This is a genomic window from Streptomyces sp. NPDC001889, from assembly GCF_053594535.1.
Genome location: NZ_JBSFER010000007.1, coordinates 202,001 through 258,332 on the forward strand (window position 1 = coordinate 202,001; position 56,332 = coordinate 258,332).

Consider the following 56,332-nt stretch of genomic DNA (forward strand, 5'->3'; position numbering starts at 1 on the left):
CCGGTGCCGAGCGGCTCGGCGAGGCCGTCGCGGCCGATGCGGTCGGCCTCCAGGAGGGAGCCCCGGCGGCGGAGGTCGGGCCACAAGCCCTCCTGGACGCCCGCGACGACGACCAGGCCCCATTCGAGGCCCTTGGAGCGGTGGGCGGTCATCAGCCGGACGGCGTCGGGGCGGGACTCGCGGGTGAAGAGGGTGTCGGCGGCGATGTCCTGGGCCTCGATCTCCTCGATGAAGTTGAGGGCGCCCCGGCCGCCGGTGCGCTGCTCGGCCCGGGTGGCGGTGTCGAAGAGCGCGCACACGGCGTCCAGGTCCCGGTCGGCGTTGCGCCCGGCGGCGCCGCCCCGGAGCGCGGCCCGCTCCAGCCGGGCGGGCCAGCCGGTGCCGTTCCACAGCCCCCAGAGGGCCTCCTCGGCGGTGCCGTCGCGTTCGAGCAGTTCGCGCGCGTCGTGGAGCAGCCTGCCCAGGCGCTGGGCGCCGAAGGCGTACGAGGGGTCGTGGGCGACCAGCCGTCCCGGCTCGGCGAGGGCGCGGGCGATGAGGACGTCGGACGGCGGCGGCACCCTGTTCCCCGCGGCCCGCTCCTCGTCGCGGAGCGCCCGGCCGAGGCGGCGCAGATCGGCGGTGTCCATGCCGGCGAGCGGGGAGGCGAGCAGGGTGAGCGCGGTCTCCGTGTCGAGCCAGGGCCCGCTCTCCGGGGCCGGTGAGCCGTCACCGGTGGCCTCCCCGGACCCTGTGGCGGCGGACGCCCCGGGCCCCGTCGCGGCGGGCTCCTCGGGCCCTGTGGCGGCGGACGCCCCCGGCCCCGTCGCGGCGGTCCCCCGGGAGCCACCGGCCGTCGCGGCGGTCCCCCGGGAGGCGCGCGCCGCGGTGGCCGCGGTCGCCACCGCGCGCAGGGCGGTCAGGAGCGGGGCCACCGCCGGTTCGTGCCGCAGGGCCAGATCCGCGCCGTCGACCTCCAGCGGGACACCGGCCGAGGTCAGGGCGCGGCGGATCGAGGGGAGGGTGCGGGAGCCCGCGCGGGCGAGGATGGCCATGTCGTGCCAGGGGACGCCGTCCTCCAGATGGGCGCGGCGGACGATGTCGGCGATGTTCTCCAGCTCGGTGGAGGGGGTCGGGAAGGTGTACGTCTCGACCGCGCCGCCCGGGCGCACCGCGGCCAGTTCGCGGTGGGCCCGCACCTTCTCCGACGGCAGCCTGGTCAGCGGCATCCGGCGGGTCAGCAGCCGGGTCGCCGCCAGGAGCCGCTCGCCGCTGCGGCGGGACGTGGTCAGGACGGCCACCTCCGCCGGGGTTCCGTCCGCCCGGGGGAAGGTGTCGGGGAAGTCGAGGATGCCGTTCACATCGGCGCCCCGGAAGGTGTAGATCGACTGGTCCGGGTCGCCGAAGGCGACCAGGGTCCGGCCGCCGCCCGCGAGCGCGCGCAGCAGCCGCACCTGGGACGGATCGGTGTCCTGGTACTCGTCGACGAAGACCGCGTCGTAGGAGAAGGCGCGGGGGGACGGTCCGCTCTCGGCCAGCAGCACCGCCCGGTGCACCAGCTCCGCGTAGTCCAGGACGCCCTGCATGTCCAGCACGTCCAGATACTCCGCCAGGAAGCCCGCCGCCGCCCGCCAGTCCGGCCGGCCGGTGCGCACCGCGAAACGGCGCAGGGCCTCCGGCCCGAGCCCCAGCTCCCGGCTGCGGGCCAGCACCGCCCGCACCTCGTCGGCGAAGCCCCGGGTGGTGAGGCAGGCCCGCAGCTCGTCGGGCCACGGGTCGCGCGCCGCGCCGCGCGCCTCCAGCTCGATCTGGCCGGTGAGCAGCTCCCGCACCGTGACGTCCTGCTCGGGCCCGGAGAGCAGCCGCAGCGGCTCGGCGAACAGCTCGGCGTCCTGGTGGGCGCGGACCAGGGCGTAGCAGTACGAGTGGAAGGTGGTCGCCTGCGGACCGCGCGCGCCGCCGAGCCGCAGCGCCATCCGGTCCCGCAGCTCGACGGCGGCCTTGCGGCTGAAGGTGAGGACGAGAATCCGCTCGGGGTCCGCGCCCGCGGCCACCCGGGAGGCCACCGCCTCGACCAGGGTGGTGGTCTTGCCCGTGCCCGGTCCCGCGAGGACGAGCAGCGGCCCGGTCCGGTGGTCAACCACCGCGCGCTGTGCCGCGTCCAGCACAGGGGGGGCCGTGGCGCCCGGTGGCGTACGCACCAGCCGGTACGCGCCCGGAGCCCGCCGCCGTACCTGTCGCCGGTACGGCGGATGCCCTGTGGTGGAGGAGGAGCTCACGTGGATCGCCGGTCCTGATGGGTCTGCTGGTGCCGAGGGAGCGGCGCGTGCCGCGTGCGGACGACGCTACGCCAGCGCGCGGGGTGAACGCGGCGCGGAGGGCGCGGACCGCGGGTACTCCGTACGGTCCTGTGGGTGCCCGCACGGCCGCCGCTTGGCCGAAGCTGTCATATGTGAGCGCCCTCACCGTCCCACCGGGCCCGCTTCATGTCGACGCGGGGCACATGCCCCTCGGCGCCGCGCGGTGCCGGGCGCAGCGGGGTGCCCTCCGCCCGGTACTCGGCGAGGGCGCTCGGCTCGTGGCCGGGCAGCAGGGTGCCGTCCGAGCGCACCACGCGCCACCACGGCACGCCCCCGCCGTAGAGCGCCATGACACGGCCGACCTGGCGCGGCCCGCCCTCGCCGAGCCACTCGGCGACGTCTCCGTAGGTCATCACACGGCCCGGCGGGATCAGCTCGGTGACTTCGAGCACCCGCTCCGCGTACTCCGGAAGCTCTTCCATCCGGCCCATACTGCCGCACCTCACCGACAGCACCCCGGCAGCCTGTGGACAGCCGCGCGGGGTGCAGAATGGACCCCACCGGGCGAGTCCCGGGGCGCGGGGGATGCGGCACCGGTCACACCCCGGCGGCACCCATCGATCCCCCCGCCCGTCGTACGGTCGTGCCACCATCGTGCGGGCGGTGACGGGTGATACGAGATCAAGAAGAGACCGAGACGGCGAAGGAGCGGGGCGTGCAGCCTGGCAGGGCGGCGAGCACCCCTGGGTCCGGCCCGGGCCCGGACGCGCCCGCCCCGGCGGCCGGCCGCTCCGGTGAGCCGGACGGCCCGGAGCGCGAGCGCCCCGGTGCCGGCGGGCCGGCCGCGGGCCGCGAGCCCCTCGGCGCGGACAAGAGACCATCCTTGACGAAACAGCCCGCGGCGCCGGCGCGCACCGGCACGGGGAGCGACGGCGGCGACACCGGCGCCGGAAGCGAGTCCGGCGCCGGGGACTGTCCCGCCGGCCCCGATGTGACCGGCGCCGACCGGGTCTCGGGCGACGAGCCGCTGCTCGCGGCCCGGGTGCACCGCCCGTCCGATCTGATGCGGCTGCTCAGCGGCATCCTCGCCATCGCCGTGGTGCTCGGCGTCGCCGCCTTCGCGCAGGGCACCGCCACCGGTCTCGCGTCCGACATCAGCAAGGGCACCGGCCAGGCGCCGGACCTGCTGGTCAAGATGGCCGGTCTGGTGTCCTCCATCGCCGTCCTGCTGGTCCCGGTCGCCTTCGCGATCGAACGGCTGGTCAAACGGGACGGGCTGCGGATCGCCGACGGGGTCCTCGCCGCGGTGCTCGCCCACGGCATCACCCTGGCGACCGATCTCTGGGTCGCCAAGGCCGCCCCCGGGAGCATCCAGGAGGCCCTCACCCGGCATCACAACGGGGAGCTGACCGACCCCGTCCACGGCTATCTGGCCCCCGTCATCGCCTATATGACGGCGGTCGGGATGGCCCGCAGACCCCGCTGGCGGGTGGTTCTGTGGGTGGTGCTGCTGCTCGACGCCTTCGCGATGCTGGTCGCCGGCTACACCACCCCGTTCTCGATCCTGCTCACCGTGCTCCTCGGCTGGACCGTCGCGTACGGAACGCTGTACGCGGTGGGCTCGCCGAATGTCCGTCCCACCGGGCAGACCCTGCTGGCGGGTCTGCGCCATGTGGGTTTCCACCCGGTCACCGCGATGCGCGCGGAGGATGTGCTCGCCGCCGCGAACGGAACCGAGGGCGAGCGGGCCGCGGACGGGCAGGGCGACCGGGGGCGCCGCTATCTGGTCACCCTGGAGGACGGCCCGCCGCTCGATGTCACCGTCGTGGACCGGGAACAGCAGGCCCAGGGCTTCTTCTACCGGGTGTGGCGGCGGCTCACCCTGCGCTCCATCACCACCCGGCGCTCCCTCCAGACCCTGCGCCAGGCCCTCGAACAGGAGGCCCTGCTCGCCTACGCGGCCATCGCCGCCGGCGCCAACGCCCCCAAACTGATCGCCACCTCCGAGCTGGGCCCCGACGCCGTGATGCTGGTGTACGAGCACCTGGGCGGGCGCTCCCTGGACGCCATGGGCGACGAGGAGATCACCGACGAGGTCATCCACGGGGCCTGGCGCCAGGTCAAGGCGCTCCAGTCGCGCCGTATCGCCCACCGCAGGCTCAACGGGGACGCGATCCTGGTGGACCGCTCCGGCGAGGTGATCCTCACCGATCTGCGCGGCGGCGAGATCGCGGCCGGCGATGTGGTGCTGCGGATGGACATCGCCCAGCTCCTCACCACCATCGGGCTGCGGGTGGGTGCCGAGCGGGCGGTGGCCACCGCCGTGGATGTGCTCGGACCGGACACCGTCGCCGACTGTCTGCCGCTGCTCCAGCCGCTCGCGCTGACCCGCTCCGCGCGCGGGACCCTGCGCAAGCTGGCCCGGGAGCGCGCGCAGCGCGAGCGGGAGGCGGTGCTGGAGCGGTCCGCCGAGGCGAAGCGGGCCCGCGCGGAGGCGGCCCGGGAGGCGACCGCGGACCCGGCCGGCGACGGGCGCAAGTCCGTGCGGAAGTCGGAGCGGGCCGAGAAACAGGCCGACAAGCGCGCCCTGGACGAGGCCATGGACGAGGCGCGCGAGGAGGACCTGCTCTCCCAGATCCGCCATCAGGTGCTGCTGATCCGGCCGCAGGCGCCGGTGGAACCGGTGCGGCTGGAGCGCATCAGACCGAAGACGCTCTTCAGTCTGATCGCGGGCGCCATCGCCGCGTACTTCCTGCTCACCCAGATCGCGGGCAATGACTTCGTCGCCGACTTCAGCCACGCCCACTGGGGCTGGGTGGCCGCCGCGGCCGCGTTCTCCGCGCTCAGCTATGTCGCCGCGGCGATGAGCCTGCTGGGCTTCGTGCCCGAGCGGGTGCCGTTCCCGAGGACCGTGGCCGCGCAGGTCGCGGGGTCCTTTGTGAAGATCGTCGCCCCGGCGGCGGTGGGCGGTGTGGCGCTGAACACCCGGTTCCTCCAGCGCGCGGGGGTGCGTCCGGGGCTCGCGGTGGCGAGTGTGGGCGCGTCGCAGCTCTTCGGCCTCGGCGCGCACATCCTGCTGCTGCTGACCTTCGGCTATCTCACCGGCACGGAGAAGACCCCGTCCCTCAACCCGTCCAGGACGGTGATCGCCGGGCTGCTCACGGTCGCCGTGCTGGTGCTGGTGGTGGCGGCGATCCCGTTCCTGCGCAAGTTCGTGGTCACCCGGCTGCGGTCGCTGTTCGCCGGGGTCGTGCCGCGCATGCTGGATGTGCTCCAGCGGCCGGTGAAGCTGCTCACCGGCATCGGCGGGATGCTGATGCTGACCGGGGTGTTCGTGATGTGTCTGGACGCCTCGGTCCGGGCCTTCGGGGACGGCACCCAGCCGCTGAGCTACGCCACCCTCGCCGTCGTCTTCCTCGCCGGCAACGCCCTGGGGTCGGCGGCGCCCACGCCCGGCGGTGTCGGCGCGGTCGAGGGCGCGCTCATCATCGGTCTGGTCGCCGCGGGGGTGCCCAAGGAGGTCGCCACCCCGGCGGTGCTGCTCTACCGGACGCTGACGCTGTGGCTGCCGGTGCTCCCGGGCTGGCTCGTCTTCAACCATCTGACCCGCAAGGGCGCGCTGTGACCGTGTGACCGGCCGCCGGCGTGCGGCCGGGGCGGTGGGGCGCGGGGCCGGACACCCGCATGGGCCCCTCGCACGGGCACCCGGTGCCGGCGCGGCGCAGGATGGTTCCATGCGGACCACTTCCACGGCCCTGCGGGCCGTAGCTCTCGCCGCCTCGCTCACCGTGCTGCTGGCCGGGGGCTGCTCCGGCGGCGGGGACGGGGAGGGGTCCGGAGCGGGACGCCCGAGCGAGGCGTCGGGGACGGCCCGCGGCGGGCTGGAGGGCCTCGCGGCGCAGGAGCTGAGCTGGCGGAAGTGCCCGGCCCCCTCGGAGGCGGAGGGCGGCGGGCCGACGCCCTCACCGCTGCCCGGCGGCACACCCTGGGAGTGCTCCTTCATGGATGTGCCGCTGGACTACGCGGAGCCCGACGGCGAGACCATCGAGCTGGCGCTGATCCGCGCCCGGTCGGTGGACCAGCAGAAACGCATCGGCTCACTGATCTTCAACTTCGGCGGCCCCGGCGGCTCCGGGGTGGCCTCACTGCCCGGCTTCGGCGAGGACTACGCCGATCTGCGCACCCGCTACGATCTCGTGAGCTTCGACCCCCGCGGGGTGGGCCGCAGCGTGGCCGTGGAGTGCGAGGGCGACAAACAGCTCGACGCCTACTACGCGAAGGACACGTCACCCGACGACGCGGCCGAGGAGAAGGCGTACCAGCGCAGCCAGAGGTCGTACACCGAGGCCTGCGAACGGAACTCCGGCCCCGAACTCCCCCATGTCGGCACCACCAACGCCGCCCGCGACCTGGACCTGATGCGCCGGGTCCTCGGCGACAGCAGGCTGCACTACTTCGGCATCTCGTACGGCACCGAACTCGGGGGCGTCTACGCCCACCTCTTCCCGAAGAACGTGGGCCGCGCGGTGCTCGACGCCTCCATCGACCCGACCAAGACGGCCGAGCAGGCGTCCCTGGGCCAGGCGAAGGGGTTCCAACTGGCCTTCGAGAACTTCGCGAAGGACTGTGTGCGGCGCGGCGACGAGTGCCTGCTGCCGGGCACCTCGGCCGAGGAGATCCAGGACTGGGTCGTCGCCCTGCTCGACCGGCTGGACGAGAAGCCGATCCCGGGCATCGGCGAACGGGATCTGACCCAGTCGCTGGCCACCACGGGCATCGCGCAGACGCTGTACTCCAAGGAGCTGTGGCAGTACCTGGAGCAGGGGCTCGACGAGGCCGACGGCGGCAACGGCGGGCTGCTGCTCACCTTCGCCGACCTGATGAACGGCCGGGGCGAGGGCGGCCACTACGACAACAGCATGGCCGCCAACACGGCCATCAGCTGCGCCGACTTCACGAGCCGCTACACCCTGGAGCAGACGAAGGAGAAGCTGCCGGGGTTCCGGGCGGCCTCGCCCGTCTTCGGCGACTTCCTCGGCTGGGGGCTGATGGGCTGCGACGGCTGGCCGGTGGCCGGGGCCTGGACCCACCCCGATGTCTCCGCGCCCGGTTCGGCCCCGATCGTCGTCATCGGCGCCACGGGCGACCCGGCGACCCCGTACGAGGGCGCGAGGGCGATGGCGAGGGCGCTCGGCGAGGGTGTCGGGATCGAACTCACCTACAAGGGCGAGGGCCACGGGGCGTACAACGGCGGCAACACCTGCGTCCGGGACGCCGTGAACGACTATCTGCTGGAGGGCCGGGCACCCGCGCCGGGAACCGTCTGCGCCTGAGGCGGGGGCCGGCGAGGACGCGGCGGGACGGGGCGGGACGAGGCGGCGCCGTGGTCGCCGGCCGGACGACGGCCGCCGGAGGGGCTGTCAGTGCCGGTGCTTAGGATGACGGGACATTGAACATCTCTGGGGGCGAAATGACCATGAGGGTACGGGCGGGCGCCCTGGCAGCCGCGGCGGTGCTGCTGGCGACGGCCGTGGGCTGCAGCTCCGAGGAGGGCGCGGACGGCAAGGGCGAGCCGGAGGCCGGGCGCACGAAGAGTTCCGTACCCGCCACCCCGGGCCAGGAGACCGGCGGGCCCGCCGGACAGGCGCTGCCCGCCGCGCTCACCGGCCAGAAGCCCGACTGGAAGGGCTGCGAGGCCCCCGCCAAGGCGTTCGGCAGCCATGCCAAGCGGCCCGGGAAGCAGTGGCAGTGCGCCACCGTCACGGCCCCGCTCGACTACGCCGAGCCCTCCGGGGAGACGATCGACATCGCCCTGGTCCGGGCCAGGGCCAAGGACCCGGACCGGCGCATCGGCTCCCTGCTCTTCAACTTCGGCGGTCCCGGCGGCTCGGGGGTCGCCATGCTGCCCAGCGGCGGCGACCAGTTCAAGACCCTCCAGAGCCGTTACGACCTGGTCAGCTTCGATCCGCGCGGGGTGGCCGAGAGCGCGGCGGTGGTCTGCCGGACCAGCGCGCAGACCGAGGCCGCCCACCGGCTGGACAGCACCCCGGACACGGCGGCCGAGGAGAAGGCGTTCCTCACCAGCTCCGCCGCCTTCGGCGCGGGGTGCGCCGAGAGGTCGGGCAAGGTGCTGCCGCATGTGGGCACCGAGAGCGCCGCCCGGGACATGGATCTGATCCGCCGCATCCTCGGTGACGACAAGCTCCACTACCTGGGCTTCTCCTACGGCACCGAGCTGGGCGCCGTCTACGCCCACCACTTCCCCTCCCGGGTCGGCCGTCTGGTCCTGGACGCGGTGGTCGACCCCACCGCGGACTTCGCCGGCGGAGCGCGCAATCAGGCCCTCGGCTTCCAGCGGGCCCTGGAGAACTACTTCAAGAGCCGGGGCATCGGCGCCGAGACCGGCACCGCACAGGTGAAGCGGCTCCTGGAGAAGGTGGACCGCGAGCCGCTGACCACCGAATCGGGCCGCGAGCTGACCGAGACCCTCGCGCTCACCGGCATCATCCTCCCGCTGTACGCGGAGAGCCAGTGGCCCTATCTGACCGACGCGCTGAAGGCCGCGGAGAGCGGCGACGGCACTCAGTTGCTGGCGCTCGCCGACTCCTACAACAGCCGTGACGAGAACGGCGAGTACGCCACCCAGGACCACTCGCAGCGCGCCATATCCTGCGCCGACAGCAAGGACCGGATAACGCCCGCCGAGGTCAAGTCCCGCCATCTGGCCGAGTTCACCGAGGTCTCGCCGGTCTTCGGCCCCTATCTGGCGTGGGACCTGGCCGGCTGGTGCGCCGACTGGCCGGTGGACGGCCAGTGGGAGAACCCGGACGTCTCCGCCAAGGGCGCGGCCCCGATCCTGGTCGTCGGCACCACCGGTGATTCGGCGACGCCGTACGAGGGCGCGAAGAAGATGGCGGACGAACTGGGCGAGGGCGTCGGGGTGCTGCTCACCAACAAGGGGGACACCCATGGCGCGTACGGCGACTCGCCGTGTGCGACCAGGACGATCGACGACTATCTGCTGAAGGGCCGGGTCCCGCCGAACGGCAAGACCTGCTCCTAGGACGGGATTCGCCGGACACGGCCCGGGGCAGAACGCCCGGTGCCCCGGACCTGTTCAGGTCCGGGGCACCGGGCGGCACGCGGATTCCGGCGGAGCCGGATGATCCGGCCGCGGTGGCTCAGTAGACGGGCTTGTCCGGCTCGATCTGGTGGACCCAGCCGATGACGCCGCCGCCGACATGCACCGCGTCGGCGAAGCCGGCCGACTTCAGCACCGCGAGGACCTCCGCACTGCGGACACCCGTCTTGCAGTGCAGGACGATCTTCTTGTCCTGCGGCAGGCCGCCCAGCGCGGTGCCCATCAGGAACTCGTTCTTCGGGATCAGCTTGGCGCCCGGGATCGAGACGATCTCGTACTCGTTGACCTCGCGGACATCGATGATCTCGATGTTCTCGCCCTCGTCGATCCACTCCTTGAGCTGCTTGGGAGTGATCGTGGAACCGGCCGCCGCCTCCTGTGCCTCCTCGGACACGACACCGCAGAAGGCCTCGTAGTCGATCAGCTCGGTGACGGTGGGGTTCTCGCCGCAGACCGCGCAGTCGGGGTCCTTGCGCACCTTGACCTGGCGGTACTGCATCTCCAGGGCGTCGTAGATCATCAGCCGGCCGACCAGCGGGTCGCCGACCCCGGTCAGGACCTTGATCGCCTCGGTGACCTGGATGGAGCCGATGGAGGCGCAGAGGACACCGAGCACACCGCCCTCGGCGCAGCTCGGGACCATGCCCGGCGGCGGGGGCTCCGGGTAGAGGCAGCGGTAGCAGGGGCCGTGCTCGGACCAGAAGACCGAGGCCTGGCCGTCGAAGCGGTAGATGGAGCCCCAGACGTACGGCTTGTTCAGCAGCACACAGGCGTCGTTGACCAGATAGCGGGTGGCGAAGTTGTCCGTGCCGTCGACGATCAGGTCGTACTGGCTGAAGATGTCCATCACGTTCTCGGCCTCGAGCCGCTCTTCGTGGAGGACGACCTTCACATACGGGTTGATCCCGAGGACCGAGTCCTTCGCGGACGCGGCCTTGGAGCGGCCGATGTCGGACTGACTGTGGATGATCTGGCGCTGCAGATTCGACTCGTCCACCTCGTCGAACTCCACGATGCCGAGCGTGCCGACACCCGCCGCGGCGAGGTACATCAGGGCCGGGGACCCGAGGCCCCCGGCGCCCACACACAGCACCTTGGCGTTCTTCAGCCGCTTCTGCCCGTCCATCCCGACATCCGGGATGATCAGGTGGCGGGAGTACCTGCGAACCTCGTCAACGGTGAGCTCATCAGCTGGCTCGACCAGGGGTGGCAGCGACACGGGGACTCCGTTGCGTCGATAAGTCAGTACGGTTGTTCTCCCGTAACACTGCCACGCGTCTCCTCATTCCGAGACACCCGGTCCGATCTGCGAGACGATTTCGTCCCAGTGGACGGGCAGTGCGCTGTATGGGCTGATTTCTCACTTCTGCCCGTACGGCGGCCCCATGGCCCGGCCCGGCCGATCGGCCCGGGCGCGGCGGAGGGTGGCGGCCGAGGTCAGATCCGGCACGCCGCCTCCATCCAGATGTCGGCGAGGGACTCCTCCAGATTGATCCGGGGGCGCCAGCCGAGCCGGTCGCGGGCGGTGCGGACATCCGCCTGCTGCCAGTTGCCGCAGCCGTCGGGGTACGGGACCGGGGTGGCGGCCAGATGCTCCAGCACGGTCTCGGAGCGCGGCGCCCCGATACCGGGGCCCACGGGCCGGCCGGGCGGGGTGTCCAGTTCGTGGAGGGCGCCCGCGTAACCGGCGACCCTGGCCAGGATGGCGGCGGTGTCCCGGAGCCGCACGGCCCGGCCCGTACCGATGTTGACCACCCCCTGCGCGGCCGAGAGCGAGGCGGCGTGCACCGCACGGGCGACATCGCGCACATCGACGAAGTCGCGCTGGACGCCGAGTCCGCTGAGCTTCAGCTCGCCGTCGCCCGACTGCATCGCGCGGCGCATGGCCTCGGCGAGCCGCCCGAGCGGGGAGCCGGCCGGGGTCCCGGGACCCACGGGCGAGAAGACCCGCAGGACCACGGCGTCCAGACCGGAGCCGAGAACCAGTTCGGTGGCGGCGAGCTTGCTGACGCCATAGGGCCCCCCGGGCCTCGGAACGGCGTCCTCCGCGGTGGAGGAGCCCTGGGGGGACGGCCCGTACTCGGAGGCGCAGCCGAGCTGGACGAGCCGGGCGCCGCAGCCGCTGCGGCGCAGGGCCTCGCAGACGGTGGCCACCGCGACGGTGTTGTGGCGCACCAGGTCACGGGCTCCGCCCCGGGTGGCCCCGGCGCAGTTGATGACGACACCGGGGTGGACGGCGCTCAGAAAGCGGGTGAGCGCCCCCGGGCTGCCGCCGGCGAGGTCGAACCGGACATCGGCGTCGTCGCCGCGCCCGAGCGCGGTGAGGTGGACGGCGGGGTCGGCGAGCAGCCGGTCGGCGACGAAGCGGCCGAGGAATCCATTGGCTCCGAGCAGCAGCACCCTCATCGTGCGGCCCCTCTGAACCGTCGGGCCGTGGCGGGGGGTTGGGGGGTCATGTCGGTTTCTCCTTAGGGATGCCCGCCGGCGCCGTTGCCGGGGCAGGTCATACGGAGTGGGCCGAGGCCCGGGACAGGGTGAGCGTCGCGTGGACGAGGAGGCCGGCACCCGCGCAGGCGCAGGCGACGGCGGATACGGCTCCGGTTCCCCAGGCGCCGAGCACCGACTGGGCCGGTCCGGCGAGAGGGCCGCAGCCGGGAAGCCGTGCGGCGAGCGGCAGTGCGAGAACGAGGGCTTCGGCGGCACAGGCGGCGGCGAGCCCGCGGGCCGCCGCGCGGGCGGAGCCGTGGACGGTGAGCAGCCGCGCCGGGAAGAGGAGGGCGCCGAGGGCGAGAGCGGCGGGGGTGAGGGAGGGGGAGGAGGTGAGGAGGGAGGTGAGGGCGAGCAGGGCGGTGAGGCCGCAGAGGAACATTCCGGTGGTGGTGAGCACCAGGGGGCGGACGGCGGCGGTGAAGTCCGCGAGGCCACGGCCGCGGTGCAGCTCGCGCCGGGCCCGCCGGGCGAAGAGATGCGCGCACCAGGCGGCGGGGACGACCGCGAGGGCGAGCCCGGTGAGAGGGCCGGGCGCGGGGGTGGGCGGGCCGCCCGGCCCGCCGGGGGTGATCCGGGCGAGGAGGTCCGCGCCGTACACCAGGAAGGCGAGCAGCCAGAGGGTGCACAGGGAGAGGACGAGGGCGGGGGTGGCGGTGCGGCCCGGGGCGCGGAGGGGGCCGTGCCGCAGGGCGAGGAGCAGGGCGGCGGTGACGGCGAGGGCGCCCGCGGCGGTGAGGGCGGCCCGCGGGGGGCCGTCGGTGACGCCGCGCCCCGCGAGCGTCAGGGCGCACAGGACACCGGGGAGCGCGGCGACCAGGGCGCCCCGGAGGGAGCCCCTCGCCGGCTGGGGGGGGTGGTGGCCGGGGGCGGCGGCGGGGCGGTCCGCCGGGGGGACCCGTGCGTACAGCTCCTCGGCGAGCGAGAAGACATCCCGGTGCCGGAAGCGCGCGGCCGTGCGGTCGGTGATGCCGCGCGCCTCCAGCCCGGCGGCGATCTCCAGGGGGTCGGCAGCCCGCCCGCACAGCTCCCGGTGCTGACGCATCAGCTCCCTGACGGGGTCGGCCGGGGGTGGTGCCTCCGGCGGGGCGGGGGGGTGGGTTCCGCCCGGGTGCGGACCCGGGGCGCCGGGCGCGGCGGCCTCCGGCACCGGGAGGTCCCATCCGGGAGGCGCCTCCGGGAGGGCGCCGCCGAGGGGGTGGGCTCCGCCCACGGCCGCCCCCGGGTACGAGCCCGAGCAGCCTGCGGGCGCTCCCGGGGGCCGGCCCCCGAACCCCCGCGCCTCAAACGCCGGCGAGGCTGGGTTTGGGCTCCGCGAGCCCGGGTCCGGACTCGGCGAGGCTGGGTTTGGGCTCCGCGAGACCAGGTTCGTGTCCGGCGAGTCGGGGTTGGTGTCCGGCCACACCGGATCAGACACACCCCGCGCCGGCGAACCCTCCCACCCCGGTGAGCCCAGGCTCATGCCCCGCGAACCCAGGCGCGTCTCCCACGAGCCCGGGTCCGTGCCCAGCGAGCCCGGGCTCGGGCCCGTGCCCGGCAAGCCCAGGTCCGTGCCCGGCAAATCCGGGGCCGTATCCGGCCACACCGGATCAGACACACCCCGCGTCGGCGATCCCTCCCACCCCGGTGAGCCCAGGCTCATGCCCCGCGAACCCAGGCGCGTCTCCCACGAGCCCGGGTCCGTGCCCAGCGAGCCCGGGCTCGGGCTCGGGCTCGGCAAGCCCAGGTCCGACCCCCGCGAACCCAGGTCCATGCCCCGTGAGCCCGGGCTCGTGCCCGGCATGTCCGGGTTCGTGTCCCGCCACACCGGGTGAGGAGTCACCCGCGCCCGCGAGCACTCACCCGTGGCCGGCGCCACCCCGTGGTCCGAGTCCGGCGGGCACTCCCGCCCCCGCCGTCCCGGGGGTGCCTCCGGCCACGCCACGCGCCGAGGCCGCCCCGCGTCAGGAAAGCCCGGCTCACCGGCAGGCGGCACAGGCCGGACCACGGGCGCGGGGGGCTCCGGCAGGGGGGCGGGGTCGGAGGGGGCCTCGGGCTCCGGCCAGGGCGCGGGGTCGGGAGGAGGGGTCATCGCAGGGGCTCCTTCTCGCGGGGGAGCGGGGCCGGAGGGGCCGGAGGGGCCGGAGGGGCCGGAGGGCGGCGGCCCAGGCGGAGGGGGACGTGCGCCTCCGGCGGGTGGCTGAACGGGAGGGGGGCACCCGCCTCGTCCACCGCCTCCCTCCGCACCGGGGAGTGCGAGATCAGCTCCAGATAGATGCCGCGAAATGCCATGAGATTCCGCTCGGCCGTGAACAGCTCCAGCGCCCGCGCACGCGCCGCCGCGCCCAGGCGGCGGGCCCGCCAGGGGTCGCGCAGCAGGGCGAGGCAGGCATCGGCGAGGGCACGCGGGTCGCCCGGGGGGACGACGAGACCGGTGGGGCCGACGACCTCGGCGACCGCGCCGACATCCGTGGAGACGGTCGCCCGCCCGCAGAGCATCGCCTCCACCAGGCCGGACGGAAAGCCCTCGTCCAGGCTCGACAGCACGGCGATCCCGCCCACCGCGTAGGCGTCGGCGCTCCCCCGGGGCCGCTCCTCGAAGTACACGGGCCCGTCCCCGGCGGGCCCGGCCGGGACGATCCGGGCGGCGAGCTGCTCGCAGTGGGCCAGCCGGGCGGCCGTGTCGCGGTCGCGCACCGGCGTGGCGAAGAGCCGGAGTCTGGCCCGGGGCTCCTCGGCGCGCAGGCGCGCGAAGGCCCGCAGCAGGGTGCCGAGGTCCTTGGCGGGTACGAGGTCACCGGTCCAGACGAGGGTGTACGGGTCACCGATGTGCCCGCCCTCCCCCACCGCGGCGAACTCCTCCTCCGGGGCCCCCGGGTGGACCGTGCGCAGGACACCGGGCGCCGCGCCGCCGCGCTGCTGCCAGCGCCGCCCGTGGCTGCCGCACGAGGTGATCAGCGCGGCCTGTGCGTACACCTCCGCGGCGAGCCGCCCCTGGAAGGCCGCCGACAGGGCGCGCAGGGGCGCGCCGGGCACGCCCGCCCCGGCCGCCGCTCCCCCGCCGCCCCCGGAGGCGGAAGCGGCGGCCAGATGGTGCGCCCGCAGATGCACGCCGTACTCCGTGACCAGCAGCGGAACCCCGAAGAAGCGTTTGGCCAACAGGCCGGGCAGGGCCGTGCCCGCGCCGGAGACCGCATGGCACAGATCGACCGCGCCGAGGCCCTCCTCGTCGTACCAGGGAAGGGAGAGCGGACGCAGCGCGCGCTCCAGCCGCCCGGCGAAGGCGAGGATGTCGGGCACGGTGGCGCGGTGCAGACCACGGCGGGCGCCGGGGGCGCGGCAGGCGGACTCCAGCAGCCGCAGAACGGATTCGGAGCGCAGGGCTCCGCCGAGCGCGCCCCCGTGCTCCCTGGCGGTCTCGGCGAGTCCGTAGAGACCGGAGGCGAAGGCAGCGCCCTCCGCCGGGTCGCAGATCGCCGTGACGAGGTCGCGGGCGTGCCCGGTGAGACGTCCGCGCGCCCGGCGCCCGCCGGAGCCGCCCCGCGCCTGCCCCGGTACGGCTCCGGTGCGGTGCGCGCCGATGTCGTAGCGGTCGAACCGGTGCTGGGCGGCGAGCCCTTCCACGAGCCGGTCGCACCACCCCCCGGAACCGTCCGGCACGGCGGGGGAGCCACTGTCCGTGAGCAGTCCGATCCGCACCCGCGCACACCCCCGATCTCCCTGGCGAAGGGCCGCCGTTGCCCGGCGACTCACAGCGCAAAGACCGTATGCCGGTACCCCGGCGGTGCGATGGACGGTTGTCCGTCGCACCACCGGAAGGGGTGAAAACACGTAACTTTCCACCCCCGGTAGCGTTCTGTCGCGCTACGAGGACACTCCGTTACGGGAGATCAGGCCGCGGCCGGCTCCCCGCGCGCGGAGCGCCGGGCGCGGGCCAGATCCGGGTCGAGCACGGGCACGGCGGCGAGGAGCCGCCGGGTGTACGGGTCCCGGGGCGCGCCGTACAGCCGCTCCACGGGCCCCTGTTCGACGATGCGGCCGTGGCGCATCACGGCGACCCGGTCGCTGATCTGCCGGACGACGGCGAGGTCGTGCGCGATGAAGACCAGCGCGAGGCCGAGTTCCTGCTGGAGTTCCCGCAGCAACCCGGTCACCTGGGCCTGGGTGGTGACGTCGAGCGCGGAGACGGGCTCGTCGCAGACGATGAGCCTCGGCTCGGCGATCAGGGCGCGGGCGATCCCGACCCGCTGGCGCTGCCCGCCGCTGAACTCGTGTGGATAGCCCCGGTATCTGTCGGGGTCGAGACCGACCCGTTCCAGGGCCTCCGCCACCCGGCGCCGGATCTCCCGTTCGTCGCGCAGCCCCGAGGCGCGCAACGGGTCGGCGATGGACTCCCCGATGGAGCGGCGGGGGTTGAGGGAGGCGACGGGGTCCTGGAACACCATCTGGAGTTCCCGCCGGTGGGGCCGCAGGGCCCTCTCGGAGAGCGCCCCGATCTCCGTACCGGCGTAGTGGATGCGGCCGGCGGTGGGGTCGAGCAGCCGGACCAGGAGACGGCCGAGGGTGGTCTTCCCGCTGCCGGACTCCCCGACGACACCGAGGGTCTCCCCGGCGTGGACGGTGAGGTCGACGCCGTCGACGGCGACGACCCGGTCCCTGCCGCGCCCGAAGGAGCGCCGCAGCCCGCTGGCGTCGAGCAGCGGCTCACCGGTCGGCGGGGTCCGGGCGAGGGCCCCCGGAACCTCGCCCGGGAGCCGGGGCACCGCGGCGAGCAGTGCCGTGGTGTACGGCTCCCGGGGGGCCTTCAGCACCGTGCCCACCGGCCCCCGCTCCACCTCCCGCCCCTCCTTCATCACCAGCACCTCGTCCACGCTCTCCGCCGCCACCCCCACATCATGGGTGACCAGCAGCAGCCCCATCCCCGTCTCCTCGCGCAGCCCGTGCAGCAGATCCAGGATCTGCGCCTGCACGGTCACATCGAGCGCGGTCGTCGGCTCGTCGGCGATCAGCAGCCGGGGTTCGCAGGCCAGCGCCATCGCGATCAGGGCCCGCTGGCGCATCCCGCCGCTGAACTCGTGCGGGCGGGAGCGGGCCCGCCGGGCCGCGTCGGGAATGCCGACCCGGTCGAGGACCTCGGCGGCCCTGGCCCGCGCCGCGCGCCGGGAGGCGCGGGTGTGCACCCGGTACACCTCGGCGATCTGGTCGCCGACGGAGTAGTACGGATCGAGGGAGGAGAGCGGGTCCTGGAAGACCATCGCCGCCACCGAGCCGCGCAGGGCGCGCAGCTCGGACGGGCTCGCCGTGCCCACATCCGTACCGCCGACGCGCACGCTCCCCGAGGTCAGCGCGCCGGTCCCCCGGTGCAGGCCCAGGAGTGCGCCGGCGACCGTGCTCTTGCCGCTGCCCGACTCGCCGACCAGGCCGAGGGCGCGGCCGGGGGCCAGGGCGAACGAGAGGCCGTCGACCGCCCGCGCCGCACCGGAGCCGGGGAACTCCACCACGAGGTCCGTGACCTCCACCAGTGCCGCCGTCATGACAGGACCACCCTTCGGTCGGCGGCGGCGTACAGCAGATCCGCGACCACGTTCGCCAGCACCACAGCGGTGCCGATCACCAGCACCACCCCCACCACCACGGGCAGGTCGATCACCCGCACCCCGTCGATCAGCGTCTTGCCGAGGCCGGGGAGGCCGAACAGCGACTCGGTGAGCACCGCGCCGCCGAACATCGTGCCGACGTCGAGTGCGCTCAGCGCGATCACCGGCGGTACGGCTCCCCGGAGCGCGTGGCGCCCGACGATGGCCCGCTCCCCCACGCCGTACGCCCGGAAGGTACGGATATGGTCCTCGGCCAGCGTCTCCAGGGTGGCGCCGCGGGTGAGCCGGGCGTACTTCGCCGACTCGAAGAGACCGAGGGTCAGCCAGGGAAGCAGCATGTTCCACGCCCACTGCTCGGGGTCGTCGCCCAGGGGCACATAGGCCGGATAGGGCAGCCACTGGAGGTAGGCGCAGACCACCATGAGCAGCAGCAGCCCCAGGATGAAAACGGGGGTGCCGGTGGCGGCGAGGGTGAGCACGGTCAGGGCCCGCTCGGTGGCGCCGCCGCGCCGGAGCGCCGAGAGCAGCCCGGTGCCGACGCCGACGACCAGCCAGACGGCCATCGCGCCGAGGGCGAGCGAGGCGGTGGCGGGCAGCCGGTCCAGGAGGAGCGCGGTCACCTGCTGGTCGCTCTGGTACGAGAGGCCGAGGCAGGGCGCGTCGCAGCGCAGCACCGAGGTGCCGGTGCTGTAGTCGCGCCCGGCGACGACGCCCCGGAGGAAGTCGGTGTACTGCGTGAGAACCGGCTCGTGGAGCCCGAGCTGCTCGCGGACCTGGGCGATCTGCGCGGGTGAGCAGCGCTCCCCGCACGCGAGGCGGGCGGGGTCGCCGGGGGCCAGATAGAACAGGCCGTGGACCAGTGCCGAGAGCACCAGCAGCACGAACACCGCGCCGCCGAGCCGTTTGAGGACGAAGCGCGTCATGCGGCGCCCCTCTCCTTCCGGGACACCCGGCGCTCCGCGCGGGTGCCGACCCGCAGCCGGCTCGCCTCCCTGGGGTCCAGCGCGGCGCGCACCGCGTCGCCGAGGACGGTGAACGCGAGGACCGTCACGAAGAGCAGGCCGGAGGGGAGCAGGACGTACATGGGGTCGGCGCGGAACCAGGTCTGCGCGCTGGAGAGCATCTGCCCCCAGGACGGTGTGGGCGGCTTTACGCCGACACCGAGGAAGGACAGGGACGCCTCGACCACGATGTTCACCGGCAGCAGGATCGCCGCGTAGGTGATCACGGGTGCGGCCAGCGACGGCAGCAGCTCGCGCCGGGCCACCCGCCAGGGGCCGTTGCCGCCGAGCCGGGCGGCGGCGACGAAGTCCAGCCGCTTCAGGGAGAGGGTCTGCGCCCGCACGATTCTGGCCGTACCGCCCCACCCCAGGGCGCCGATGAGCAGGATCAGCAGCAGCGGGCGGGGGAAGCCGGGGGGTACGACGGCGGTGAGCGCGATCCCGAGCACCAGCATCGGCAGCGCCACCATCACATCGGTGACCCGGCTGAGCACCGCGTCCACCCAGCGGTTGCCGAGCGCCGCCGCGAGGCCGACGACGATGCCGATCGCCACCTGCACCAGGGTCGCGCCGACGGCGACCAGCAGCGAGACCCGGGCCCCGTACAGCAGCCGCGCGAAGAGATCGCGCCCGGTGCCGGGCTCGACGCCGAGCCAGTGGTCGGCGCTCACCCCGCCGAACGAGCCGATGGGCACGCCGCCGCGCGCCGAGTCGACGAGCGAGTCGTGGTACGTGTGGGGGTCCTGGCCCTCCAGGGCGGTCAGCAGCGGGGCGGCGAGCGCGAGCAGCACCAGCAGGGCGAGGACGCCCGCGGAGATCAGCGCGGAGGGCCGGGCGGCGAGGCGTGTGATGGCGCTCCCGGCCGCGGGCGCCCGGTGGGCGGCGTCCGCGGCCGGGAGATCGAGTGCGGTGCTCACTTGACGGCGACCTGCGAGATGTCGAGGACCCCGGTCCAGTCGCTGATCACGATGTTCTTGACGTTCTTGCCGTAGAGCCGCTTGTAGACGGGGTGGAACAGCGGGACGTCCAGCGCCCGCTCACCGATCCTCCGGTCGAGCGCGCCCCAGCGCTCGGCGGCGGCGTCCAGGTCGGTCAGCTTGTTGATCTCGTCGATCTCCTTGTTGACGGCGGGGTCGTTCAGCTGGGCGTGGTTGTAGTTGGAGCCGTCCTTGACGATCTGCCGGCCGTCGAAGATCGGGGCGAGGAAGGGGGCTCCGGAGGGCCAGTCGGCGCCCCAGCGGGAGAGGAAGAACCCGGGGGCCTTCGCGGCGCTCCAGCGGGCCTCGTTGAAGGCGTTGTTCTCCAGGCCCTGGAGTTCGACCGTGATCCCGGCCTTCTTCAGCGCCTCCTGGACGGCGGTGGCGACCTCGGGGCTGGTCTGGCGGTTCTGCTCGGTGGAGTGGGTCAGGGTGATGCGGAGGTTCTCGTGCCCGGCCTCCTTCAGCAGCCGCCCGGCCTTGCCGGGGTCGCCCGTCTTCCCGGCGGGGAAGTGGTCGTAGGGAGTGTGGCCGAACGCCTTGGTCTCGGGCAGGAAGGTCGTCGCGGGCTCGGCGAGCGCGGAGCCGCCCGCCGCGTTGATGACGCTGGTGCGGTTGATGGCGTACGAGATCGCCTGGCGGACCCTGATGTCGTCGAAGGGCTTCACCTTCGGGTTGAACGCGAGGTAGTTCACATAGCCGAAGCGGCCGGTGCCGACCCGGCCGGCGAGTTCCTTGTCGTCGGCGACCCGGGCGAGTTCGGCGGGGCCGAGATTGGTGTCGGTGGTGACGGCGGAGGCGTCCGCTCCGGAGCCGGTGGAGAGCCGCTGGTTGATGACGGCCGAGTCGAGCCCGGAGACCACGTCGACGGTGTCGGGGTACGCCTTGCGCTCGGGGTCGGTCTTCTGCGACCAGTGCGGATTGCGCTCCAGTACCAGCCGCTCGCCGTCGCCCTCGTTCCTCACCACCCGGTACGGGCCGGAGGAGAGGGGCCGCTCCTCGTACTTGGTGCCGGTGTCCTTGGCCCGGGGGACGGGGGTGAACTGGGTCTGGGTCGCGAGATAGGGGAACTCGCCCTCGGGCTTGCGGAGCTTGAAGACGATCGTCCGCTCGTCCGGGGTGACGATCGAGGCCAGGCCCTTCTTGTCCTTGTAGGGGCCCTGGTAGGTGTCACCGCCGATGAGCCAGTCCCGCAGATAGGGCGCGCCGCCGGAGAGCTCGGCGGCGAAGGAGCGCTCGATGCCGTACTTGATGTCGGCGGTGGTGATCGGGGAGCCGTCCTCGTATCTGAGCCCCTCCTTGAGGGTGTACGTCCACTCCGTGGCGTCCTTGTTGGGCCGGCCGAGGTCGGTGGCGAGGTCGGGCACGACCTCGGTGCCGGCCTGGCCGTCCTCGCGGTTGCGGGTGGTCAGCGTGCGGAAGACCAGCGAGGGGACATTGCCGCCGCCGGACGTGTAGAGCCGGGCGGGGTCGAAATCGGTCTGCGGCTCGGAGTTGAGCACGGTGAGGGTGCCGCCCCGCCGGGGCTTGTCGCCGCCCGCGGCGCTGTCCTCGGCGCCGTCGTCCTGCGGTCCGGCGCAGGCGGCGGCGCCCGACACCACGGCGAGACCGAGGGCAGCCGCTGCCACGCGGCGGGATATGACGGACAGTTGACGCATGGGAAGGAGACCTCTCGTTGAGCCCGGCAGGGAAGGGGATGTCCGTGCAGGCGCCGACGAGTGGCCGTGCGAGCGAGACGGCGCACGGGAGGAGGGGATGCCGCGCCTGCGGACGTGGGGCACGCCCAGGCGCGGCCTTCAGGGGAATCCGGCTTCACCGGACGCGGAGAGACCTCGCGGGATTCCGCGGGGGCGCCGTCACGGGAAGGGGGAGGCCGACTGAGGGAACCGGACCGGCACATCGGCCGGTACGCGCTCGGGCAGGCGTCAGCGACAGTGGATGTCGGCCACGCTGTGCCCGGTCACGCCGATGAGCGCCAGCTCAATGGCGGCGCGTTCGGAGGCGGCGTGACGGTGCGACATGCCGAGAAATATGGAGGACCCGGCCGCCGATGTCAAAGCCCTCACGGCCGGGCGTGAGACACCCGTCTCACATCCCGGACATCATCCACGCCGGGGAACAGGGTCCGGCGGAGCGGGGCCCGGGGATCAACTCCCGGGGTTGGGCCAGGGGTTGGGGCGGCATTTCACCCCGCCGATGTTCAGGGACTTCGTCTGCTGCTGCATCACGGGCGCGAGCGCTCCCGGAGTGCCACAGTTCACATGCCCGTGACCGAGCCGGTGCCCCACCTCGTGGTTGATGAGCATCTGGCGGTAGGCGTGCATCGCCTCGGGGCCATAGGTGTCCGATCCCTGGCCCCAGCGGAAGGCATTGATCATCACTCGGTCGGTGGAGGCGGAATCACAGCTCACCTTGTCGATGGAGGTGTTCAGCCCCGATTTGGCGCACCACTTGTCCGTGGTTCCCGGACTGGCGAGTGTGACGACGAATTCCGGTTCGCCGGAGGAAATGCGCTCGAATGTTCTGACACCGTTGTGGGCCCAGCTCCGGCTGTCGTTCAGGGTGCGCTGGATGGCCTGGGCGAAGAGCCTGCCGTCCATTTCGAGCCCCTTCTCGATATCGACGCGGTAGCGGATCTTCCGGCCGTTGCCCGGCGCCCGGTCGAAACCGGGAACCGCTTCGAAGTCGCCCTTCGCGGTCGATTCCGGCTCGATGGAGAACTGCCGGGCCATCTGCTCCGCGTAGGTGGGGGGCTGCGCCGTCGGCGCTCCGCCCGAGAGGGCCGGGCGCTTCTCCGAGGGGGCTGAGCGGTTCTCCGAGCGGGAGGAGGAGTCCTCGTCGGTGCGGTCGGGTCCGGTGGTGGACGTCCCCGGGCCGCCGGTGTTCTCCTCGGCGACCTGGCCGGCCACCACGACGGCGAGCACGGTGGTCACGGCGGCGGCGGCGATCCCGGTGAAGGTGCGGCCCTTGCCGCCCCCGCCGGGGCGGCCGGCCCGGCCGCCGCGGCCACCGCCACCGCCGTCGCCCTCGCCGTCCCCGGACGCTCCCGCGCCGCCACCCGCTCCCGCGCCGCCGCCGGGGCGGGGGGCGGGCACCGCGGGCGCGCCCCGGGCCGGTGCGGCGGTGCCGCCGGAGGGCTCGTCGGGCCAGGTGGTGACGGAGGCGTAGGGGTCGGCCGCGACCGGTGTCCGGGAGCCGTCGAAGGCGTCGACGAACTCCCGCCGCGGGCCCGGTATGCGGGCGCCCTGCGGCCGGCGCGGGCCGGGGCCGGAAGGCCGGCCCGGGTCTCCCCAGGCGCCGCCGGCCTCATGCTGCTCGGGGTGCCCGCCCCGTGTCACCGGCGCGCCGTGACCGGCGGCCGGGTGTCCGGCGGCGGAGGAACCGGGTGCCGGGTGGACGGGGTCCGGACGGCCCTGGCCCGGGTGTGCTCCGGCGGCAGCGGAACGCCTGCGCCGCCCGATGCCCGGGTCGGGTGCGGCCGGTGCCGCGGGTGCGACGGCCTCCCGCTCGGCGGCGCCGTACCGCTCGCCGCCGCCCCGGGGAGGGGTCGCGCCGTCGCGGGGGGCGGACGGGGGGTCCGTCCGGTCGCCCTTGGGTGCGGGGCCTTTGCGGCTGTGTCGTCCCACGGGCTCCGATCAGCTCCTACCGGTGTCGTCGAGCAGTTCCCGGACGGCCCGCGCGACCGTCTCGGGATACTCCATCATCGCCACATGCCCGGCGTCCGGCAGGGTCAGCAGCCGCGAGTCACGGAAGGCCACCGCCGCCCTGCGCGCCATACGGTACGCGACCAGCCGGTCCCGTCCTCCGTACACCAGCAGCGTCGGCGCGAGGACCCGCTCCGCCTGCCGCCACAGACCGTGCTGGCCCCCGAGCGTGTAGGCGTTGACGATACCGCGCGCCGAGCGGCCCATCGCATCCCAGAAATAGGGGAGTTGGGAGCGGCGCTCCATCTCCTCCACAGCATGGCCCACGGCCTCGTCGCTGACCCGGGAGGGGTCCCCGTGACAGAGCGCCATCACCCCCCGGACCCGCTGCTCGGCCGGCCAGTCCCGGGAGACACGGGCGAAGAGCCGGGGGACGCCGGGGAGTGCGAGCAGCGCGGTGGGCACCGCCGAGCGCTGGACCCGCAGCTCGGGCAGGGCCGGCGACACCAGGGTGAGCGTCCGTACGAGATCGGGGCGGACGGCCGCGAGCCGGGTCGCGACGGCGCCGCCCAGGGAGTTGCCGAAGAGGTGGACGGGGCCGCGGTCCGCGGCGTCGAGATAGCGGATCACCGCGCGGGTGTGGGCGGTGACCGAGTAGTTGCCGTCGTCCGGTGGCGGGGAGTCGCCGAAGCCGGGCAGATCGACGGCCTCGCCGTCCACCACGTCCGCGAGCAGCGGCATCAGCGCCGACCAGTTCTGCGAGGACCCGCCGAGCCCGTGGACGTACAGGGCGGGCGGCAGCCCGGTGCGGGCGGGCGGGCGCGACCGTACGGTGAGGGAGAGACCCGGGAGGGCGACGGAGCGCAGCTCCTCCCCCTCGGCGACCCGGACGGCGGCGACCCGGGGGACCGCCGCGGCGGTGACGGCGGCCTGGACACCGGGCAGCTCGGTCGAAGACATGCGGCAATGTTACGAGACGATCACACCGGCCATCGTGTGTTCGGCGTCACACGCCGCCCGCCACCGCGTAGCGCCCCGCCCCCGCAGCTTCTAGGCTCGAAGGAGGCCCCAGGCCACGGAAGGGATGAGTCCCCCGTTTCAGGGAAAGCGGTGCCGCATGGCTGTCGATCCCACTCACCCGGACACCTTCGACTCCGACGACTCGAACGACTCCAACCACCCCGACAGCAGGGACGAACGCGAGACAGCAGCGGGCGGCGGGCGCGGCGGGAACGCCGGGCACGGCCCCGGGCAGGAGGCGGCGGACGGGAACGGAGCGCTCGGCGCCGAGGTCCCCGAGGCCGACGCCGTGGAGCAGCGGAGGGAGGTGAATCCCCAGGGCGACGAACCCCTGACGGACATCGACCGGGACGCGGCGAACGAGGCGGACGCCTTGGAGCAGGCGCGCGTCGTGGGCCAGGACGAGGACGACTACCGATGACCTGACCCTCTTTGCCCCCGAATAGGAAGCTACCGCGACTGTCCGGTCCGTGAAATTCTGCGTCCGCGACGCGCATGCCCGGGTTACCCAAAAGTACGATGGCGGCGCGGCGCACAGCGCGCACGGAACAAATTTGGGAGGCGGCGTGACAGCCATCGAGCAGACAGAGGCGGCGCGCCCGCGGGGCACACGTCTGCCACGCCGAGCCCGCAGAAACCAGCTTCTGGGCGCCGCCCAGGAAGTTTTTGTGGCACAGGGTTACCACTCGGCCGCCATGGATGACATCGCCGAGCGGGCGGGTGTCAGCAAGCCCGTGCTCTATCAGCACTTCCCCGGGAAGCTGGACCTCTATCTGGCCCTGCTCGACCAGCACTGCGAGGCGCTGCTCCAGGGCGTCCGCACGGCGCTGGCGTCCACCACCGACAACAAGCAGCGGGTCGCGGCCACCATGGACGCCTACTTCGCCTATGTGGAGGACGAGGGCGGGGCCTTCCGGCTGGTCTTCGAGTCGGATCTCACCAATGAGCCCGCGGTGCGGGAGCGGGTGGACCGGGTCTCCCTCCAGTGCGCGGAGGCGATCTCGGATGTGATCGCCGGCGACACGGGTCTCTCCAAGGAGGAGTCGATGCTCCTCGCCGTGGGACTGGGCGGGGTGTCCCAGGTGGTGGCCAGGTACTGGCTCTCCAGTGAGTCCGCCATCCCCCGGGACCGGGCGGTGGAACTGCTCACCTCGCTCGCCTGGCGCGGGATCGCCGGCTTCCCGCTGTACGGCACCGATCCGGCGGGCGAGCAGCACTGACGCTCCGGCGGCGGTGTTCGCTCTTGGCGTTCCCCGGGGCGGCCGGGCGCCGCTCCGGCCCGGCTAGTGTGTGCGGGGTACGGCGCGGCTGACCGCGCAACGCACTGACCGTTCGGAGGGACATAGCCGTGGAGGTCAAGATCGGCGTGCAGCACGCGCCCCGGGAGATCGTTCTGGAGAGCGGGCAGTCCGCCGAGGAGGTCGAGCGCGCGGTGGGAGAGGCGCTGGCCGGCAAGGCGCAGCTGCTCAGCCTCGCGGACGACAAGGGCCGCAGGGTTCTGGTCCCCTCGGACCGGATCGCCTATGTGGAGATCGGTGAGCCCGCGGCACGGCGCGTGGGCTTCGGCGCGCTGTAGGGCGCGGCACCGGAACAGGCAGGGCCGAGGGGCCCGTACGGGACTTCCCGTACGGGCCCCTCGGCATGTCCGGCCGCGCCGGTCGGGGTGTCCCTGAAATGGATCTGCCGCGGGCGCGGCGGAGGGTTGCTTTCCGAGGTCAGCGGGTAGTACGGGCTGTGACCGCCCCATCCCGACTCGTGTCCGCGAGGTGATCAGCAGTGCTGCTGGAAGCGCTCGGTTCGGTTCTGCTCGGACTCGCCCTCGCGTGGGCGGCCGACCGCCATCTCTCGGGCCGGCTCCCGGCCCGCCGCGTGGTGTATCTCACGGGTGGGCTCGGTGCCGCCTTCGGCGCCTGGGTGACGTACTCGGCGCTCGGCCCCGGCCACCGGGCCGGGACCGTGCTGGGCGCGGTGCTGATCGGGGCGGTGCTGCTGTCGCTGCTGGTACGGCCCTCCGGGCGGCGGCTGCGCAGGGCCCTGCCCTTCTGAGCGGTCCCGTCTCCCCCGCCGTCCCCGATGCCGCTTCCCGCCGCCGGACCTGCCGCCGCCACCGCGAGCCGCTCTCCCCGAGTGGGCTCAGGCGGCGAGGCCCAGGGCCGCCATCCGCCGGGTGTGGGCCTTGGTGATCCGGGCGAACATCTCGCCGACCGCCGCCAGGTCGAAGCCGTCGGCCACCCCGCCGACCAGCATGGTGGAGAGCGCGTCGCGCTCCGCCACGACCCGCTGGGCCTGGGAGAGGGCCTCGCCCATCAGCCGGCGCGCCCACAGGGCGAGCCGGCCGCCGAGGCGGGGGTCGGCCTCGATCGCGGCGCGCACCTTCTCGACGGCGAAGTTCCCGTGGCCGGTGTCGTCGAGCACGGCGAGCACCAGGGCCCGGGTGTCCGAGTCGAGGCGGGCGGCGACCTCGCGATAGAAGTCGCTGGCGATCGAGTCGCCGACATATGCCTTGACGAGTCCCTCCAGCCAGTCGGACGGCGCGGTCTGGCGGTGGAAGTCGTCCAGCGCCTGGGCGAAGGGCTCCATCGCGCCGGTGGGCTCGGTGTCAATGGCGGTGAGCCGGTCGCGGAGCCGCTCGAAGTGATGGAATTCGGCGGAGGCCATCTTTGCCAGCTCCGCCTTGTCACCGAGGGTGGGCGCGAGTTTGGCGTCCTCGGCGAGTCGCTCGAAAGCGGCCAGTTCCCCATAGGCCAGTGCGCCGAGAAGATCCACGACGGCGGCCCGGTACTGGGGCTCGGCGGAGGCCTCGGCCCAGTTCTGGGCGGCGATACCGGTGTGTTCAGTGGGTTCGGTGGGTTCAGCGGCGTTGTCAGGCGTCTCCATGAAGCGCACAATAGCCCGCCGGCACCGGCGCGTAAGGGGCTGGTCAGCCGGGCCAGGGGCTCTCCCGTACCCCTTCGCCACCACGGTTCCTACGAAATCGCCCAACACACATGCGCGAATCCGGGGTACAGTGGTATTGCGCCCGCTGAGCGTTTTTCTGATTCTCGGTGGGCGATCACAGTGTTTGACCAGAAGGATTCATTTCTTCTGATCACCATGAGGATGCCCGGTCGGTGGCACGATCGGCTCCGACCCGACCGCCCTCCACGCGGGCCGTGCGCCTTCGCGCACGACCGTGGATGAGGGGCCCCCTCAGCGGCGAGAGCGCTCGAGCGACGGCAGTGGTCCCGCACCATCCGGCCAACCCACGGCCGGCCCGCTCACCCGGGTGCGGTACGACCCCCATCGTTCGCCTCGCGCCGCGTCTCACAGAAGAGGCAACACCCTGACTACGCAGGCAACCACGTTCCGGGATCTCGGAATCCTGGCCGAGACCGCCGAGGCCCTTGAGGCCGTCGGCATCGTGAACCCTTTCCCCATCCAGGAGATGACGCTCCCCGTCGCGCTCTCCGGCTCCGACGTGATCGGCCAGGCCAAGACCGGCACCGGCAAGACGCTCGGTTTCGGTCTGCCGCTGCTGGAGCGCGTCACCGTCCCCGCGGACGTCGAGGCGGGCCGGGCAGGGCCCGAGCAGCTCACCGACGCCCCTCAGGCGCTCGTGGTCGTCCCCACCCGCGAGCTGTGCACCCAGGTCACCAATGATCTGCTGACCGCCGGCAAGGTCCGCAATGTGCGGGTGCTGGCGATCTACGGCGGCCGGGCGTACGAGCCCCAGGTCGAGGCGCTGCGGAAGGGTGTCGATGTGATCGTCGGCACTCCGGGGCGGCTGCTCGACCTGGCGGGCCAGAAGAAGCTCGACCTCTCCAAGGTCAGGGCGCTGGTGCTCGACGAGGCCGACGAGATGCTCGACCTGGGCTTCCTCCCGGACGTCGAGAAGATCATCCAGTTCCTGCCGCCCAAGCGGCAGACGATGCTCTTCTCGGCGACCATGCCCGGTGCGGTCATCGGACTGGCCCGTCGCTACATGTCGCAGCCCACGCACATCCGCGCCGCGGCGCCGGACGACCAGGGCGCGACCGTCGCGAACATCACGCAGCGGGTCTACCGCGCGCACTCCATGGACAAGCCCGAGCTGGTCTCGCGGATTCTCCAGGCGAACGGGCGCGGGCTCGCGATGATCTTCTGCCGTACGAAGCGCACGGCGGCGGACATCGCCGACCAGCTCGCCCAGCGCGGGTTCGCCTCCGGGGCCGTCCACGGCGACCTCGGGCAGGGCGCGCGCGAGCAGGCGCTGCGGGCGTTCCGCAACGGCAAGGTGGATGTGCTGGTGTGCACCGATGTCGCCGCGCGCGGGATCGATGTGGAGGGCGTGACGCACGTCATCAACTACCAGTCGCCCGAGGACGAGAAGACCTATCTCCACCGGGTCGGCCGCACCGGCCGGGCCGGGGCGTCCGGGATCGCGGTCACGCTGGTGGACTGGGACGACATCCCGCGCTGGCAGCTGATCAACAAGGCGCTGGACCTGGGGTTCAGCGACCCCGTCGAGACGTACTCGACCTCCGCGCACCTCTTCGAGGAGCTGGACATCCCGGCGGGCACCAAGGGTGTGCTGCCGCGTGCCGGGCGCACTCGGGCCGGGCTCGCGGCGGAGGCGGTGGAGGATCTGGGCGAGACCGGGTCCCGTGGCCGGAGCAAGTCGTCGGCTTCCGCGCCGGTGCAGGAGGAGCGGCCCGCGCGCACCAGGACGCCGCGGCAGCGCCGCCGCACCCGGGCGGGCACGCCGACGGCCGAGGTCGCGGTGGAGGCCACCGCGCCGGAGCAGGTCGCGGCGGAGACCGTGGAGGCTGTCGAGGCCGTGGAGCCCCGCGCCCCGAGGCGGCGGCGCCGCACCCGGGTGGGGGCCGCGGAGCCGGTGGTGGCTGCTGCCGCCGCCGCCGAGGCGGAGGTCGCGCCGCGCCGGCGCACGGTGAAGGCTGAGGTTGCGGCTGTGGCCGCGGCCCCGGTCGCGGAGGGCGAGGCCGAGGTCAAGCCGCGCCGGCGGACGCGGAAGGCGGCGGTGCCGGTGGAGGGTGCGGTGGTGGAGGCTGAGGCGAAGCCGAGGCGCCGCACGCGCACGGTGAAGGCCGCGGCCACCCAGCCCGACGCCTGACCCTCCCCTTCCCCCTCAATGGCCCGGCCCCTCTCCGAGGAGCCGGGCCATCACCATCCCCCGCACCAGCCCGCCCCGCCCGGCGCTCAAGGACGGACCCCGGGCCACAGGCCCCCGCACCCTGCGGGCCACCGTCGGGGACCAGCCCCCGAACCCCCGCGCCTCAAACGCCGGCGAGGCTGGGGGTGTCCATCCCGCCCGCGAGGCTGAGCTTGACCAACCCGCCCGCACGGCTGGACTTGCCGGCCCGCACGCACGGCTGGATGTACCCAGCCCGTCTGGGGGGACCTCCCGGAGGCAGCTCTGGGGGAGAGGGAGGACGGGCCCCGGACCGTGGGGAGCGGTGTCCCGGGAGGGGCGGGGGTAGTGTCGGGGGATGAGCCGGCCGCCCACCTTTCAGCCTCCCGCGTGTGCGCGCGCGAGCGCGCTCCCCACTGCCCGGGGAGACTTCGCCGTGCTCGACGCCCACCCCACCCCCGGCCCCCCGAAAGCCACCGCCCTCCTCGTCCCCGGCTTCACCGGGAGCAAGGAGGACTTCATCGCGATGCTGGAGCCGCTCACCGAGGCGGGCTACCGCGCCGTCGCCGTCGACGGGCGCGGCCAGTACGAGACCCCCGGCCCCGACGATCCGGGCGCCTTCACCCAGCGCGAGCTGGCCCTCGATGTGCTCGCCCAGGCCGAGGCCCTCGGCGGCGGCCCTGTCCATCTGCTCGGGCACTCCCTCGGCGGGCAGATCTCCCGCGCCGCCGTCCTCCTCGACCCCGCCCCGTTCCGCACCCTCACCGTCATGTCCTCCGGCCCCGCCCGGGTCACCCCCGCCCAGCGGGAGCGGCTCGCACTGCTGGGCCAGGCGCTCACCGTCATGGACATGGCCGAGGTCTGGGAGGCCATGAAGGCGTTCGAACCGCCGGAGGACGCGGACACCGACGGCAGCGGCCTGCGCGACCGCTGGCTGCGCCACAACCCCGTACAGCTGACCGTCACCGGCCGGCAGCTCACCGTCGAACCCGACCGGGTCGACGAGCTCGCCGCCGTGCGGCCCCTCCCCAAGCATGTGATCAGCGGTGAGCGCGACGACACCTGGCCCGTGGAGCAGCTCGACGCGATGGCCGAGCGGCTCGGCGCCCTCCGCACCGTGATCACCGGAGCCGAGCACTCCCCCAACACCGACCGCCCCCGGGAAACCGCCGGCGCCGTCGCCGGGTTCTGGGACCGGCACTGACACGCGCCCACCGGCGCGGCAAGATGGGCTCATGAGCGGCACACCACCCCGGCACCCGGACGATCCAGGGACGCGGCAGCTCCCCCTGGCCGGGGAGCCGCTGCCGCTGGAGCTGATCAACACCACCTACATCAAGGGCGGTGTGCGCGGCCGTCTCATCGACGCCCTGGACACCCCCGTCGGACCGGACAGCGGGCTGGCACGGTGGCTCGCGGACCACCGCGAGGAGTTCAGCGCCGTGCTGCGCCCCGCGCTCGACGGCGCCGTCCCCTCCCCGGCGCACACCTCCCGTTTCCTGGAGCTGCGCGGCGCCCTGCGCGACCTCGCCGCCGCCCGTGCCTCCGGCGGCACCCCCGGGCCCGGGGACATCGCCGTGGTCAACGCGGCGGCCCGGCTGGCCTCGCCCTGGCAGGAGCTGGCCCCGGGGCCCGGCTTCACCGCCGTGCCGCGCTGGCCCGGGACCGACCCGCTGCTGACCGCCCTCGGCGAGATCGCCCTGGCCGCCGTGGGGCTCTTCACCGGTGACCGCGCGGACCTGGTCCGGGCCTGCCCCGCACCGGGGTGTGTCCTGTACTTCGTGAAGGCCCACCCCCGCCGTGAGTGGTGCACGCCGGGCTGCGGGAACCGGGTGCGGGTCGCCCGGCACAGCCGCCGCGAGAAGGCCGCGCGCCCGCAGCTCCCCGTACCTCACCCCTGAGCCAACCCTCCCCGCCGCACCGCGCCGCGCTCCCCGCGCCATCGGAGAACCCGATACCCCGTCCAGCATTCCGCTCCGGTTTCACAGACATGAACCAAAGCGTCGCGGACGTACGTGGACCGTGATTGGGCCGGTGGCATTCCCACGGAAGGAGGAGCGAGAATGAACACACACCCCTGGACTGCACGGACGCTGCGTTGGTTCTTCTGCGACTGGGGCGATTTGTGAACTATGACCTGTCGATGTATCAGCTCAGAACCTTCAGGGAGGTAGCGCGTCTGGGGAGCTTCACCAAAGCGGCACGGAGTCTCGGGTACGCCCAGTCGAGCATCAGCGCGCACATCCGCGCGCTGGAGTCCCGCATCGGCTTCCAGCTGATACAGCGCCTGCCGCACGGGGTGCGGCTCACCGCCGCGGGGGAGATCTTCAACGACCACGCGGTACGGATCTTCCAGGTGATGGAGGAGATGGCCAGCGCCCTGAATCCGTCCGGAGGGACCGCAGGACGGGTGTCGGTGGGTGCCTCGGCGCTGCTGCTGGAGTCCCGGGTCAGCTCGCTGGTCCGGGAGTGCCGCTACCGCTACCCCAATGTCCGGCTCTCCCCGCGCCAGCTCGCGATCGGCTGCACGGCGGAGGCGGTACGGGCCGGCCAGGTGGACATGGCACTCGTCCACGGCGACTACGGGGAACGGACACCGCTGCCCGGCGGGGTGACGGTACGGGAGCTGCCGCCGCTGGACGTGGTGCCCGTGGGTCCCGCCACGTTCGCCACGGAGGCGCGGGAGAAGGGCGCGGGCCGTGCCCTCGCCACCGCGCGCGTCCTGGTGGTGGACCCGGACTGCGCCTCCCACCGGGTGCTGGTGTCGGCGGTGCGGGAGCTGTACGGCGTCGATCCGCCGACGGTCGAGGCCGGCTCGGTGGGCGGTGCGCGGGAGCTGGCCCGCAGCGGCTACGGCATCGCGATGCTGCCCGCCGAGACCATGTGCCGGGGCGATGAGTGCTACGGGCTCACGGTGCTCGCGGGACTGCCGCGCGTCCGGCTCGGCGTCCGCGCGCTCTGGGCGGGCCAGGATCTGGCGCTCTCGGCGGTGGGCGCGGTGTGCAAGATCGCCGAGCGGATCGGCCGGGAGCAGGAGGCCGAGTTCGTGTAGGGGGCGGGCCGGGGCAGCGCCTCCGGTTCCAGGACCGGGGGCGCTGCCCCGGCCCGCCGTCAGAACTGCGCCTGGAGGTGCTGCCAGAACCCGTCCCGCAGCGCCCTTCGGAGCACCGCGTGGCCCCGCAGCGACCGCTGGAGCACCCGCTCCGCCTCGATCAGCAGATCCTGGTCCACCGGCCCCGGCAAGTAGGGGTGTCCGGGCAGCAGCTCCACCAGCGACTCGCGTCCCCGCTCGGCCAGCCAGGTCGCCGCGATCTGCGCGCCCACGAAACGCACCTCGTCGCGGGAGGGCGGGGGCGCGCCCTCGTTCTCGTACACCGTCACGGCCCGCCGGGTGATGTACGGGCGGCAGAAGTCCAGGTCGAAGGTGCGCTGGCTGTCGACCTCCCAGAGCAGCGGCTCGGCCTGGTTGCGGCCGTCGCCCGCCTCGATGCCCCACAGATGGACCCGGGCCCCGTACCCCTGGGCGGCCTCCACCGCCGAGACCAGGTCCTCGTCGCCGCCGACGAGCGCCGCGTCGCTGATCGCGCGGTGGCGGGCGAGCGACTCCAGATCCGTGCGGATGAGGGAGTCGACGCCCTTCTGCTGGTTGTTGGCGTTGAGGTTGCCGAGCCGGACCTTCACATCCGGGAGTTCGGCGATGGCCTGCTGTTCGGGGGTGTGGATGCGCCGGCGGGCTCCGTCGTACCAGTACACCCGGAGCAGTCTGCTGTCCGCGAAGATCGTGCGGGCCTTGTCGATGAAGGCCTCGATCATTCCCTCGGCGTCGAGGTCGAAGGACCGGCGGTCCTCCGTCCCGGCGACCAGCAGTCCGGCCGCGGCGTACACATATCCGGCGTCCACGAAGATGGCGTGGGTGGAGGGGGTCTTGGCGACCTCCGCGAGCATGCGCTGGAGCAGCTCGTTGGCGTGGTCCATCCGGACGGCGAGGGCGCTCACGGCCGCGTCGATGTCCGTGCTGATCTCTGGGCTGATCTCTGGGTCGTTCATACGCGACCCATTTTCCGGCCGCGCGGGGGTACCCGCCAGTAGTTAGACAAGGAAAGATTTTCTTTAGTGTAGGGAATGTTTGCAGGCTACATCGCTGTTCTACCCACAGACACCAGTTCTCTCAGGAGGATCAGACGAAGGGAGAAGCCCTTGCGCTTCGAGATCATGCGCCTGGACGATGTGGACGGCACCGCCGTCGACAGCACCGTCGTGGACGCCGCCTCTGTCAACCGGATCGTGCAGCAGGCCGCCGCAACCGGCCAGCGCGTCTATATCCGTCCGGTCGACCCCTCGGCCTTGTAACACCTGCTCGACACACCTGGTAACGCTTGCACGACGCGCGGCGCCCCCGTACGGACGAATCCGTACGGGGGCGCTGTCGTGCCCGGCGGCGCGCGTCCGGGACGGGGAGGCGGGCGTCGGGGACGGGCGGGGCGCTCAGCCGCCCCGGACGACCTGGGTCACTCCGTTGATGATCTGCTGCACGGCGATCGCGGAGAGCATCATCCCGGCGAGCCTGGTCACCAGCACCACACCGCCGTCCTTGATGACCCGGATGATCAGCAGCGAGTAGCGCATGGCCACCCAGAGCACCGCGTGCATCGCCACGATCGCGAGCCAGACCGCGGTCTGCTGCGCGCCGCTGTCCGCGTTCTGCACCGCGAGGATCACCGAGACGATCGCACCGGGCCCGGCCAGCAGCGGCATGCCGAGCGGCACGAGCGCGACATTCACGTCCTTGGTCTGTTTGGGCTCATCGGTCTTGCCGGTGAGCAGATCGAGGGCGATCAGCAGCAGCAGGAGCCCGCCCGCGATCATCAGCGCGGGCACCGAGACATGGAGATAGTCCAGGATCTGCTGGCCGACCAGGCCGAAGACGGTGATCACCCCGAAGGCGACGGCCACCGCCTGCCAGGCCATCCGGCGCTGCACCTTGGCGGGGCGGCCTGAGGTCAGGGCCAGGAAGATCGGGGTGACTCCGGGAGGGTCCATGATCACAAAAAGGGTCAGGAAGAGGGAGCCGAAAACGGCAGCGTCGAACACGTGAGGGCCTTGCGGGAAGAGGAGAGAGGAGAGGGTGGGGCGAGGAGCTAGACGCGCGGTCCGCCGGCGCCGGGGACCGGGAACGCGCCGGTCGCCCGCCGGGTGATCTCGCCGTAGATCTCCGGGTCGGTGGTGAACGCGCCGAGCGCGATGTCCTTGCGGCTGCCGTGGTAGTCGCTGGACCCGGTGGTCAGCAGCCCGAGACCGCCGGCGAGGGAGCGCAGCCGCTCCCGGGCCGCCGCGTCATGGTCCATGTGGTCGACCTCGATCCCGTCGAGACCGGCCTCGGCCAGCGCGGCGATCGCCTCGTCGGGCACCGTGCGACCGCGCTGGGCGGCGGCGGGGTGGGCGAAGACGGCGACTCCGCCGGCCGCCTTGACGAGGCGGACGGCGGTGAAGGGGTCGAGTTCGTGCTTGCCGACGTGCGCCCGGCCGCCGTCGGCGATCCACCGCGGCGTGAAGGCGTCGGAGACCGTCGGTACGACGCCCAGCTCCACCAGGGCCGTCGCGATGTGCGGGCGGCCGACCGAGCCGTCACCGGCGATACGGGCGACCTGGTCCCACTCCACGGGTACGCCCAGCTCCCGGAGCTTCGCGACCATCGCGCGGGCGCGCGGCACCCGGTCGTCCCGCACCAGCTCCCGCTCGCGGAGCAGCTCGGGCTCGTCGGGGTCGAAGAGATACGCCAGCAGATGCAGGCTCACCCCGTCGAGCGCGCAGGAGATCTCGGCGCCGGTGACCAGGGTCAGCCCCTCGGGGAGGGCGGCGAGGGCCGCCGCGTGGCCGCGGGTGGTGTCGTGGTCGGTGAGGGCGACGACGTCCAGTCCGGCGGCAGCGGCCCGGCGGACCAGCTCGGCGGGGGTGTCCGTGCCGTCCGACGCCGTGGAGTGGGTGTGCAGATCGATGCGCACGACGCTGACTCCAGGGGCGGAACGGACAGGGACGCTCCAGTGTATCGGGCACCGAAAGGGGCCCCGCCCTCCCGGGGAGGGCTCGGGGCGGGCGCCCGGGGCGGGCGGGGGCTACGAGAGCAGCCTCGGCGAGAGCGCCCCGCAGGGCACCAGCTCCACCTCCGCGCCCGCGTCCCGCAGGTCGGTGAGGACCAGTTCGTCGTACATCAGCAGACCGGACTGCTCCGGCCAGACGATCGCCCACAGCCAGAGCCCCCGGGCCTCGCCCGCGAAGACGGCCCGGTCGTCGGGGGCGGTGGGGACATGCCAGAGCGGGGTGGGCCGGCCGGCGGCCAGCACCTTGGTGTGGGGCGGTCCGGAGACATTCATATGGGGTCCGGGGTCGGGGCCCTCGATGCCCGCGTACCGCGCGCCCAGGCCGACTCCCAACTCCTCGGCCACCAGCAGCAGTTCACCGATGCCGCCGAGCGGACCGGGCCCCGAGCAGGCCACGGCGGTGGCACGGCCGCCGCTGCGGTCGTCGCCCGCGTAGGCGACACCGGTGAAGAGCCAGCCCACCGGCAGCGGCCAGGGCATCCAGACCGGGACTCCGGCCCGGTGCACCACGACACCGAGAGCCTCGACACTGGGCGGGATCACTGGCTGGAGCGGATGCACCGCGCCGTCCGCGTCGCACTGCCAGGAATCGGCAAAGAGACCGGGCGCCCTGACCCGGCCACCGCACTTCGGGCAACTGGGTTCGCCCCTCATAGCGCTCAACGGTCCTACCCGGCCGCCGCCGCGTCAAGGACGATCACCCGTCCGGCGTGTGCGTGTACGCTCCGCCGCTCCCCCGGACGGCCCTGCGCGCGGCCGGCCCGGGGGCCTCGCCGAGCCGTCCGGCGGCCGCGCCGGCGGCGGAAACAGCAGGACGGAAGGGAGACACGCGGTGATTCAGTCCAGGGTCACGGAGGCGCGCAGGGGGTCCCGCAGATCCGCCCCCCGGGCCAGCCAGCGCTCCTGGAGCGCCTGTGCGCCGTGCACCCGCTTCCACGCGGCCTCGTTCGGCGTCATCGGCAGCAGCGGCAGAAAACGCACCGGATCGAGCGGAGGCCCCGGCTCCAGATCCGCCACGAGACCGCCGGGCTCCGCGACCAGCACCGAGGTGAAGGGCGCGGCCGGCCAGAGCGGCTCACCGGTGTCGAGGGAGGCCCCGGGCGCCACCACGACCCCCTCCACCTGAGGGGAGGCGGCGAGCACGGCGAGCGGGCGCAGCACCTTGTCGGTGTCGGCGAGCCCCGCCCGCACCGAGAGGATCAACTCGGCGCGCGGCCCCGCGACCGGGTCGGCGAGCACCGCCGACGGATCGGTCATCGGGTGGGCGGACATCCCGAGGGTGGCGTACCGCACCACCCCGGCCTCCGGATCGGTGAAGCGGAGCACCTCGATACGGTCCGTCCCGAGGAACGTCACGGCCGCGCGGGCGTCCGGTTCACCGAGCGCCGTCAGCAGCCTGGACTCGACCAGAGCAAGAACTTCTCCCATCCGGCGAGCATAAATCCCGTAAGGAATGGGCATTCCCAGGGATTGGCCTCAGTTGGCTGATAGTCTTGGCCGCTGGCCGGGGTGGCGTGCCTGGAGCACGCAGGGGACGGACGCGAGAGCGATGCTCCCCGTCCCGGCGACACGTCTATCCCCCACGGGGGACCGGCCGGAGGAGGTGGGGTCTGCGGTGGATCGAAGTCGACCGTGCAGTACCGACCGCTCTTCCGTACGGCATCACTTCCCGGTGATCTGAGGCCTTCCCGCACAGGGCCCACGGCATTCCGTACCGCGGCGCTCCGTATCCGGGCATCCCGTACGACAGCGCCCCGTCCAGCGGAATCTCGCACGACGGAAGAGCACTTCGTTTTTGCCTGTCTGTAGCGAACGCCGTCACCGCGATCCCGCGGTGCCGCCCGCTTTGCGGACGTAATGTCACGTCCCCATTCCGGGCTGTGCCACGCCACTCGCCCGACGGCCTCTCCGTGAAGGAGCCAGCCATGTCGATGATCCGTGACCTGCGCGCAGCGGTCCGCCCCTCCCTGCGCAAGAGCAGCGCCCCCTACAACTCGTACGACACCACGCGCGACCCCTCCGCCTCCAGCGCCGTCGTCGACTGCGCCGTCTACCGCGACGGCCGCCGGCTGGAGAGCGGGGCCTGCCCCTCGCCGCGCGAGGCGATGCTGAAGGTGCGCGACGGCGGAGGCTTCGCCTGGATAGGGCTGCACGAGCCCACGGAGGAGGAGTTCGCCGGGATCGCGGCGGAGTTCGGGCTCCACCCGCTCGCCGTCGAGGACGCCGTCCACGCCCACCAGCGGCCCAAGCTGGAGCGGTACGACGACACCCTCTTCACCGTCTTCAAGACCATCCACTATGTGGAGCACACCGAACTGACGGCGACCAGCGAGGTCGTGGAGACCGGTGAGCTGATGTGCTTCACCGGCCGGGACTTCGTCATCACCGTCCGGCACGGCGGCAAGGGCTCCCTGCGCGCGCTCCGGCACGGCCTCCAGAAGGACACGGAGCTGCTGGCGAAGGGCCCGTCCGCGGTGCTGCACGCCATCGCCGACCATGTCGTGGACGGCTATATCGGGGTCGCCGCCGCGGTGCAGGACGACATCGACGAGGTGGAGATCGATGTCTTCTCCGCCCCCTCCAAGGGCCGTCAGCGCAGCAGTGACGCCGGGCGGATCTACCAGCTCAAGCGGGAGGTACTGGAGTTCAAGCGCGCGGTCTCCCCGCTGCTGCGCCCGATGCAGCTGCTGAGCGAGCGGCCGATGCGGCTGATCGACCCGGACATCCAGAAGTACTTCCGCGATGTCGCCGACCACCTCGCCCGGGTGCAGGAGGAGGTCATCGGCTTCGACGAGCTGCTGAACTCGATCCTCCAGGCGAATCTGGCGCAGGCGACGGTGGCGCAGAACGAGGACATGCGCAAGATCACATCCTGGGCGGCGATCATCGCGGTGCCGACCGCGGTGTGCGGGGTGTACGGCATGAACTTCGATCACATGCCGGAGCTGAAGTGGGAGTACGGCTATCCGATGGTGCTGACCTCCATCGCGGTGATCTGCTTCACCATCCACCGCACGCTCAAGCGGAACGGCTGGCTCTAGGGCGTTTCTTGTGGATCAGGCCGGATCGGGGAGGAACTCCCCGGCCCCGGGACGCGCACCGTGCGGGGCGCCCGCCGCCGGCCGGGTGGATAGGCTGCGCGCATGACAGATCTCGCCCCCCGCCCCGAAGAGGACTCCGCGCTGCTCGGCCAGGCCCTGGTCGAGGAGGCCACCAAGAAGTCCGGTCTCCTCTGGGTGCGGGGCGAGGGCCCCGAGCGCGCCCTGTGGCATGTGTGGCACGAGGGCGCCGCCCATCTCGTCGGCGACGGCGCGGGCGAGCAGCCCCTGACGGGCCTGCGGGACGGCGGCAGCGCCGAGGTCACCGTCCGCAGCAAGGACAAGGGCGGCCGGCTGATCGCCTGGACGGCGGAGGTGAGGGAGCTGGCGCCGCACTCGCAGGAGTGGGAGACGGTGGTCCCGGAGCTGAAGGGCAAGCGTCTGAACTCGGTGGACGCGGAGCGGGTGGCGGAGCGGTGGGCGCGGGAGTGCCGGGTGCTCCGGCTCACCCCGGTCTCCTCGACCACCACCCATCCGGCGGGTTCGCTGGCCGCGGCCCCGGCCGGTTCACCGGCGACCACCCGCGACCCGGCACCGCCCGCCCTCCCCCGGCTGCTGCTCTCGCGGCGCGGGAAGCGGAAGACGGGCTGAGCCCCGCCCTCCACCGGGCGCGGGCCGCCCTCCACCGGGCGCGGGCCGCCCTCCACCGGGCGCGGGCCGCCCTCCACCGGGCGCGGGCCGCGCTCCGCCGGAAGCGGCCCCCGCTCACCGATCCGGCCCGATCCGGAAGAAACTCCCTAGTCGCTGCTCTTGGGCAGTTGGCGGCCGTAGTCGACGATCTGCGACGTGTCCGGCGGCTTCAGCTCGAAGTCCGCGTCCCACTCGGCGAGCGTCAGCACGCCCTTGCCGCCGGCCCGGGCGAACCGGAGCGGATAGGGCTCGCCCTCCAGCGAGACGTCCAGCACCCCGCCCGCGCCGTCCGCCGCCTGCACCTTGATCGTCTGGACGCCGCCCACCCGGGTGCGCTCGCCCTTGCTCAGCTCCCCGCCCATGCCGAGCAGGCCGTCGAGCAGCACATCCATCTCGGTGAAGCCGCGGAACTCCTTGTACGCCGGGTCCCCCTGGGGCACCTTCACATACTTGTCGCCGAGCTTCCCCGCGGCCTCCGCGTCCGCCCGGCTCGGCGAGGGCGCGGCGGTGCCGCCCGGCGCCCCCTTGCCGTCCTCATGGGTCCAGAAGCCCGCATCGGCCTTGAGGAACAGCTCATCGCCGACCCGGAGCAGCTCGAAGGTGTTCTCCGTGGAGGTCACCGAGCCCGTGCCGCCGTCCTCCTTGAGCCGCATATTGAGCTTGAAGGTGCCGCCCTTGCCGACCAGGGTCCCCGAGAGACGCACCGCGTCGGAGGCCTCGGCCGCCGCGCGGGCCCGGTTCTCGATCTCCTCGGCCGGGAGTTTCCCGACCCCGTTGGTCCCCTTGTCGGGATCGGGCTTCTTCTCCTCGGCACAGGCCGTGGCGGTCAGGGCCAGCCCGGCGGCGAGCACCACCGAGAGCACGGTTCTGCGGGCCCGGGAGACCCGGAACCCTCCGGCGAGAACCGCGGGAACCGGGCGGACCGAGGGGAGGGGAGACACCAGCACACTGCCTCTCATCTGCTTGTCATCTGCTGGATACGGGAGCGCAGACCGCAGCGTACCGGTGCGTGAGAGGCTCCTCCGCAGGTAGGCGTACCGACGCCGGACGGACCAGGGCCGACGGCGGTACGGAACGGTACGAGCTAGCCTGAAGCCCCTGAACAACGGCATTCCCTGGCAGAGAGCCCGGTGAGCCGACGGAACGCGCCGGTCCCGCCGGCAACGGAACGAGAGCGGAGGCGCGGAAGCATGGCCGCGAGCGCGCACCGGGTCTTCGTCTCCCATCTCGCCGGGGTCCCCGTCTTCGACCCCAGCGGCGATCAGGTCGGCCGGGTCCGCGATCTGGTGGCGATGCTCCGTGTCGGCCGCCGCCCGCCCCGGCTGCTCGGTCTGGTGGTGGAGGTGCTCAGCCGCCGGCGGATCTTCCTCCCGATGACCCGGGTCAGCGGTATCGAGTCCGGCCAGGTCATCACGACGGGGGTGCTGAACGTCCGCCGCTTCGAGCAGCGCCCCACCGAGCGGCTGGTCCTCGGCGAGCTGCTCGACCGGCGGGTGCGGCTGGTGGACAGCGACGAGGAGGCCACCGTCCTCGATGTGTCGATCCAGCGGCTGCCCGCCCGCCGCGACTGGGAGATCGACAAGGTCTTCGTCCGCCGGGGACGGGGCGGGGCGCTGCGCCGCAAGGGGGAGACCCTGACCGTGGAGTGGTCGGCCGTCACCGGCTTCTCGCTGGAGGAGGACGCCCAGAGCGCGGAGAGCCTGGTCGCCACCTTCGAACGGCTGCGCCCGGCGGACCTGGCCAACGCATTGCACCACCTCAGCCCCAAGCGGCGCGCCGAGGTCGCCGCCGCCCTCGACGACGACCGGCTCGCCGATGTGCTGGAGGAGCTGCCGGAGGACGACCAGGTGGAGATCATCGGCAAGCTCCAGGAGGAGCGCGCGGCCGATGTGCTGGAGGCGATGGACCCGGACGACGCGGCCGACCTCCTCTCCGAGCTGCCCGAGGACGACAAGGAGCGGCTGCTCGCCCTGATGCGCCCGGACGACGCCGCCGATGTGCGCCGGCTGCTGTCGTACGAGGAGCGCACGGCGGGCGGTCTGATGACCACCGAGCCGATCGTGCTGCGGCCGGACGCGACGGTCGCGGACGCGCTGGCGCGGGTGCGCCAGCAGGACCTCTCCCCCGCGCTCGCCGCCCAGGTGTATGTGTGCCGGCCGCCGGACGAGACGCCCACGGGGAAGTACCTGGGCACGGTCCACTTCCAGCGGCTGCTGCGCGATCCGCCGTTCACGCTGGTCGGCTCGGTGGTCGACAGCGATCTGCCGCCGCTGGCCCCGGACACCCCGCTGCGCGCGGTGACCAGCTATCTCGCCACGTACAACATGGTCGCGGCGCCGGTGGTGGACGAGAGCGGGGCGCTGCTGGGCGCGGTCACGGTGGATGACGTGCTGGACCATCTGCTGCCCGACGACTGGCGTGAGACGGAGTTCGAGGAGTCGGCGCATGGCTAGGCCGTCTCTTCCGGATCTTGCCGGGCTCGCGAGCCCTGGCACCGCGCCCCGCCGCGTCGGGCGCGCGCCCGGCCGGCGCGCGCCCGGAGGGCGCAGGACCGGGGCACGAGGGCCGGGCGGCCCGGGGAAGGGGTACGGCCATGGGTAGCGGGGACGGCGGGCCCGGCGAGGGGCAGCGGGAGCGGATGCCGTCGGGGGCGACGGCGGCGCCGCGTGCCCGCGTACGTCTCGATCTGCCGCGCGCTCCGCGCCGTACGCTGCTGCCGGAGTACGACCCGGAGGAGTTCGGCCGCCTCTCCGAGCGGATCGCCCGCTTCCTGGGCACCGGACGGTTCATCGTCTGGATGACCCTGATCATCATCCTGTGGGTGGTGTGGAATGTCTCGGCGCCGGAGAATCTCCGCTTCGACCAGTACCCGTTCATCTTTCTGACCCTGATGCTCTCCCTCCAGGCCTCGTACGCGGCCCCGCTGATCCTGCTGGCGCAGAACCGGCAGGACGACCGGGACCGGGTCACCCATGAGCAGGACCGCAAGCAGAACGAGCGGTCGATCGCGGACACCGAGTATCTGACCCGGGAGATCGCGGCCCTGCGGATGGGCCTCGGCGAGGTCGCGACCCGGGACTGGATTCGCTCGGAACTGGAGGACCTGGTCCGCGAGATGGAGGAGCGCCGCGCGCCCCTCCCGCCCGAGCGCGGCCAGGGGAGTGACGAAGCCGACCGCTGACGGGCTTTCCGGCGGCGGGAGTCGGCGCCGTACCATCGTCGTATGGTTACGGAAGACGCGGTGCTCGCGGCACTGGCGACGGTGAACGACCCCGAGATCAACCGACCGATCACCGACCTCGGCATGGTCAAATCGGTGGACATCGCAGCGGACGGCGCGGTCGCGGTCACGGTGTACCTCACCGTCTCCGGCTGCCCCATGCGGGAGACGATCACCAGCAATGTGACGGACGCGGTGGCCCGTGTCGAGGGCGTCACCCGCGTCGGTGTCACCCTCGATGTGATGAGCGACGAGCAGCGCAAGGACCTCGCGGCCTCGCTGCGCGGCACCACCGCCGAACGGGAGGTCCCCTTCGCCCAGCCCTCCTCGCTGACCAGGGTGTACGCCGTGGCCTCCGGCAAGGGCGGGGTCGGCAAGTCGTCCGTCACCGTGAACCTGGCGGCGGCGATGGCGGCCGACGGCCTGAAGGTCGGCGTGGTGGACGCGGACATCTACGGCCACTCCGTACCCCGGATGCTGGGCGCCGACGGGCGCCCCACCCAGGTCGAGAACATGATCATGCCGCCCTCGGCGCACGGCGTGAAGGTCATCTCGATCGGGATGTTCACGCCGGGCAACGCCCCGGTGGTGTGGCGCGGCCCGATGCTGCACCGCGCGCTCCAGCAGTTCCTGGCCGATGTGTACTGGGGCGATCTGGATGTGCTGCTGCTCGACCTGCCGCCCGGCACCGGCGATATCGCGATCTCGGTGGCGCAGCTGGTGCCCAACGCCGAGATCCTCGTGGTGACCACCCCGCAGCAGGCGGCGGCCGAGGTCGCCGAGCGCGCGGGCTCGATCGCCGTGCAGACCCACCAGAAGATCGTCGGTGTGGTCGAGAACATGTCGGGGCTGCCCTGTCCGCACTGCGACGAGATGATCGATGTCTTCGGCACCGGCGGCGGCCAGCGGGTCGCCGAGGGGCTGACGAAGACGACCGGGGCGCATGTGCCGGTGCTGGGCTCGATCCCGATCGACGTCCGGCTGCGGGAGGGCGGGGACGACGGCAGGCCCGTGGTGCTCAGCGACCCGGAGTCGCCGGCGGGCTCGGCGCTGCGGTCGATCGCGGGGAAGCTGGGCGGGCGGCAGCGGGGGCTTTCGGGGATGAGCCTCGGGATCACCCCGCGGAACAAGTTCTAGGCCGTGTGACCCGGGCCCCGGGGCCGCCGGGACACGGCCGGGAGCCGCGGCCGGGCCCCGGGGCGGGACATGACCGGGCCCCGGGGCCATGGCCCCGGGGCCGCCCGGCCGCGCGGGTCTTGGCCGGCTCCGTCTCAGCGGAGGTACGGAGTGAGGTCCTCCAGCGCCGAGAAGCCCAGCCCGTAGGCGCTCATGCCCCGCCCGTACGCCCCGATGTGCACCCCGCCGGCGGACGACCCGGCCAGCACCCAGCCGAACTCGGACTCGCGGTAGTGGAAGGGCGTGGGCTCCCCGTCGACCGGCAGCGACAGCGTGGACCACTCCGAGCCGCCGAGGTCGTGTGCCAGTTCGAAGGCGGTCTCGGTCTGCTGCTCCAGCCAGTCGTCCCGCAGGGAGTGGTCCATCTGCGGGGGCCAGGTGTGGGCGAGCAGGCCCGAGCCGGCCAGCCAGGCGGCCGATGAGGCGGTGGTGGCGTCCAGCACCCCCGTACCGTCACCGCTGTGGCGGTCCGGGCTGGCGGCGACGGTGATCACCACCGCGAACCGCTCCTTCTCGGCGGCCGTGGCCTCGGACCGTATCGACGGCTCCTCGCCGTGACCGATCGAGCCGTGCTGGACGACCCCGTCGGCGGCGGAGCCGACCTGCATCAGCCAGCGGGGCCCGGTGAAGGCCCCGTCCAGGCCGTACCAGGGGAAGGAGGCGCGGGCGTACGCGTCGGCCGTGCGGCGCCGGGCGGCGGCCTCCGCCTGTGCGCGCTGGTCCGCCGTTGTCCGACTGGTCGTCTCCATCTGGCCGGCCGCCTCCTTCGTGTCCGGGTCCGGAGCGGACCCGCCCCCCTCGGGCGTCCTCGCGTCCAGACAGATGGAGAGAATAGCCACCTGTCCCCCGCTCACATGGATTGACCGGCGCGCGATGGCGTGTGCGCCCGGCTCGGGCGGCGGCCATTGGGGTGCGCCGGGCGGTGGCTCAGGTGGCGTCCGCGTCGAACGGCGGGCGCTCGTCCGGCTGCGGCCGGTCGCGCTTCTTGAGCAGGTCGGGGGTGTCGGCGGAGCCGTTGACCGCGGCGGGGACGGCGTCCGGGGCGTGCCGGGAGTTCACCGCGTCGGCGACCTCGTTCATCTCCTTGCGGAGGTCGAAGGAGCCGCCCAGCTCCTTCAGCTCCCGCAGCTCGTCGTTCTCGTTGAGCTGCTTGCGGAGGAAGGTCTTCGGGTTGAGGTCCTCGAAGTCGAAGTCCTTGAACTCCGGACCCAGCTCGCTGCGGATGTCCTGCTTCGCGTTGTCGGAGAAGTCCCGGACCTTGCGGATGAAGCCGGTGACGTCCTGGATGACCTTCGGCAGTTTGTCGGGCCCGAAGACCAGCACGGCGAGCACCACCAGAGTCACCAGCTCCAGTGCGCCTATGTCATTGAACACCCTGTCGCTCCTCGTGTTCTCGGCTGCTCGCACGGTCGAATGGGCTCAGCGCCCGATCCACGGTACCCGGCCGGTCTTCGGTCAGTCACGTGCCGGACGGTGTCGGCGCCGGTGGGGGCTCCCGGTCCGGGCGCGGACGGCCCGCCCACCGGGCGCCCGCCGGCCCGGGTCCGGGGCGGCCCGCTCAGTCCCCACCGCCCGCGGAGCCCAGCGTCAGGGTGATCGTCCGCTCGTCGCCGCCGCGCAGCAGGGTCAGCTTCAGCCGGTCGCCCGGGCGGTGGGCGCGGATCTTCACGATCAGCTCCTCACCGCTGTGCACCCGCTGCCCGTCGACCTCGGTGATGACGTCGCCGGGCCGCACCCCGGCCTTGGCGCTGGGGCCGCCGGGGGTGACGGACGGGGTGCCGTCCTTGCCCTTCTCGCCGACGCGCGCGCCGTCGCCGCTGTACTTCATGTCGAGGCTGACGCCGATGACGGGGTGGGTGGCACGGCCCGTGTTGATCAGCTCCTCGGCGACGCGCTTGCCCTGGTTGATGGGGATGGCGAAGCCCAGGCCGATGGAGCCGGACTGGCCCGCCTCGGCGCCGCCGCCGGTGTCGGCGGCCCGGATCGCGCTGTTGATGCCGATGACCCGGGCCCTGGTGTCCACCAGGGGGCCGCCGGAGTTGCCGGGGTTTATCGGGGCGTCGGTCTGGAGCGCGTCGACATAGCTGATGTCGCTGCCGTCGCCCTTCTCGCCGCCCGCGGTGATGGGCCGCTCCTTGGCGCTGATGATGCCGGAGGTCACGGTGTTCTGGAGGTCGAAGGGGGCGCCGATGGCGACGACGGGGTCCCCGACGCGCACATTGTCGGAGTTCCCGAGCGGGAGCGGGGTGAGGCCGGAGACGGCGCGGACCTTGACGACGGCGAGGTCGTAGCCGCTGTCCTTGCCGACGAGGGTGGCGGCGGCGGTCTCGCCGCCGCTGAAGGTGACGGAGATGTCGCCGCCGGCGCCGGCCGGGTCGACGACATGGTTGTTGGTGAGGATGTGGCCCTTCCGGTCGAGGACGAAGCCGGTGCCGGTGCCCTGCTCGCCGCCGCCGCTGACATGGAGGGTGACCACGCTCGGCAGGGCGCTGGCGGCGATCCCGGCGACGCTGTCGGGGGCGCGGTCACGGCTCTCCCGGGGGGCCTGGTCGAGTTCGACCTCGGTGATCCCGCCGTTGCGCTCGATGTACCCGCCGATGCCGCCGCCGATGCCGCCCGCGACGAGCGCCAGCAGCACCCCGCCGACCAGCAGCAGGCCCCGTCTGCTCCGGCGGCGGGGAGGCTCCCCGTGGTCCGTGAGCGGCGCTCCGGCCCCCGGGGCACCCCACGGGTCGTACTGGAGCCACTGGGACTCCTGGGGCCGGGTGTGGGCGTCCTGGGGGTGTCCGTGGGCCGCTCCGGGCGCCGGGTGCGGGCCGTGCGCGGGCGGGAGGGGGTGCTGCCGAGGGGCGGGGGTGCCCGGGAGGTGTGCTCGCGCGTCCCCGTACCCCGGGGGCGCGGGCGGGGCCGGGATGCCCGGCGCGGGGGTGGGCACGGGGCGCTGCACGGGAGGGGCGGGCGCCCAGGGCCCGGGGCCGCCGTAGGGCGGGGTGCCGTAGGGGTCGGGCTCGTGCAGCGGCGGGGGCGGGGCGGGGGCCGGGGTGTGCCCGGACTCCCCGGCGGGCACGGTGGCGGGGGTCTGCTCCGGTACGGACAGGGGTTCGGGCGCGGTGGAGCCGGGCGCCTCCGTGGCGGACCCGGCCCGGTGCTCGTGCCCGGACCGGTGCTCGTGCCCGGGCTCGGCCCCGGACCGGTGCCCGGCGCCGTGCTCGGAGGACCCGTGCTCGGGCTCGGACCTGCCGCCGGGCGGTGTCCCGGGCGCGGGCCGGTGGTCCTCGGGCGCCGCGGGCGCGGAGTGTTCCGCGCCGGGCCGGCTCCACCACTTCGCCTTCGCTCCGGTGGGCTTCCCGTCGTCCATGCTCTCCCCGCAACCTGCCGTCCGCCGGGGCACCCCCGCGGGCACCCCTCCGAGGATTCAACCAGGTTTGCGAATCCCCGCGCAGGGGGCCGGGCGGCGGCGGTGGCTAGCGGGTGGACGCCAGGGGCGGCGAGGGCGGCACCGGGGCAACGAGGTGGGTGGGGGCGGGTGTTGCCTGCGGGGTGCCGGAGGGGGTGGTGATCAGCTGGATGGCCTGGCCCGTCGGGCGTATCAGCGGTGACGGGGCGAAGAGGTCACCGAACGACGCCTGGAGGAACAGCGGGCGGTCCAGCGGGTTCCCCGGGGTGAGCGGACCGGTCACGGAACGGCCGATGACACGCTCGTCGGACCGGGCGGGTGCCTGGCCCGCGCCGCGGCGGCGTTCGTGGTCGGTGCCGCGGGCGCCGGAGGTGGTGGTGGGGAGAGGGCTGCCGGTGCCGGTCGCCCCGCCGCTGCTCTGGGCCTGCATGGGAGTGACCGCGTTCCCCGGGGCGGTGCCCCGGGCGGTGGGCGCCGGGGCGTCCAGCGGCAGCGAGCCGCCGAGCGCGATGGCGGCCAGGGAGACCGCGCTCGCGGCGGCGAAGGCGAATCGGCGGCCCCGCCAGGGCGAGCGCTCGGCCTCCTGGCGCCCCACCTCATGAATGCGGAAGCCACCGGAGCGGCTGGGCAGCGCCGGGGCGCGGGTGTGCCCCCCGGGGACGTAGCCGAAGGTCTCCGGGTGGGGGTCGCCGGGTCTTTCCGACGGGGGCCTCACCCCGCCGAAAACCGAATCGATGACACGGCCCCCGTCGAAGGGGCCGCCCCGGCCGCTGTCGCCGCCGGGGCCCGCGGGCAGCCCCTGGAGCCGCGCGAGCAGCCCCTCGGACGGCGACGGGGGCGCCGAACGGGCGAAGACGTCCTTCAGCCTGCGCTGGGCGTCGGCCTCGGCCTTGCACTTGGAGCAGGTCGCCAGATGGGCCAGCACCCGGTCCCTGGCATCGTGTTTCAGCTCGCCGTCGACCAGGGCGGCGAGTCGGTCCCCCAGGTGCTGTTCGGCGGGGGTGGGGCTGAAGCCACTCACGCGGGTCCGCCCTCCCCTGCCAATCCCACCACTCCTGCCAGGGTGCGCTGCTCGGCGCGAGCCTCGGGGGAACGGTGCTTGAGGGCCTTGCGCAGATGCGACCGGCCGCGGTGAATCCTGCTGCGGACCGTGCCGAGCTTGACGCCCAGGGTCGCGGCGATCTCCTCGTACGACAGGCCCTCGATGTCACAGAGGACGACGGCGGCCCGGAACTCGGGCGCGAGGGTGTCCAGCGCGTGCTGGACATCGGCGTCGAAGTGGGTGTCGTTGAAGACCTGCTGGGGGGAGGGCTCACGGCTGGGCAGCCGCTCGGCCGCGTCGTCACCGAGCGCGTCGAAACGGATGCGCTGCTTCCGGCGGACCATGTCCAGGAAGAGGTTGGTGGTGATGCGGTGCAGCCAGCCCTCGAAGGTGCCGGGGGTGTAGGTCGACAGCGAGCGGAAGACCCGGACGAAGACTTCCTGCGTCAGATCCTCGGCGTCGTGCTGGTTTCCCGTGAGGCGGTAGGCGAGACGGTAGACCCGGGTGCTGTGCGTGCTGACGATCTCCTCCCAGGTGGGAGGGGTCCACGCCGGCGATTCCGCATCCGATGCGAAGGTCGCGGTTGCCGCGGAGTCGGTGGTGCGAGAACGGTCAGCAATGTTGGTCACGGATTTCGGCTCACCCGGTGACCTGAGGAAGCGCCTCAGCACTCCCTTACGATCCGCAGGTGCAGCCGCACCTCCCCTATCGGCTCTGGTGGTGTCCAGCGGAGCCCCTACCATAGCCACCTCGCCCGTTAGCTCCGGATAAGAATCTTTACGCGAATTTGGGTGCTGCTTCCCGCTCTGCTTCATCGCTCCCCCCTGTGCCGTACAACGCACGGTCCCATCTGCGGGTTCCCGGGGGCAGCGGATACAGTCAACGTCGCGTTCAACTACGGGGACAGGAGAGGCCCATTACCGCAAACCGGCAGACAAGCTGGGCGTTCGCCGACGCCTTTGTCGCCGAGGACGACGCGCTGCACTGGGCCCGTGAGCGGGCCCGGGAGTCAGGGCTCCCCTCGGTGTCGCCAGGCACCGGCGCCGCGCTGCGACTGCTGGCGGCCACCGCCGACGCGAAGGCGGTGGCGGAGATCGGAACGGGTACCGGCGTCTCCGGCATCTATCTGCTCCAGGGCATGCGGCCGGACGGGGTGCTCACCACGGTGGACCCGGAGCCGGAGCGCCAGCAGTTCGCCAAGCAGGCGTTCCGCGCGGCGGGCTTCGCGGGGAACCGGGCGCGTTTCATCCCCGGGCGCGCCCTCGACGTACTGCCGCGCCTCGCGGACGGCGGATACGACCTCGTCTTCTGCGACGGCGACCGGACGGAGTCGCTGGAGTGCCTCGCGGAATCGTTGCGGCTGCTCCGGCCCGGCGGTCTCGTCTGCTTCGAGGGAGTCTTCGCCCGGGGCCGCACGGTCGACTCCGCGGCCCAGCCGGTGGAGGTGCTCAAGCTGCGGGAGCTGCTGCGCGCCGTGCGGGAGAGCCAGGAGCTGCTGCCCTCGCTGCTGCCGGTGGGTGACGGGCTGCTCTGCGCGGTCCGCCTCGGCTGACCGGCCGGTCCGTCCCTGTCGGCCCCGGCCTGCCGCGCTTCCGCGCCTTTGGCCCTCTCCGGGGCCGACAGGGACAGATCCCGGGAAACAGGCCGCCCCGGCACCTCAGAGGTGCCGGGGCGGAGGACTGTGGCGCTGCGCGCGTCAGCCGACGACCTTCTTCAGGGCATCGCCCAGCATTTCCGCTTCGTCCGGAGTCAGCTCGACGACAAGCCGACCGCCGCCTTCGAGCGGAACGCGCATGACGATGCCCCGCCCCTCCTTGGTCACCTCGAGCGGGCCATCGCCCGTCCGCGGCTTCATGGCCGCCATGCTCGTTCCCCTTCCTGAAACCAGCTCATCGTCAGCCGACGGCCTTGAATAGGCACGCGTCCCGGCATCGAACACATTGCTTCCAGGTCATTATCCCGCATCGCGGGACCCGATGACCAACATCAGTCGGCATCGCTTAGGACACGCGCTCTCGCAAAACCACTCAATTCGGCGATCCGGCTGCGATACTTCGCCGCCCGCCACGGTCCCCGGGGCCCTTCCGCGACCCTCCCGGTTAGACGCAGGTCACATGCCCGGGGCCGGCGATCTCCGCCATGCTGGGCCCGGAGACCACCGCTGAGCCGCGAAGGAGAGCTGAGATGGCCGACTCCGTGCTGTACGAGGTGCGTGACGGACTCGCGACGATCACGATCAACCGGCCCGACGCGATGAACGCGCTGAACATCGAGACCAAGGCCGCCCTCAGGGACGCCGCGCGGTCGGCGGGCGAGGACTCCGCCGTACGCGCCGTACTGCTCACCGCCACCGGGCGCGCCTTCTGCGTGGGGCAGGACCTCAAGGAGCACATCGCGCTGCTGGCGCGGGACCGGGAGACCGGCACCCGGACCACCATGGACACGGTGCGTGAGCACTACAACCCGATCGTGCGGGCGCTGGCGGAGATGCCGAAGCCGGTGGTCGCCGGGGTCAACGGGGTGGCGGCCGGCGCGGGCCTCGGCTTCGCCCTGGCCGCCGACTACCGGGTGGTCGCCGACACCGCGAGCTTCACCACCGCCTTCGCGGGGGTCGCGCTGACCGCCGACTCCGGGGTGTCCTGGACCCTGCCCCGGCTGGTCGGGCGGAGCCGGGCCGCGGATCTGCTGCTCTTCCCGCGCTCCTTCTCCGCCGATGAGGCGTACGCCTGGGGGATCGCGAACAGGGTGGTGCCGGCCGCCGAGCTGGCCGGGGAGGCCGCCGCCGTGGCCCGTGCCCTCGCCGGGGGACCGACCGTGGCGTACGCGGCGATCAAGGAGTCCCTCGCCTTCGGCGCCGAGCACTCGCTCGGCGAGAGCCTGGCGAAGGAGGAGGAGCTCCAGGCGCGGGCCGGCGGGTCCGAGGACCACGCCCGCGCGGTGCGGGCGTTCGTCGCGAAGGAGAAGCCGGTCTACCAGGGCCGGTGAGCCGCTGACGCTCCGGCGCGGCGGGCGGGCCGGCGCGGGAAACCCGGCGCGGGAGGCGGGCCGGCTGCCCGGCCCGGCGGAAGCGGGGCTCGGGCCGGGTCGGAGCGGGGCCCGGGCGGGTCGTCAGCGGGCCGCTGCCGCGCCCCGCGCCGTACAGCCCTCCAGGTGGTCGTCGACCAGGCCGCACGCCTGCATCAGGGCATAGGCGGTCGTGGGGCCGACGAAGCGCAGGCCCTTCTTCTTGAGCTCCTTCGCCAAGGCCGTCGACTCGTCGGTGACCGCGGGCACGTCGGAGACGGTCCGCGGCACCGGCCGCCCGGCCGGGTCGGGTGCGTACGACCAGATGAGGGAGTCCAGCTCGCCGGGGGCCCAGTCGAGGAGCACCCGGGCGTTGGCGATGGTGGCGTCGACCTTGGCGCGGTTGCGGATGATGCCCTCGTCGGCGAGGAGCCGCTCCCGGTCGGCCTCGCCGAACTCCGCCACCGAGGCGATCCTGAACCCGTCGAAGGCGCGGCGGAAGCCCTCCCGCCGCCGGAGGATCGTGATCCAGGAGAGACCGGACTGGAACGCCTCCAGACAGAGCCGCTCGAAGAGCGCCTCGTCGCCGTGGACCGGGCGGCCCCACTCCTTGTCGTGGTAGGCGATGTACTCCTCCGTGGACAGACCCCAGGGGCAGCGCCGCTTCCCGTCCGGACCCGCGACGGTGCCGCCCTCGCTCATCGGCCGGGCTCCTCGCCCGGCTCGGTGAACAGCTCCGGCCCGCCCACGGCGGTGGCCTGGGCACCGGCGAGCGCGGACTCCAGCTCCGCGATCCTGGCGTCCCGCTCGGCCAGCTCGGCGCCGAGGCGGCCGAGCACATCGTCCACCTCCGCCATGCGGTAGCCGCGCACGGTCACCGGCAGCCGCACCGCCTCGACATCGGCCCGGCCCACCGGCCGGTTCACCGGCAGCGGGTCGATCACCCGGTCGGGACCGGCCTCGGGCAGGGCGGCGCCGTCGCCGCCGCCGACCACGGCGAGCGTGACCGCTCCGACGACCACGACCATCGTGATCAGCAAGAACAAGAACACCGAACGACCCTCTCCCCGGCTTCCGGCGAGCGCCGGACGGATACTCTCCCGCCTGATCGTGCCACGCCGGTGTGACAGTTAGGGTCTCAGCCGGACGACCTGAGGAGGAAAACCGCTGATGCTGCGGCTGGGACAGCGTGAATTCGATCCGCGCGAGCCGGTGATCATGGCCATCGTGAACCGGACGCCCGACTCGTTCTACGACCAGGGCGCGACCTTCCACGACGAGCCGGCGCTGGCGCGGGTCGAGCGGGCGGTGGCGGAGGGCGCCGCCATCATCGACATCGGCGGGGTCAAGGCCGGTCCCGGGGAGGAGGTCACGGCGGCGGAGGAGGCGCGGCGCACGGTCGGCTTCGTGGCCGAGGTGCGCAGACGCTTCCCGGATGTGGTGATCAGTGTGGACACCTGGCGCCATGACGTGGGCGAGGCGGTCTGCGAGGCGGGCGCCGATCTGCTCAACGACGCGTGGGGCGGGGTGGACCCCCGGCTCGCCGAGGTCGCAGCGCGGTACGGCGCGGGTCTGGTGTGCACCCACGCGGGCGGGGCCGAGCCGCGGACCCGTCCGCACCGGGTGGCGTACGAGGACGTGGTGGCGGACATCCTGCGGGTGACGCTGGGGCTGGCCGAGCGGGCGGTGGAGCTGGGGGTGCGCCGGGACGGGATCATGATCGACCCCGGTCATGACTTCGGCAAGAACACCCGGCACTCGCTGGAGGCCACCCGGCGCCTCGGGGAGATGGTGGAGACGGGGTGGCCGGTGCTGGTCTCACTGTCGAACAAGGACTTCGTCGGGGAGACGCTGGACCGGCCGGTGAAGGAGCGGGTGATCGGGACACTGGCGACGACGGCGGTGTCGGCGTGGCTGGGGGCCCGGGTCTACCGGGTGCACGAGGTGGCGGAGACCCGTCAGGTGCTGGACATGGTGGCCGCCATCGCCGGCCACCGCGAGCCGTCGGTGGCCCGCCGGGGCCTGGCCTGACCCGGCCGCGCGGCGCGCCCCGGCCCGGCCGCGCGGCTCCCGCCCCCGGTCGCCCGGGGCGGGAGCGGCCGGGGCACGAGCGGGCCGGGAGAGACGGCCTAGAGGCCCGTCTCCTTGGTCACCAGGGAGACCGCCTCGTCCACGTCGTCCGTGACGTGGAAGAGCAGCAGATCCCGCTCCGACGCCTTCCCCTGGGCCACCACCGTGTCCCGCAGCCAGTCGACCAGGCCGCTCCAGTACTCCGTACCGAAGAGCACGATCGGGAATCTGGTCACCTTGCCGGTCTGGACCAGGGTCAGCGCCTCGAACAGCTCGTCCAGGGTCCCCAGGCCACCGGGGAGGACCACGAACCCGGAGGCGTACTTCACGAACATCGTCTTGCGGACGAAGAAGTAGCGGAAGTTCACCCCGATGTCGACATGCTGGTTCAGGCCCTGCTCGAACGGCAGCTCGATGCCCAGGCCCACCGAGATGCCCTTGGCCTCCCGGGCGCCCCGGTTCGCCGCCTCCATCGCGCCCGGGCCGCCGCCCGTGATCACCGCGAAGCCCGCGTCCACCAGCGCCTTGCCGATCCTGATGCCCGCCTCGTACTCGGGGGTGCCGGCGGGGGTGCGGGCGGAGCCGAAGACGCTGATGGCGCTGGGCAGTTCGGCGAGCGCGCCGAAGCCCTCCACAAACTCCGACTGGATGCGCATGACCCGCCAGGGATCGGTGTGCACCCACTCGGAGTCGCCCTCGGTGTCGAGCAGCCGCTGATCGGTGGTCCCGGGCTGGACCTGCTCCCTGCGGCGCAACACCGGACCCTGCCTCCGCTCCTCGAACGACCGCGCACCCTCGGGGTTGCCCATGACCTGCTCCCTCCGCCGAACATCTTTGCTGGTCCCAGGGTAGATCCGCGAGGGTCCGCGAAGGCGACAAGAAGGAAAACTCAGGACGTCAGCCACTCCCGCAGTCGATTCTCACAGTGCGTGACCTTCTCCACGGCGACATGCTCGTCCCGCTTGTGCGCGTACAGCGCGTCACCGGGGCCGTAGTTCACGGCGGGTACGCCCAGCGCGCTGAAGCGGGAGACATCCGTCCAGCCGAACTTGGGCCGGGCACTGCCGCCGACGGCCTTCATGAAGGCCGCGGCGGCCGGGTGCGAGAGACCGGGCAGCGCGCCGGGCGAGTGGTCGTCCACCACGAACTCGGCGACCCCGCAGCCGTCGAAGACCTCCCGGACATGGGCGATCGCCTCGGCCTCGCTCCGGTCCGGCGCGTAGCGGTAGTTGACGACGACCGCGCAGGCGTCGGGGATGACGTTGTTGGCCACGCCTCCCTCGATCCGTACGGCGTTGAGGCCCTCGTGGTACTCCAGGCCGTCGATCAGCGGACGCCTCGGCTCGTACGCGGCGAGCCGGGCCAGGACCGGGGCGGCGGCGTGGATCGCGTTGGACCCCATCCAGCTCCTGGCGGAGTGCGCGCGCTCCCCCGTCAGCCGCAGATGGACTCGCAGGGTGCCCTGGCAGCCGCCCTCGACCTCGGCGTCGGAGGGTTCGAGGAGGACCGCGAAATCACCCTCCAGCCACTCGGGGTGGGCCTCGGCGACATGGCCGAGGCCGTTGAGGTGGGCGGCGACCTCCTCGTTGTCGTAGAAGACGAAGGTGAGATCGCGGTTGGGCTCGGGGACCGTGGCCGCGATGCGCAACTGGACGGCGACGCCGGACTTCATGTCGCTGGTGCCGCAGCCCCAGAGCACCCCGTTCGCGTCGAGCCGGGAGGGGACGTTGCCGGCGATCGGGACGGTGTCGATGTGGCCGGCGAGGACGACCCGCTCGGACCGGCCGAGCCGGGTGCGGGCGACCACGTTGTTGCCGTACCGGTCGACCGTGAGGTGGGGCAGGGCGCGCAGGGCCGCTTCGATCGCGTCCGCGAGCGGCTTCTCCTGGCCGCTGACGGAGGGGAAGTCGACCAGGGCCGCGGTGAGCGAGGGGCCGTCGGCGGTGAGATCAAGGGCGGTGTCGGGCATGGCAACGACCCTAGCGCGGGCGCCGGGGCCGGGCGCCGGGCCCCGGGGCCGCTCCCGGGGGCCGCGGGGCACCGGCCCCGGACACCGGCCGGACCTGCGGAACGGCGGTCCGGACCTGCGGAACGGCGGCCCCGGGCCGTGGCGGGGGGGGCCGCGGCACGGCGGGCGCACCGAGCCGGCGCCCCGAAGCGGAACTCCTAGTACCGCTAGTACCGTGGGTCTGTGTCCAAGCACGTCTCTCCCGTCCGGCGCGGTCGCCTCACCCGTTTCACGGCCGGGTTCGCCGTGCTGCTGGCCCTGGTCGGCTATGTCGTGGCGCAGCATCTGACGGATCGCGGCGCTCCCCGGTGCGTGGTCCGCGCGGCGTCGGGCGGGCCCTCCTACGGGCTGAGCACCGAGATGGCCGCGAACGCCGCGACCGTCTCCGCCGTCGGCACCACCCGCGGCATGCCGGAGCGCGCGGTGACCATCGCGCTGGCGACCGCCCTCCAGGAGTCGGGGCTGCGGAACATCCGGCACGGGGACCGGGACTCGCTGGGCCTGTTCCAGCAGCGGCCCTCCAAGGGCTGGGGCAGCCCGGAGCGGATTCTCGACCCGGTGTACTCCGCCGGGAAGTTCTACGACCAGCTCGCCGAGGTCCCCGGCTGGTCCCGGCTCCCGCTGACGGTCGCCGCGCAACGGGTGCAGCGCAGCGGCTTCCCGCAGGCGTACGCGAAGCACGAGCCGGACGCGACGCTGCTGGCCGCCGCGCTCACCGGGCGCGCGGGCGCCGCACTGACCTGCGACGGGGACGGCGGAGGCGGCGGTGGGGACGAGGCCGGTGACCCGGCGCGGGTGCGGGCGGAGCTGGAGCGGGCGTTCGGCGCGCACGTGCTGCTGCCGAAGGTCTCCGGCGGGCCGGGGCGCGCGGGGGCGCAGCAGGCGCGGGAGATCGCGGTCCCGGTGGGGCCGGCGGGCGGCGAGCGGGGTTCCGGCGGCGCGTCCCGGCGGGGCTGGGAGCTGGCGCACTGGGCGGTGGCCCGGGCGGAGGGGCTCGGGATCGGCGAGGTCCGCCTCGGGGACCGGGTGTGGAGCGCGGAACGGGCGGGCGACGGCTGGCGCACCACCGCTCCGGGGCGCGGCGCGGGCGACGGCACCGTACGCATCCTCGTCGCGCACTGAACGGAGGCGGCATCCCTCGCCCCGGCCACGCGCCGCCCACGGGGCTGACGGGCCCCGACCGCACGCCACCCCACCGGACTGACCGGCCCCGACCGCACGCCACCCCACCGGGCCGGCCGCCGAGCGCCCCGACCCGAAGGGCGACGGCCCGCGCGCCTTGGTCCCGACCTGAAGGGCGACGGCCCGCGCGCCTTGGTCCCGCGCCGAACGGCGACGCCCCGCGCACCCCGGTCCCA

At 73.4% G+C, this 56,332-nt stretch carries 50 protein-coding genes and 1 pseudogene (1 of these 51 only partly in view); 21 read left to right on the forward strand and 30 right to left on the reverse strand.

The features are described from left to right. Window positions 1–2,258, reverse strand: partial view of an ATP-dependent helicase gene (locus ACWCRA_RS09930; protein ID WP_451067206.1) — the 5' portion only. The gene continues 1,204 nt to the left of window position 1, outside the view; 2,258 of the gene's 3,462 nt are visible here — the first part of the coding sequence; the start codon lies at window positions 2,256–2,258; its stop codon lies off the left edge, out of view. Window positions 2,259–2,425: 167 nt separating this feature from the next. After that, window positions 2,426–2,770, reverse strand: coding sequence for an MGMT family protein (locus ACWCRA_RS09935; protein WP_451067207.1), 345 nt, complete (start codon window positions 2,768–2,770; stop codon window positions 2,426–2,428). A 224-nt stretch (window positions 2,771–2,994) separates the two neighbouring features. Between ACWCRA_RS09935 and ACWCRA_RS09940 the strand changes: the two genes are divergently transcribed. The 3 genes from ACWCRA_RS09940 to ACWCRA_RS09950 all read left to right on the forward strand — a co-directional run bounded on the left by ACWCRA_RS09940 (window position 2,995) and on the right by ACWCRA_RS09950 (window position 9,342). After that, on the forward strand, window positions 2,995–5,904 hold the full coding sequence (locus tag ACWCRA_RS09940; protein ID WP_451067208.1) for a lysylphosphatidylglycerol synthase transmembrane domain-containing protein: 2,910 nt from the start codon (window positions 2,995–2,997) through the stop codon (window positions 5,902–5,904). 109 nt (window positions 5,905–6,013) lie between these two features. After that, window positions 6,014–7,612, forward strand: coding sequence for an alpha/beta hydrolase (locus tag ACWCRA_RS09945; protein ID WP_451067209.1), 1,599 nt, complete (start codon window positions 6,014–6,016; stop codon window positions 7,610–7,612). A 137-nt stretch (window positions 7,613–7,749) separates the two neighbouring features. Next, the gene (locus ACWCRA_RS09950) at window positions 7,750–9,342 is read left to right on the forward strand and encodes an alpha/beta hydrolase (RefSeq protein ID WP_351551238.1); all 1,593 of its coding nucleotides are present in this window, start codon (window positions 7,750–7,752) and stop codon (window positions 9,340–9,342) included. A gap of 118 nt (window positions 9,343–9,460) precedes the next feature. Here ACWCRA_RS09950 and moeZ read toward each other — a convergent pair whose 3' ends face one another. The 11 genes from moeZ to ACWCRA_RS10005 all read right to left on the reverse strand — a co-directional run bounded on the left by moeZ (window position 9,461) and on the right by ACWCRA_RS10005 (window position 24,065). Then, complete coding sequence (moeZ, locus tag ACWCRA_RS09955) at window positions 9,461–10,639, reverse strand: adenylyltransferase/sulfurtransferase MoeZ (RefSeq protein ID WP_351551241.1); 1,179 nt, start codon at window positions 10,637–10,639, stop codon at window positions 9,461–9,463. 218 nt (window positions 10,640–10,857) lie between these two features. Beyond that, a complete protein-coding gene (locus ACWCRA_RS09960; protein ID WP_451067210.1) occupies window positions 10,858–11,826 on the reverse strand; it encodes an NAD-dependent epimerase/dehydratase family protein in 969 nt (322 codons plus the stop codon). Between the two features lie 97 nt (window positions 11,827–11,923). Next, the gene (locus ACWCRA_RS09965) at window positions 11,924–12,952 is read right to left on the reverse strand and encodes a hypothetical protein (protein WP_351551247.1); all 1,029 of its coding nucleotides are present in this window, start codon (window positions 12,950–12,952) and stop codon (window positions 11,924–11,926) included. Window positions 12,953–13,974: 1,022 nt separating this feature from the next. Next, window positions 13,975–15,585, reverse strand: a complete 1,611-nt coding sequence (locus ACWCRA_RS09970) for a glycosyltransferase (protein WP_451067211.1) — start codon at window positions 15,583–15,585, stop codon at window positions 13,975–13,977. A 191-nt stretch (window positions 15,586–15,776) separates the two neighbouring features. Then, window positions 15,777–17,420 (reverse strand): dipeptide ABC transporter ATP-binding protein, encoded by a 1,644-nt coding sequence (locus ACWCRA_RS09975; RefSeq protein ID WP_451067212.1) that lies wholly within the window; start codon window positions 17,418–17,420, stop codon window positions 15,777–15,779. Further along, window positions 17,417–18,406 (reverse strand): ABC transporter permease, encoded by a 990-nt coding sequence (locus ACWCRA_RS09980; protein WP_351551256.1) that lies wholly within the window; start codon window positions 18,404–18,406, stop codon window positions 17,417–17,419. The genes ACWCRA_RS09975 and ACWCRA_RS09980 overlap by 4 nt, the downstream gene beginning before the upstream one ends. Continuing rightward, the gene (locus ACWCRA_RS09985) at window positions 18,403–19,401 is read right to left on the reverse strand and encodes an ABC transporter permease (protein ID WP_451067213.1); all 999 of its coding nucleotides are present in this window, start codon (window positions 19,399–19,401) and stop codon (window positions 18,403–18,405) included. Before ACWCRA_RS09985 ends, ACWCRA_RS09980 begins: the two co-directional genes overlap by 4 nt. Then, a complete protein-coding gene (locus ACWCRA_RS09990; RefSeq protein ID WP_451067214.1) occupies window positions 19,398–21,119 on the reverse strand; it encodes an ABC transporter substrate-binding protein in 1,722 nt (573 codons plus the stop codon). The genes ACWCRA_RS09985 and ACWCRA_RS09990 overlap by 4 nt, the downstream gene beginning before the upstream one ends. A gap of 267 nt (window positions 21,120–21,386) precedes the next feature. Next, the gene (locus tag ACWCRA_RS09995) at window positions 21,387–21,482 is read right to left on the reverse strand and encodes an Ms4533A family Cys-rich leader peptide (protein ID WP_351551261.1); all 96 of its coding nucleotides are present in this window, start codon (window positions 21,480–21,482) and stop codon (window positions 21,387–21,389) included. Window positions 21,483–21,608: 126 nt separating this feature from the next. Continuing rightward, a complete protein-coding gene (locus tag ACWCRA_RS10000; protein WP_451067215.1) occupies window positions 21,609–23,087 on the reverse strand; it encodes a DUF3152 domain-containing protein in 1,479 nt (492 codons plus the stop codon). 9 nt (window positions 23,088–23,096) lie between these two features. Continuing rightward, window positions 23,097–24,065 (reverse strand): alpha/beta fold hydrolase, encoded by a 969-nt coding sequence (locus tag ACWCRA_RS10005; protein ID WP_351551264.1) that lies wholly within the window; start codon window positions 24,063–24,065, stop codon window positions 23,097–23,099. 157 nt (window positions 24,066–24,222) lie between these two features. Here ACWCRA_RS10005 and ACWCRA_RS10010 point away from each other — a divergent pair, with 157 nt between their 5' ends. From ACWCRA_RS10010 to ACWCRA_RS10025, 4 genes are all read left to right on the forward strand, one after another. Next, the gene (locus tag ACWCRA_RS10010; RefSeq protein WP_451067216.1) at window positions 24,223–24,546 is read left to right on the forward strand and encodes a hypothetical protein; all 324 of its coding nucleotides are present in this window, start codon (window positions 24,223–24,225) and stop codon (window positions 24,544–24,546) included. 145 nt (window positions 24,547–24,691) lie between these two features. Beyond that, window positions 24,692–25,345: a TetR/AcrR family transcriptional regulator gene (locus ACWCRA_RS10015; protein WP_351551267.1), complete on the forward strand. Its 654-nt coding sequence runs from the start codon at window positions 24,692–24,694 to the stop codon at window positions 25,343–25,345. 128 nt (window positions 25,346–25,473) lie between these two features. Continuing rightward, window positions 25,474–25,701, forward strand: a complete 228-nt coding sequence (locus ACWCRA_RS10020) for a DUF3107 domain-containing protein (RefSeq protein ID WP_351551270.1) — start codon at window positions 25,474–25,476, stop codon at window positions 25,699–25,701. A gap of 200 nt (window positions 25,702–25,901) precedes the next feature. Next, a complete protein-coding gene (locus ACWCRA_RS10025; protein WP_351551273.1) occupies window positions 25,902–26,171 on the forward strand; it encodes a hypothetical protein in 270 nt (89 codons plus the stop codon). Between the two features lie 87 nt (window positions 26,172–26,258). On the opposite strand, the gene ACWCRA_RS10030 is transcribed toward ACWCRA_RS10025, so the two are convergent. Then, window positions 26,259–27,002, reverse strand: a complete 744-nt coding sequence (locus ACWCRA_RS10030) for a ferritin-like fold-containing protein (protein ID WP_351551276.1) — start codon at window positions 27,000–27,002, stop codon at window positions 26,259–26,261. Between the two features lie 388 nt (window positions 27,003–27,390). On the opposite strand from ACWCRA_RS10030, the pseudogene ACWCRA_RS10035 reads away from it, so the two are divergent. From ACWCRA_RS10035 to ACWCRA_RS10050, 4 genes and pseudogenes are all read left to right on the forward strand, one after another. Further along, window positions 27,391–29,594, forward strand: a pseudogene (locus ACWCRA_RS10035) (DEAD/DEAH box helicase). Further along, a complete protein-coding gene (locus ACWCRA_RS10040) occupies window positions 29,591–30,436 on the forward strand; it encodes an alpha/beta fold hydrolase (protein ID WP_351551280.1) in 846 nt (281 codons plus the stop codon). The pseudogene ACWCRA_RS10035 and the gene ACWCRA_RS10040 overlap by 4 nt, the downstream one beginning before the upstream one ends. Before the next feature lie 31 nt (window positions 30,437–30,467). Next, window positions 30,468–31,133 (forward strand): CGNR zinc finger domain-containing protein, encoded by a 666-nt coding sequence (locus ACWCRA_RS10045; protein WP_351551283.1) that lies wholly within the window; start codon window positions 30,468–30,470, stop codon window positions 31,131–31,133. A 242-nt stretch (window positions 31,134–31,375) separates the two neighbouring features. Then, window positions 31,376–32,284, forward strand: a complete 909-nt coding sequence (locus ACWCRA_RS10050; protein ID WP_351551286.1) for a LysR family transcriptional regulator — start codon at window positions 31,376–31,378, stop codon at window positions 32,282–32,284. Window positions 32,285–32,343: 59 nt separating this feature from the next. On the opposite strand, the gene ACWCRA_RS10055 is transcribed toward ACWCRA_RS10050, so the two are convergent. Further along, window positions 32,344–33,279, reverse strand: a complete 936-nt coding sequence (locus tag ACWCRA_RS10055; protein ID WP_351551288.1) for an NYN domain-containing protein — start codon at window positions 33,277–33,279, stop codon at window positions 32,344–32,346. A 150-nt stretch (window positions 33,280–33,429) separates the two neighbouring features. On the opposite strand from ACWCRA_RS10055, the gene ACWCRA_RS10060 reads away from it, so the two are divergent. Beyond that, entirely contained in the window at window positions 33,430–33,582 is a 153-nt protein-coding gene (locus tag ACWCRA_RS10060; protein WP_351551291.1) for a hypothetical protein, read from the forward strand. A gap of 135 nt (window positions 33,583–33,717) precedes the next feature. Here ACWCRA_RS10060 and ACWCRA_RS10065 read toward each other — a convergent pair whose 3' ends face one another. The 4 genes from ACWCRA_RS10065 to ACWCRA_RS10080 form a co-directional block, all read right to left on the reverse strand. Continuing rightward, the gene (locus ACWCRA_RS10065) at window positions 33,718–34,323 is read right to left on the reverse strand and encodes a MarC family protein (protein WP_351551294.1); all 606 of its coding nucleotides are present in this window, start codon (window positions 34,321–34,323) and stop codon (window positions 33,718–33,720) included. 47 nt (window positions 34,324–34,370) lie between these two features. Beyond that, on the reverse strand, window positions 34,371–35,234 hold the full coding sequence (locus ACWCRA_RS10070) for a PHP domain-containing protein (RefSeq protein ID WP_451067217.1): 864 nt from the start codon (window positions 35,232–35,234) through the stop codon (window positions 34,371–34,373). Window positions 35,235–35,345: 111 nt separating this feature from the next. Beyond that, on the reverse strand, window positions 35,346–35,984 hold the full coding sequence (locus ACWCRA_RS10075; protein ID WP_351551300.1) for a DUF6758 family protein: 639 nt from the start codon (window positions 35,982–35,984) through the stop codon (window positions 35,346–35,348). Window positions 35,985–36,167: 183 nt separating this feature from the next. Then, window positions 36,168–36,758, reverse strand: a complete 591-nt coding sequence (locus ACWCRA_RS10080) for a suppressor of fused domain protein (RefSeq protein ID WP_351551303.1) — start codon at window positions 36,756–36,758, stop codon at window positions 36,168–36,170. A 497-nt stretch (window positions 36,759–37,255) separates the two neighbouring features. On the opposite strand from ACWCRA_RS10080, the gene ACWCRA_RS10085 reads away from it, so the two are divergent. Further along, window positions 37,256–38,371 carry a magnesium and cobalt transport protein CorA gene (locus tag ACWCRA_RS10085; RefSeq protein WP_351551306.1) on the forward strand — a complete coding sequence of 372 codons (1,116 nt, stop codon included), beginning with the start codon at window positions 37,256–37,258 and terminating at the stop codon, window positions 38,369–38,371. A gap of 102 nt (window positions 38,372–38,473) precedes the next feature. Further along, window positions 38,474–39,019, forward strand: a complete 546-nt coding sequence (locus ACWCRA_RS10090; RefSeq protein WP_351551308.1) for a hypothetical protein — start codon at window positions 38,474–38,476, stop codon at window positions 39,017–39,019. 146 nt (window positions 39,020–39,165) lie between these two features. Here the strand turns inward: ACWCRA_RS10090 and ACWCRA_RS10095 are convergent, their stop codons facing one another. Then, window positions 39,166–39,999 (reverse strand): hypothetical protein, encoded by an 834-nt coding sequence (locus tag ACWCRA_RS10095; RefSeq protein ID WP_451067231.1) that lies wholly within the window; start codon window positions 39,997–39,999, stop codon window positions 39,166–39,168. A gap of 249 nt (window positions 40,000–40,248) precedes the next feature. Here ACWCRA_RS10095 and ACWCRA_RS10100 point away from each other — a divergent pair, with 249 nt between their 5' ends. From ACWCRA_RS10100 to ACWCRA_RS10110, 3 genes are all read left to right on the forward strand, one after another. Then, window positions 40,249–41,511: a magnesium transporter MgtE N-terminal domain-containing protein gene (locus tag ACWCRA_RS10100; RefSeq protein ID WP_351551314.1), complete on the forward strand. Its 1,263-nt coding sequence runs from the start codon at window positions 40,249–40,251 to the stop codon at window positions 41,509–41,511. A 140-nt stretch (window positions 41,512–41,651) separates the two neighbouring features. Beyond that, window positions 41,652–42,239, forward strand: a complete 588-nt coding sequence (locus ACWCRA_RS10105) for a DUF1003 domain-containing protein (protein ID WP_351551316.1) — start codon at window positions 41,652–41,654, stop codon at window positions 42,237–42,239. Window positions 42,240–42,281: 42 nt separating this feature from the next. Then, complete coding sequence (locus tag ACWCRA_RS10110) at window positions 42,282–43,415, forward strand: Mrp/NBP35 family ATP-binding protein (protein ID WP_351551318.1); 1,134 nt, start codon at window positions 42,282–42,284, stop codon at window positions 43,413–43,415. Window positions 43,416–43,549: 134 nt separating this feature from the next. Here the strand turns inward: ACWCRA_RS10110 and ACWCRA_RS10115 are convergent, their stop codons facing one another. The 5 genes from ACWCRA_RS10115 to sigE form a co-directional block, all read right to left on the reverse strand. Next, window positions 43,550–44,203 (reverse strand): hypothetical protein, encoded by a 654-nt coding sequence (locus ACWCRA_RS10115; RefSeq protein WP_351551320.1) that lies wholly within the window; start codon window positions 44,201–44,203, stop codon window positions 43,550–43,552. Between the two features lie 178 nt (window positions 44,204–44,381). Next, complete coding sequence (locus ACWCRA_RS10120; RefSeq protein ID WP_351551323.1) at window positions 44,382–44,828, reverse strand: sec-independent translocase; 447 nt, start codon at window positions 44,826–44,828, stop codon at window positions 44,382–44,384. A gap of 184 nt (window positions 44,829–45,012) precedes the next feature. Further along, complete coding sequence (locus ACWCRA_RS10125) at window positions 45,013–46,812, reverse strand: trypsin-like peptidase domain-containing protein (protein WP_451067218.1); 1,800 nt, start codon at window positions 46,810–46,812, stop codon at window positions 45,013–45,015. 106 nt (window positions 46,813–46,918) lie between these two features. Continuing rightward, window positions 46,919–47,872, reverse strand: coding sequence for a zf-HC2 domain-containing protein (locus ACWCRA_RS10130; RefSeq protein ID WP_351551327.1), 954 nt, complete (start codon window positions 47,870–47,872; stop codon window positions 46,919–46,921). Next, entirely contained in the window at window positions 47,869–48,636 is a 768-nt protein-coding gene (gene sigE, locus ACWCRA_RS10135) for an RNA polymerase sigma factor SigE (protein WP_351551329.1), read from the reverse strand. Before sigE ends, ACWCRA_RS10130 begins: the two co-directional genes overlap by 4 nt. Before the next feature lie 107 nt (window positions 48,637–48,743). Between sigE and ACWCRA_RS10140 the strand changes: the two genes are divergently transcribed. Then, window positions 48,744–49,445, forward strand: coding sequence for an O-methyltransferase (locus tag ACWCRA_RS10140; protein ID WP_351551379.1), 702 nt, complete (start codon window positions 48,744–48,746; stop codon window positions 49,443–49,445). 144 nt (window positions 49,446–49,589) lie between these two features. Here ACWCRA_RS10140 and ACWCRA_RS10145 read toward each other — a convergent pair whose 3' ends face one another. Continuing rightward, entirely contained in the window at window positions 49,590–49,757 is a 168-nt protein-coding gene (locus tag ACWCRA_RS10145) for a DUF3117 domain-containing protein (RefSeq protein ID WP_351551332.1), read from the reverse strand. A 320-nt stretch (window positions 49,758–50,077) separates the two neighbouring features. Here ACWCRA_RS10145 and chcB point away from each other — a divergent pair, with 320 nt between their 5' ends. Continuing rightward, window positions 50,078–50,878 (forward strand): 2-cyclohexenylcarbonyl CoA isomerase, encoded by an 801-nt coding sequence (chcB, locus tag ACWCRA_RS10150; RefSeq protein WP_451067219.1) that lies wholly within the window; start codon window positions 50,078–50,080, stop codon window positions 50,876–50,878. 123 nt (window positions 50,879–51,001) lie between these two features. Here chcB and ACWCRA_RS10155 read toward each other — a convergent pair whose 3' ends face one another. Beyond that, window positions 51,002–51,598: a DNA-3-methyladenine glycosylase I gene (locus ACWCRA_RS10155; RefSeq protein WP_451067220.1), complete on the reverse strand. Its 597-nt coding sequence runs from the start codon at window positions 51,596–51,598 to the stop codon at window positions 51,002–51,004. Continuing rightward, window positions 51,595–51,948 carry a DivIVA domain-containing protein gene (locus ACWCRA_RS10160; RefSeq protein WP_351551341.1) on the reverse strand — a complete coding sequence of 118 codons (354 nt, stop codon included), beginning with the start codon at window positions 51,946–51,948 and terminating at the stop codon, window positions 51,595–51,597. Before ACWCRA_RS10160 ends, ACWCRA_RS10155 begins: the two co-directional genes overlap by 4 nt. Window positions 51,949–52,066: 118 nt before the next feature. Between ACWCRA_RS10160 and folP the strand changes: the two genes are divergently transcribed. After that, a complete protein-coding gene (folP, locus tag ACWCRA_RS10165; protein WP_351551344.1) occupies window positions 52,067–52,927 on the forward strand; it encodes a dihydropteroate synthase in 861 nt (286 codons plus the stop codon). Between the two features lie 98 nt (window positions 52,928–53,025). On the opposite strand, the gene ACWCRA_RS10170 is transcribed toward folP, so the two are convergent. Further along, window positions 53,026–53,775 carry an LOG family protein gene (locus ACWCRA_RS10170; RefSeq protein WP_351551347.1) on the reverse strand — a complete coding sequence of 250 codons (750 nt, stop codon included), beginning with the start codon at window positions 53,773–53,775 and terminating at the stop codon, window positions 53,026–53,028. Between the two features lie 80 nt (window positions 53,776–53,855). After that, the gene (dapE, locus tag ACWCRA_RS10175; RefSeq protein ID WP_351551350.1) at window positions 53,856–54,935 is read right to left on the reverse strand and encodes a succinyl-diaminopimelate desuccinylase; all 1,080 of its coding nucleotides are present in this window, start codon (window positions 54,933–54,935) and stop codon (window positions 53,856–53,858) included. Between the two features lie 222 nt (window positions 54,936–55,157). Between dapE and ACWCRA_RS10180 the strand changes: the two genes are divergently transcribed. Next, window positions 55,158–56,096 (forward strand): hypothetical protein, encoded by a 939-nt coding sequence (locus ACWCRA_RS10180; RefSeq protein WP_351551353.1) that lies wholly within the window; start codon window positions 55,158–55,160, stop codon window positions 56,094–56,096. Window positions 56,097–56,332 lie beyond the last annotated feature (236 nt).

Bases quoted from the DNA above. Each gene is read 5' to 3' on its own strand.
- ACWCRA_RS09935 (WP_451067207.1), bottom strand. From the start codon at position 2,770: ATGGGCCGGATGGAAGAGCTTCCGGAGTACGCGGAGCGGGTGCTCGAA.
- ACWCRA_RS09945 (WP_451067209.1), top strand. From the start codon at position 6,014: ATGCGGACCACTTCCACGGCCCTGCGGGCCGTAGCTCTCGCCGCCTCG.
- ACWCRA_RS09950 (WP_351551238.1), top strand. From the start codon at position 7,750: ATGACCATGAGGGTACGGGCGGGCGCCCTGGCAGCCGCGGCGGTGCTG.
- ACWCRA_RS09960 (WP_451067210.1), bottom strand. From the start codon at position 11,826: ATGAGGGTGCTGCTGCTCGGAGCCAATGGATTCCTCGGCCGCTTCGTC.
- ACWCRA_RS09965 (WP_351551247.1), bottom strand. From the start codon at position 12,952: ATGCGTCAGCACCGGGAGCTGTGCGGGCGGGCTGCCGACCCCCTGGAG.
- ACWCRA_RS09975 (WP_451067212.1), bottom strand. From the start codon at position 17,420: ATGACGGCGGCACTGGTGGAGGTCACGGACCTCGTGGTGGAGTTCCCC.
- ACWCRA_RS09980 (WP_351551256.1), bottom strand. From the start codon at position 18,406: ATGACGCGCTTCGTCCTCAAACGGCTCGGCGGCGCGGTGTTCGTGCTG.
- ACWCRA_RS09990 (WP_451067214.1), bottom strand. From the start codon at position 21,119: ATGCGTCAACTGTCCGTCATATCCCGCCGCGTGGCAGCGGCTGCCCTC.
- ACWCRA_RS09995 (WP_351551261.1), bottom strand. From the start codon at position 21,482: ATGTCGCACCGTCACGCCGCCTCCGAACGCGCCGCCATTGAGCTGGCG.
- ACWCRA_RS10005 (WP_351551264.1), bottom strand. From the start codon at position 24,065: ATGTCTTCGACCGAGCTGCCCGGTGTCCAGGCCGCCGTCACCGCCGCG.
- ACWCRA_RS10010 (WP_451067216.1), top strand. From the start codon at position 24,223: ATGGCTGTCGATCCCACTCACCCGGACACCTTCGACTCCGACGACTCG.
- ACWCRA_RS10030 (WP_351551276.1), bottom strand. From the start codon at position 27,002: ATGGAGACGCCTGACAACGCCGCTGAACCCACCGAACCCACTGAACAC.
- ACWCRA_RS10040 (WP_351551280.1), top strand. From the start codon at position 29,591: ATGAGCCGGCCGCCCACCTTTCAGCCTCCCGCGTGTGCGCGCGCGAGC.
- ACWCRA_RS10045 (WP_351551283.1), top strand. From the start codon at position 30,468: ATGAGCGGCACACCACCCCGGCACCCGGACGATCCAGGGACGCGGCAG.
- ACWCRA_RS10050 (WP_351551286.1), top strand. From the start codon at position 31,376: ATGTATCAGCTCAGAACCTTCAGGGAGGTAGCGCGTCTGGGGAGCTTC.
- ACWCRA_RS10055 (WP_351551288.1), bottom strand. From the start codon at position 33,279: ATGAACGACCCAGAGATCAGCCCAGAGATCAGCACGGACATCGACGCG.
- ACWCRA_RS10075 (WP_351551300.1), bottom strand. From the start codon at position 35,984: ATGAGGGGCGAACCCAGTTGCCCGAAGTGCGGTGGCCGGGTCAGGGCG.
- ACWCRA_RS10080 (WP_351551303.1), bottom strand. From the start codon at position 36,758: ATGGGAGAAGTTCTTGCTCTGGTCGAGTCCAGGCTGCTGACGGCGCTC.
- ACWCRA_RS10085 (WP_351551306.1), top strand. From the start codon at position 37,256: ATGTCGATGATCCGTGACCTGCGCGCAGCGGTCCGCCCCTCCCTGCGC.
- ACWCRA_RS10090 (WP_351551308.1), top strand. From the start codon at position 38,474: ATGACAGATCTCGCCCCCCGCCCCGAAGAGGACTCCGCGCTGCTCGGC.
- ACWCRA_RS10100 (WP_351551314.1), top strand. From the start codon at position 40,249: ATGGCCGCGAGCGCGCACCGGGTCTTCGTCTCCCATCTCGCCGGGGTC.
- ACWCRA_RS10105 (WP_351551316.1), top strand. From the start codon at position 41,652: ATGGGTAGCGGGGACGGCGGGCCCGGCGAGGGGCAGCGGGAGCGGATG.
- ACWCRA_RS10110 (WP_351551318.1), top strand. From the start codon at position 42,282: ATGGTTACGGAAGACGCGGTGCTCGCGGCACTGGCGACGGTGAACGAC.
- ACWCRA_RS10115 (WP_351551320.1), bottom strand. From the start codon at position 44,203: ATGGAGACGACCAGTCGGACAACGGCGGACCAGCGCGCACAGGCGGAG.
- ACWCRA_RS10125 (WP_451067218.1), bottom strand. From the start codon at position 46,812: ATGGACGACGGGAAGCCCACCGGAGCGAAGGCGAAGTGGTGGAGCCGG.
- sigE (WP_351551329.1), bottom strand. From the start codon at position 48,636: ATGGTAGGGGCTCCGCTGGACACCACCAGAGCCGATAGGGGAGGTGCG.
- ACWCRA_RS10145 (WP_351551332.1), bottom strand. From the start codon at position 49,757: ATGGCGGCCATGAAGCCGCGGACGGGCGATGGCCCGCTCGAGGTGACC.
- chcB (WP_451067219.1), top strand. From the start codon at position 50,078: ATGGCCGACTCCGTGCTGTACGAGGTGCGTGACGGACTCGCGACGATC.
- ACWCRA_RS10155 (WP_451067220.1), bottom strand. From the start codon at position 51,598: ATGAGCGAGGGCGGCACCGTCGCGGGTCCGGACGGGAAGCGGCGCTGC.
- folP (WP_351551344.1), top strand. From the start codon at position 52,067: ATGCTGCGGCTGGGACAGCGTGAATTCGATCCGCGCGAGCCGGTGATC.
- ACWCRA_RS10170 (WP_351551347.1), bottom strand. From the start codon at position 53,775: ATGGGCAACCCCGAGGGTGCGCGGTCGTTCGAGGAGCGGAGGCAGGGT.
- dapE (WP_351551350.1), bottom strand. From the start codon at position 54,935: ATGCCCGACACCGCCCTTGATCTCACCGCCGACGGCCCCTCGCTCACC.